This is a genomic window from Hafnia alvei (assembly GCF_900095695.1).
In the GTDB taxonomy this organism is placed as follows: domain Bacteria; phylum Pseudomonadota; class Gammaproteobacteria; order Enterobacterales; family Enterobacteriaceae; genus Hafnia; species Hafnia alvei_B.
This window is the reverse complement of sequence record NZ_FMIQ01000028.1, coordinates 1-57,671: the sequence shown is the minus strand read 5'-3', so window position 1 is coordinate 57,671 and position 57,671 is coordinate 1. Positions and strand designations below refer to the sequence as shown.

The 57,671-nt window shown below is 49.3% G+C and carries 51 protein-coding genes and 3 pseudogenes; 37 read left to right on the top strand and 17 right to left on the bottom strand.

Annotated elements, in window-relative coordinates; genetic code table 11:
- The first annotated feature begins 130 nt into the window (after positions 1 to 130).
- Positions 131 to 2,008 carry a bifunctional glutathionylspermidine amidase/synthase gene (gene gss, locus BN1044_RS08285; protein WP_072308284.1) on the top strand — a complete coding sequence of 626 codons (1,878 nt, stop codon included), beginning with the start codon at positions 131 to 133 and terminating at the stop codon, positions 2,006 to 2,008.
- Between the two features lie 209 nt (positions 2,009 to 2,217).
- Entirely contained in the window at positions 2,218 to 3,342 is a 1,125-nt protein-coding gene (locus tag BN1044_RS08280) for a ribosomal protein uL16 3-hydroxylase (protein ID WP_072308283.1), read from the top strand.
- A gap of 139 nt (positions 3,343 to 3,481) precedes the next feature.
- On the opposite strand, the gene BN1044_RS08275 is transcribed toward BN1044_RS08280, so the two are convergent.
- Positions 3,482 to 3,805 carry a hypothetical protein gene (locus BN1044_RS08275; RefSeq protein WP_072308282.1) on the bottom strand — a complete coding sequence of 108 codons (324 nt, stop codon included), beginning with the start codon at positions 3,803 to 3,805 and terminating at the stop codon, positions 3,482 to 3,484.
- A gap of 489 nt (positions 3,806 to 4,294) precedes the next feature.
- Here BN1044_RS08275 and BN1044_RS08270 point away from each other — a divergent pair, with 489 nt between their 5' ends.
- From BN1044_RS08270 to BN1044_RS08260, 3 genes are all read left to right on the top strand, one after another.
- A complete protein-coding gene (locus BN1044_RS08270; RefSeq protein WP_072308281.1) occupies positions 4,295 to 4,618 on the top strand; it encodes a type II toxin-antitoxin system RelE/ParE family toxin in 324 nt (107 codons plus the stop codon).
- A 44-nt stretch (positions 4,619 to 4,662) separates the two neighbouring features.
- Positions 4,663 to 4,959 (top strand): NadS family protein, encoded by a 297-nt coding sequence (gene nadS / locus BN1044_RS08265; RefSeq protein WP_072308280.1) that lies wholly within the window; start codon positions 4,663 to 4,665, stop codon positions 4,957 to 4,959.
- A 283-nt stretch (positions 4,960 to 5,242) separates the two neighbouring features.
- Positions 5,243 to 6,160: an alpha/beta hydrolase gene (locus BN1044_RS08260; protein ID WP_072308279.1), complete on the top strand. Its 918-nt coding sequence runs from the start codon at positions 5,243 to 5,245 to the stop codon at positions 6,158 to 6,160.
- Between the two features lie 93 nt (positions 6,161 to 6,253).
- Here the strand turns inward: BN1044_RS08260 and caiF are convergent, their stop codons facing one another.
- On the bottom strand, positions 6,254 to 6,658 hold the full coding sequence (gene caiF / locus BN1044_RS08255; RefSeq protein WP_072308278.1) for a carnitine metabolism transcriptional regulator CaiF: 405 nt from the start codon (positions 6,656 to 6,658) through the stop codon (positions 6,254 to 6,256).
- Positions 6,659 to 7,171: 513 nt separating this feature from the next.
- Here caiF and aes point away from each other — a divergent pair.
- Positions 7,172 to 8,101: an acetyl esterase gene (gene aes / locus BN1044_RS08250; RefSeq protein ID WP_247650277.1), complete on the top strand. Its 930-nt coding sequence runs from the start codon at positions 7,172 to 7,174 to the stop codon at positions 8,099 to 8,101.
- Between the two features lie 44 nt (positions 8,102 to 8,145).
- On the opposite strand, the gene BN1044_RS08245 is transcribed toward aes, so the two are convergent.
- The 3 genes from BN1044_RS08245 to fixC form a co-directional block, all read right to left on the bottom strand.
- Positions 8,146 to 9,462, bottom strand: a complete 1,317-nt coding sequence (locus BN1044_RS08245) for an MFS transporter (protein WP_072308277.1) — start codon at positions 9,460 to 9,462, stop codon at positions 8,146 to 8,148.
- A 113-nt stretch (positions 9,463 to 9,575) separates the two neighbouring features.
- The gene (locus BN1044_RS08240) at positions 9,576 to 9,896 is read right to left on the bottom strand and encodes a ferredoxin family protein (protein ID WP_072308276.1); all 321 of its coding nucleotides are present in this window, start codon (positions 9,894 to 9,896) and stop codon (positions 9,576 to 9,578) included.
- Positions 9,893 to 11,158 (bottom strand): FAD-dependent oxidoreductase FixC, encoded by a 1,266-nt coding sequence (gene fixC, locus BN1044_RS08235; protein ID WP_367300348.1) that lies wholly within the window; start codon positions 11,156 to 11,158, stop codon positions 9,893 to 9,895. Before fixC ends, BN1044_RS08240 begins: the two co-directional genes overlap by 4 nt.
- Here fixC and BN1044_RS24195 point away from each other — a divergent pair.
- On the top strand, positions 11,069 to 11,257 hold the full coding sequence (locus BN1044_RS24195) for a hypothetical protein (RefSeq protein ID WP_368072896.1): 189 nt from the start codon (positions 11,069 to 11,071) through the stop codon (positions 11,255 to 11,257). The two genes, fixC and BN1044_RS24195, sit on opposite strands and share 90 nt — an antisense overlap.
- Here the strand turns inward: BN1044_RS24195 and BN1044_RS08230 are convergent.
- Complete coding sequence (locus BN1044_RS08230) at positions 11,246 to 12,193, bottom strand: FAD-binding protein (RefSeq protein WP_072308274.1); 948 nt, start codon at positions 12,191 to 12,193, stop codon at positions 11,246 to 11,248. The two genes, BN1044_RS24195 and BN1044_RS08230, sit on opposite strands and share 12 nt — an antisense overlap.
- Before the next feature lie 11 nt (positions 12,194 to 12,204).
- The gene (locus BN1044_RS08225; RefSeq protein WP_072308273.1) at positions 12,205 to 12,978 is read right to left on the bottom strand and encodes an electron transfer flavoprotein; all 774 of its coding nucleotides are present in this window, start codon (positions 12,976 to 12,978) and stop codon (positions 12,205 to 12,207) included.
- A 767-nt stretch (positions 12,979 to 13,745) separates the two neighbouring features.
- Between BN1044_RS08225 and caiT the strand changes: the two genes are divergently transcribed.
- The 7 genes from caiT (at position 13,746) to BN1044_RS08185 (ending at position 22,665) form a co-directional block, all read left to right on the top strand.
- Positions 13,746 to 15,269, top strand: a complete 1,524-nt coding sequence (gene caiT, locus BN1044_RS08220) for an L-carnitine/gamma-butyrobetaine antiporter (protein ID WP_072308272.1) — start codon at positions 13,746 to 13,748, stop codon at positions 15,267 to 15,269.
- 53 nt (positions 15,270 to 15,322) lie between these two features.
- Positions 15,323 to 16,465, top strand: coding sequence for a crotonobetainyl-CoA dehydrogenase (gene caiA / locus BN1044_RS08215; protein ID WP_040046094.1), 1,143 nt, complete (start codon positions 15,323 to 15,325; stop codon positions 16,463 to 16,465).
- Positions 16,466 to 16,654: 189 nt separating this feature from the next.
- Entirely contained in the window at positions 16,655 to 17,860 is a 1,206-nt protein-coding gene (gene caiB / locus BN1044_RS08210) for an L-carnitine CoA-transferase (RefSeq protein ID WP_072308271.1), read from the top strand.
- 27 nt (positions 17,861 to 17,887) lie between these two features.
- The gene (gene caiC, locus BN1044_RS08205) at positions 17,888 to 19,459 is read left to right on the top strand and encodes a crotonobetaine/carnitine-CoA ligase (protein WP_072308270.1); all 1,572 of its coding nucleotides are present in this window, start codon (positions 17,888 to 17,890) and stop codon (positions 19,457 to 19,459) included.
- Between the two features lie 14 nt (positions 19,460 to 19,473).
- A complete protein-coding gene (gene caiD / locus BN1044_RS08200) occupies positions 19,474 to 20,256 on the top strand; it encodes a crotonobetainyl-CoA hydratase (protein ID WP_072308269.1) in 783 nt (260 codons plus the stop codon).
- Between the two features lie 698 nt (positions 20,257 to 20,954).
- Positions 20,955 to 21,989, top strand: coding sequence for a plasmid segregation protein ParM domain-containing protein (gene parM, locus BN1044_RS08190; protein ID WP_139130917.1), 1,035 nt, complete (start codon positions 20,955 to 20,957; stop codon positions 21,987 to 21,989).
- Positions 21,982 to 22,665 (top strand): hypothetical protein, encoded by a 684-nt coding sequence (locus BN1044_RS08185; protein WP_072308266.1) that lies wholly within the window; start codon positions 21,982 to 21,984, stop codon positions 22,663 to 22,665. Before parM ends, BN1044_RS08185 begins: the two co-directional genes overlap by 8 nt.
- 86 nt (positions 22,666 to 22,751) lie before the next feature.
- On the opposite strand, the gene BN1044_RS08180 is transcribed toward BN1044_RS08185, so the two are convergent.
- Positions 22,752 to 23,171, bottom strand: a complete 420-nt coding sequence (locus tag BN1044_RS08180; protein WP_072308265.1) for a helix-turn-helix domain-containing protein — start codon at positions 23,169 to 23,171, stop codon at positions 22,752 to 22,754.
- Positions 23,168 to 23,479: pseudogene (locus BN1044_RS08175) on the bottom strand (type II toxin-antitoxin system HigB family toxin). Before BN1044_RS08175 ends, BN1044_RS08180 begins: the two are co-directional and overlap by 4 nt.
- Before the next feature lie 974 nt (positions 23,480 to 24,453).
- Here BN1044_RS08175 and BN1044_RS24190 point away from each other — a divergent pair.
- The 9 genes and pseudogenes from BN1044_RS24190 to tynA all read left to right on the top strand — a co-directional run.
- Positions 24,454 to 24,525: pseudogene (locus BN1044_RS24190) on the top strand (hypothetical protein); the annotation flags it as partial.
- Positions 24,522 to 24,866: a hypothetical protein gene (locus tag BN1044_RS08165; protein WP_072308263.1), complete on the top strand. Its 345-nt coding sequence runs from the start codon at positions 24,522 to 24,524 to the stop codon at positions 24,864 to 24,866. The pseudogene BN1044_RS24190 and the gene BN1044_RS08165, both read left to right, overlap by 4 nt.
- A 190-nt stretch (positions 24,867 to 25,056) precedes the next feature.
- On the top strand, positions 25,057 to 25,446 hold the full coding sequence (locus BN1044_RS08160; protein WP_072308262.1) for a lysozyme inhibitor LprI family protein: 390 nt from the start codon (positions 25,057 to 25,059) through the stop codon (positions 25,444 to 25,446).
- A 198-nt stretch (positions 25,447 to 25,644) separates the two neighbouring features.
- A pseudogene (locus BN1044_RS24185) lies at positions 25,645 to 25,932 on the top strand (glycoside hydrolase family 73 protein); the annotation flags it as partial.
- Positions 25,929 to 26,273: a hypothetical protein gene (locus BN1044_RS08150; RefSeq protein WP_072308260.1), complete on the top strand. Its 345-nt coding sequence runs from the start codon at positions 25,929 to 25,931 to the stop codon at positions 26,271 to 26,273. The pseudogene BN1044_RS24185 and the gene BN1044_RS08150, both read left to right, overlap by 4 nt.
- Positions 26,274 to 26,643: 370 nt before the next feature.
- Positions 26,644 to 27,078 carry a hypothetical protein gene (locus BN1044_RS08145; protein WP_072308259.1) on the top strand — a complete coding sequence of 145 codons (435 nt, stop codon included), beginning with the start codon at positions 26,644 to 26,646 and terminating at the stop codon, positions 27,076 to 27,078.
- Positions 27,079 to 27,293: 215 nt separating this feature from the next.
- The gene (locus BN1044_RS08140; RefSeq protein ID WP_072308258.1) at positions 27,294 to 28,394 is read left to right on the top strand and encodes a DUF1615 domain-containing protein; all 1,101 of its coding nucleotides are present in this window, start codon (positions 27,294 to 27,296) and stop codon (positions 28,392 to 28,394) included.
- Between the two features lie 135 nt (positions 28,395 to 28,529).
- The gene (feaR, locus tag BN1044_RS08135) at positions 28,530 to 29,441 is read left to right on the top strand and encodes a transcriptional regulator FeaR (protein ID WP_072308257.1); all 912 of its coding nucleotides are present in this window, start codon (positions 28,530 to 28,532) and stop codon (positions 29,439 to 29,441) included.
- A gap of 355 nt (positions 29,442 to 29,796) precedes the next feature.
- The gene (tynA, locus tag BN1044_RS08130; RefSeq protein ID WP_432612981.1) at positions 29,797 to 32,067 is read left to right on the top strand and encodes a primary-amine oxidase; all 2,271 of its coding nucleotides are present in this window, start codon (positions 29,797 to 29,799) and stop codon (positions 32,065 to 32,067) included.
- A 160-nt stretch (positions 32,068 to 32,227) separates the two neighbouring features.
- Here tynA and BN1044_RS08125 read toward each other — a convergent pair whose 3' ends face one another.
- On the bottom strand, positions 32,228 to 33,727 hold the full coding sequence (locus BN1044_RS08125; protein ID WP_072308256.1) for an aldehyde dehydrogenase family protein: 1,500 nt from the start codon (positions 33,725 to 33,727) through the stop codon (positions 32,228 to 32,230).
- A gap of 483 nt (positions 33,728 to 34,210) precedes the next feature.
- On the opposite strand from BN1044_RS08125, the gene BN1044_RS08115 reads away from it, so the two are divergent.
- The 3 genes from BN1044_RS08115 to BN1044_RS08105 are packed head-to-tail and all read left to right on the top strand — an operon-like array spanning position 34,211 to position 39,164.
- Positions 34,211 to 35,284 carry an HlyD family secretion protein gene (locus BN1044_RS08115; RefSeq protein ID WP_072308254.1) on the top strand — a complete coding sequence of 358 codons (1,074 nt, stop codon included), beginning with the start codon at positions 34,211 to 34,213 and terminating at the stop codon, positions 35,282 to 35,284.
- Entirely contained in the window at positions 35,281 to 38,040 is a 2,760-nt protein-coding gene (gene rbbA, locus BN1044_RS08110) for a ribosome-associated ATPase/putative transporter RbbA (protein ID WP_072308253.1), read from the top strand. The genes BN1044_RS08115 and rbbA overlap by 4 nt, the downstream gene beginning before the upstream one ends.
- A complete protein-coding gene (locus BN1044_RS08105) occupies positions 38,040 to 39,164 on the top strand; it encodes an ABC transporter permease (protein ID WP_040046084.1) in 1,125 nt (374 codons plus the stop codon). The genes rbbA and BN1044_RS08105 overlap by 1 nt, the downstream gene beginning before the upstream one ends.
- Before the next feature lie 81 nt (positions 39,165 to 39,245).
- Here the strand turns inward: BN1044_RS08105 and BN1044_RS08100 are convergent, their stop codons facing one another.
- The 5 genes from BN1044_RS08100 to BN1044_RS08080 form a co-directional block, all read right to left on the bottom strand.
- Entirely contained in the window at positions 39,246 to 40,133 is an 888-nt protein-coding gene (locus BN1044_RS08100) for a pirin family protein (RefSeq protein WP_072308252.1), read from the bottom strand.
- A gap of 95 nt (positions 40,134 to 40,228) precedes the next feature.
- Positions 40,229 to 41,023, bottom strand: a complete 795-nt coding sequence (locus tag BN1044_RS08095; protein ID WP_247650279.1) for an MgtC/SapB family protein — start codon at positions 41,021 to 41,023, stop codon at positions 40,229 to 40,231.
- A gap of 548 nt (positions 41,024 to 41,571) precedes the next feature.
- The gene (dcuC, locus tag BN1044_RS08090; protein WP_040046081.1) at positions 41,572 to 42,828 is read right to left on the bottom strand and encodes a C4-dicarboxylate transporter DcuC; all 1,257 of its coding nucleotides are present in this window, start codon (positions 42,826 to 42,828) and stop codon (positions 41,572 to 41,574) included.
- A gap of 13 nt (positions 42,829 to 42,841) precedes the next feature.
- Positions 42,842 to 43,960, bottom strand: coding sequence for an adenosine deaminase family protein (locus BN1044_RS08085; RefSeq protein WP_175421595.1), 1,119 nt, complete (start codon positions 43,958 to 43,960; stop codon positions 42,842 to 42,844).
- A gap of 129 nt (positions 43,961 to 44,089) precedes the next feature.
- Positions 44,090 to 45,001 carry a LysR family transcriptional regulator gene (locus BN1044_RS08080; RefSeq protein ID WP_072308251.1) on the bottom strand — a complete coding sequence of 304 codons (912 nt, stop codon included), beginning with the start codon at positions 44,999 to 45,001 and terminating at the stop codon, positions 44,090 to 44,092.
- 481 nt (positions 45,002 to 45,482) lie between these two features.
- On the opposite strand from BN1044_RS08080, the gene BN1044_RS08075 reads away from it, so the two are divergent.
- Positions 45,483 to 46,100 carry a DUF3156 family protein gene (locus BN1044_RS08075; protein ID WP_072308250.1) on the top strand — a complete coding sequence of 206 codons (618 nt, stop codon included), beginning with the start codon at positions 45,483 to 45,485 and terminating at the stop codon, positions 46,098 to 46,100.
- 88 nt (positions 46,101 to 46,188) lie between these two features.
- Here the strand turns inward: BN1044_RS08075 and BN1044_RS08070 are convergent, their stop codons facing one another.
- Positions 46,189 to 46,479 (bottom strand): hypothetical protein, encoded by a 291-nt coding sequence (locus BN1044_RS08070; RefSeq protein WP_072308249.1) that lies wholly within the window; start codon positions 46,477 to 46,479, stop codon positions 46,189 to 46,191.
- Between the two features lie 312 nt (positions 46,480 to 46,791).
- Here BN1044_RS08070 and BN1044_RS08065 point away from each other — a divergent pair, with 312 nt between their 5' ends.
- Both BN1044_RS08065 and BN1044_RS08060 read left to right on the top strand, forming a co-directional pair.
- Positions 46,792 to 47,748 carry an HNH endonuclease gene (locus BN1044_RS08065; RefSeq protein WP_072308248.1) on the top strand — a complete coding sequence of 319 codons (957 nt, stop codon included), beginning with the start codon at positions 46,792 to 46,794 and terminating at the stop codon, positions 47,746 to 47,748.
- A gap of 229 nt (positions 47,749 to 47,977) precedes the next feature.
- Positions 47,978 to 48,598, top strand: coding sequence for a DUF3156 family protein (locus tag BN1044_RS08060; protein WP_254663923.1), 621 nt, complete (start codon positions 47,978 to 47,980; stop codon positions 48,596 to 48,598).
- A 26-nt stretch (positions 48,599 to 48,624) separates the two neighbouring features.
- Here BN1044_RS08060 and BN1044_RS08055 read toward each other — a convergent pair whose 3' ends face one another.
- Positions 48,625 to 49,446: an IclR family transcriptional regulator gene (locus tag BN1044_RS08055; RefSeq protein WP_072308247.1), complete on the bottom strand. Its 822-nt coding sequence runs from the start codon at positions 49,444 to 49,446 to the stop codon at positions 48,625 to 48,627.
- Between the two features lie 298 nt (positions 49,447 to 49,744).
- Between BN1044_RS08055 and yiaK the strand changes: the two genes are divergently transcribed.
- The 8 genes from yiaK to araD all read left to right on the top strand — a co-directional run bounded on the left by yiaK (position 49,745) and on the right by araD (position 57,595).
- Positions 49,745 to 50,743: a 3-dehydro-L-gulonate 2-dehydrogenase gene (gene yiaK, locus BN1044_RS08050; RefSeq protein WP_040046074.1), complete on the top strand. Its 999-nt coding sequence runs from the start codon at positions 49,745 to 49,747 to the stop codon at positions 50,741 to 50,743.
- Between the two features lie 12 nt (positions 50,744 to 50,755).
- Positions 50,756 to 51,223, top strand: coding sequence for a NanQ anomerase/TabA/YiaL family protein (locus BN1044_RS08045; RefSeq protein ID WP_072308246.1), 468 nt, complete (start codon positions 50,756 to 50,758; stop codon positions 51,221 to 51,223).
- Between the two features lie 37 nt (positions 51,224 to 51,260).
- Positions 51,261 to 52,220: a DUF4862 family protein gene (locus BN1044_RS08040; RefSeq protein WP_072308245.1), complete on the top strand. Its 960-nt coding sequence runs from the start codon at positions 51,261 to 51,263 to the stop codon at positions 52,218 to 52,220.
- Positions 52,221 to 52,346: 126 nt separating this feature from the next.
- Complete coding sequence (locus tag BN1044_RS08035) at positions 52,347 to 53,684, top strand: MFS transporter (RefSeq protein WP_072308244.1); 1,338 nt, start codon at positions 52,347 to 52,349, stop codon at positions 53,682 to 53,684.
- 144 nt (positions 53,685 to 53,828) lie between these two features.
- Positions 53,829 to 55,355, top strand: a complete 1,527-nt coding sequence (locus BN1044_RS08030) for an FGGY-family carbohydrate kinase (RefSeq protein WP_072308243.1) — start codon at positions 53,829 to 53,831, stop codon at positions 55,353 to 55,355.
- Between the two features lie 13 nt (positions 55,356 to 55,368).
- Entirely contained in the window at positions 55,369 to 56,028 is a 660-nt protein-coding gene (gene ulaD / locus BN1044_RS08025; protein ID WP_072308242.1) for a 3-keto-L-gulonate-6-phosphate decarboxylase UlaD, read from the top strand.
- The gene (locus BN1044_RS08020) at positions 56,025 to 56,897 is read left to right on the top strand and encodes an L-ribulose-5-phosphate 3-epimerase (RefSeq protein ID WP_072308241.1); all 873 of its coding nucleotides are present in this window, start codon (positions 56,025 to 56,027) and stop codon (positions 56,895 to 56,897) included. Before ulaD ends, BN1044_RS08020 begins: the two co-directional genes overlap by 4 nt.
- Positions 56,891 to 57,595 carry an L-ribulose-5-phosphate 4-epimerase gene (gene araD, locus BN1044_RS08015; protein ID WP_072308240.1) on the top strand — a complete coding sequence of 235 codons (705 nt, stop codon included), beginning with the start codon at positions 56,891 to 56,893 and terminating at the stop codon, positions 57,593 to 57,595. The genes BN1044_RS08020 and araD overlap by 7 nt, the downstream gene beginning before the upstream one ends.
- Positions 57,596 to 57,671 lie beyond the last annotated feature (76 nt).

Here is a 57,671-nt window from a genome sequence, read left to right as displayed (position 1 = left end):
TGATACTTTCGCGCCAAGAGGGCTGAAACATTTAACCCACGGAGAAGTGTGATCCGCATTAGAAAAAGTTTTAAGATAGATCTTTCTCCAACTGTTATTGCAACAGTGATATTCGCGTAAGGCTCTCGCTATGTGTGTGAACACGCTCGAAAAACATGCCCCTTTCGGTACGTTGTTAGGTTATGCCCCCGGTGGCGTAGCGATTTACTCCTCGAATTATGACTCCCTTGAAAACCTTGATCAGATGGATGATGCCGCATTCCGCCACTATCTGGACAAAGAGTACATGGGGTACAAGTGGCAGTGCGTCGAGTTTGCCCGCCGCTTCCTTTATCTCAACTACGGCACCGTGTTTACCGACGTGCGCATGGCCTACGATATTTTTTCGCTGCGTTATCTGCGTCAGGTGGTGAACGATAATATTCTGCCGTTGCAGGCGTTTGCCAACGGCTGCGAGCGTTTGCCGGTGGCGGGTTCTTTGCTGATTTGGCAGCAGGGCGGTGAGTTTGAGCATACGGGGCATGTGGCGATAATCACTCAGGTGTTGGCAGACCGCATCCGCGTGGCGGAGCAGAACGTGATCCATCATCCGTTGCCCGCAGGGCAGCAGTGGACGCGCGAGTTACCGCTGCTTTGCCAAGACGGCAAATATGTTATTCAGGACACGTTCGACGACACCGAAATATTGGGTTGGATGATCCCAACCGCTGACGATAGTTTTAGCCTGCCGCAGCCGCAGATCCCTGCGCCGTATTTGGCTATCCACAGCGAGCGCGTAGAAAATCGCGGCCAGTTTAGCGGCGCGTGGTTGAACGAACAGGATCCGTTGCAGCATACCTACGTGCAGGCCAACGGTGGCCATACGCTGAACGCCGATCCTTACCGCTATTTCACAATCTCACGCAGTGCGGAACAAGAGCTTATTCGTGCCACCAATGAGCTACACCTGATGTATCTGCATGCCACGGATAAAGTGCTGAAAGATGACAATCTGCTGGCGCTGTTTGATATCCCTGAAGCGCTGTGGCCGCGCTTGCGCCTGTCGTGGCAGCGCCGTCGTCATCATATGATCACCGGTCGCCTCGATTTCTGTATGGATGAACGCGGGCTTAAAGTTTATGAATACAACGCAGATTCCGCGTCGTGCCACGCTGAAACCGGGCTGATTTTAGGCCGATGGGCGGAGCAGGCCGGAGACGTTCTCGGCGGCGATCCGGGTGAGCATTTGCTGGATGCGTTGGCGAATACTTGGAAGCACAGCGATGCCAGCCCGTTTGTTCATATCCTGCAAGATCATGATGCCGAAGAGAGCTATCACGCGCAGTTTATGCAGCGCGCATTAACTAAAGCTGGGTTTGAAAGCAAAATTCTGCACGGTTTAGACGAGCTGCATTGGGATGCGTCTGGTCAGCTGGTGGATGGCGAGCATCGTCCAGTGAACTGTGTGTGGAAAACGTGGGCATGGGAAACCGCGCTCGATCAGCTGCGTGAAGAGAGCGAAGCGGAGCACTCGGCGCTGCCCATTCGTACCGGACATCCGGAAAACAGCGTTCGCCTGATCGACGTGTTACTTCGTCCTGAAGTGATGGTCTTTGAGCCGCTGTGGACGGTGATCCCAAGTAATAAAGCCATTTTGCCGGTGCTATGGTCGCTGTTCCCGCATCATCGTTATCTGTTGGACGCCGACTTTGAGCTAAACGCAGAGCTGGAGCAGAGCGGCTATGCGGTGAAACCGATTGCCGGACGCTGCGGCAACAACATCGGATTGATCAGCCATGAAGATCAGGTGTTGGATGAAACTTCTGGTAAGTTCTCCGAGCAGAAAAATATCTATCAGCAGCTGTGGTGTTTGCCTGAAGTGGCGGGGCGTTATATTCAGCTGTGCGCGTTCACCGTTGGCGGCCATTACGGTGGTGTATGCGTGCGTTCAGAGACGGGCTTAGTGATTAAAAAAGAGAGCGATATCGATCCACTGCGGGTGATTGATGATAAAGATTTTATCCGCTAATCGACGCTAAAAACTGACGTTATCGGCGTGTTACACCCGCGTGTGGCGCGCCGTTTTTTATTAAGCCGTTTGTTAGGCCGTTTGTTAAATAACGCTTATCTGATTTCCCCTCTCGACTTATTCAACATTATCCTTGACCAATGACAAGGCAGCCCCACGCTTAGCTTCTTTATAATCGAGCCCGTTTTTCTTCTCACTGGTGTGAAAGCATGGCTTATCAACTCAATCTTAACTGGCCCGAATTCCTTGAAAAATACTGGCAAAAACAGCCAGTTGTATTAAAAAATGCCTTCCCAAACTTTGTTGATCCTATCACGCCGGATGAGCTGGCGGGTTTGGCGATGGAGCCGGAAGTCGATAGCCGTTTGGTTAGCCATAAAAACGGTGAGTGGCAGGCCAGCAATGGGCCTTTCGAAGATTTTGATGGCTTGGGCGAAACCGGCTGGTCGTTACTGGCTCAGGCCGTTAACCACTGGCATGCGCCATCTGCCGAGCTGGTACGTCCGTTCCGTGTGTTGCCGGACTGGCGTTTAGACGATCTGATGATCTCCTTCTCCGTGCCGGGCGGCGGCGTTGGGCCACATATCGATCAGTACGATGTCTTTATCATTCAAGGTATGGGCAGCCGTCGTTGGCGCGTGGGCGATAAATTGCCGATGCGCCAGTTCTGCCCGCATCCAGCGCTGCTGCACGTGGATCCATTCGAGCCAATCATCGATGAAGATCTCGAACCGGGCGATATTCTGTATATTCCGCCGGGCTTCCCGCACGATGGTTTCACCCATGAAACTGCAATGAACTACTCTGTTGGCTTCCGAGGGCCAAACGGCAGAGATTTAATCAGCAGCTTTGCTGACTATGCGCTGGAAAACGATCTGGGTGGCGAGCACTACAGCGATCCTGATTTGACCTGTCGCGATCACGTTGGCCGCATTGAAGATTATGAAGTTGATCGCCTGCGCGGGATGATGATTGAGATGCTGAACCAGCCGGAAGATTTCAAACAGTGGCTGGGCCGTTTTGCGACTACGCCACGCCATGAGCTGGATATCGCACCTGCGGAACCGGCTTATGAGCCTGATGAAATTCTTGATGCGCTGCTGGGCGATGAAGTTTTAACCCGCCTGAGCGGTCTACGCGTGCTTAACATTGGCGATAGCTTCTTTGTTAACAGCGAACCAATGCAGGCCGCTGAGCCTAAAGCCGCTGACGCGCTGTGCCGTTACACCACCGTAGGCAAAAAAGAGCTGGGTGACGCGCTGAACAATCCAGCCTTTGTGGCCGAGCTCACTGATTTAGTGAATCAGGGCTATTGGTATTTTGATGAGTATTAATCGGCTCTTTAAAGACGATAAAACAGTCGTCTTTTGAACCGAGATACTCGGGCATAGCGCACCGCGGGGCGCTCTCCCTAATATCTGACTATGTTTGTTTTCTGAAGGGATAGCGATGGCTATCCCTTTTTTCTATCTGCTATTCAGCACCGTCCGCATTGTGCATTTGAAATAAGCGGTTATTGGCTTGTTCATACAGTTCGAACATTGCTGGGATCACGTGTGCAGAGGCTTTCAGCCATGCGCCAATCTGGCCAAGACTTTCTGGCGGGATTTGATTTCCACTCTCTAGCGATTCACTCAAATGCAATAATCCATGGCACAACCCTTCGGCGGATTCTGCGGCAATTCCGCTGATATCGTACAGCTGCGTGTCGCTGAACTGCTCGAATGATAAATCAGAAATCAGGGAACGGAAGATGGTGATGGAGTTGTCGCTTGGCGTTTGGTTTATTAAGTTCATGACGATGTTTCCTACTAGAGTTTATTTATCGCCATTACCAAAGGTTCCAAAGTTTGGTGATGGTACAGACAGGTTTGGAACCCCGGCCTCTAGCACCCGGTTAACCTTGCGGTTTCCCCGCCTGCGCCACCAAATGAAGTGTGCACGTCGGTGCCGAAAAAGTACAAGCTTTTTCAGGGCTAAAAGTTTTTAGGGTTCCAATCCCAACTACGGATTTTGCCGCAGCCAGATGACTATATGCCTGAGTTTTAGCCAATGAAATAGGCTGGATAGAATTACAGCAATTTGTATTTAAATATGGAATCAACCTCTCAGGAATTGGGGCGAGTAGCCCAAGGAAAGTAGTTCAGAATATGTGCCTAGATAACGTAGAGGTGGATGCATCTACTGATGTGATGCCTCACGGCCTAGGCAGAGTATGCAGCATATATTTATGTTGTGTTACGTACTCAGTACGCATATTATTTGTTCATACATGGATCGGTATAGATGGATTATTTAGAGTTTGTCGAAACTCCCACTTTCAGTAGGATGCGAAGAGAACTAATGCAGGACGATGAGTTTCTGGCACTTCAACTCTACCTACTAGAGCACCATGAAGAGGGTGACACGATTAGCCATACTGGCGGATGTAAAAAGCTCCGTTGGTGCCGCTACGGGATGGGAAAGCGCGGTGGTATAAGGATTATCTACTACGTAAGAACCTTGAGTGGGAGGCTGTATTTATTACTGGCCTATCCGAAAAATGCGAAAAATGACATTTCTCTGGAACAAAAATCTGCACTGAAAAATGCGATCCAAAATATGAAATAGCCGCTGCTATTGGTTGGTAACCTCTTCATAAAAAAGGCAAGTTTATGGAAAAAAAATTGTTTAATGATTTGCTTAGCAGCATTAATGAAATGGTTGCTATCGAAAATGGTGAGATGACAGTAAATCCAGAAAATGTACACCGCCACGCGATCCCTGATGTGAAATCAATTCGCAAAAGTATCGGTATGAATCAGGCTGAGTTTGCAAAAATGATTGGTGCTAGCTCAGCAACGATACAAAGCTGGGAGCTAAATCGCCGAGTGCCGAGTGGTATCGCGCTAAGAATGCTATGTCTAATAGAAAGAAATCCGAAAGTAGTTGAAACATTGAGATCTATTTAGATCTCACTCAAGCCTTCGAACGCCAAATGGATAATTAATCCTCCCTTCTGAACGTTATGTGCTGACCGAGCGACGAAAGCAACCACCGCTGTCACAGGCTATAACACCTGCGCAGTTTTGCGATTTACAGCATGTTATCGTGTCGCCCAGCGGCGGTGGCTTTTGTGGCACGAGCGATCTCATCGCGATCCTGCTCATTGCTGGCTGCGAGATTTTATCGTCGAACAAGTACAGAATGCCGCGCACCTCACGGCTCAGAATTAAAAATATCAAGGATATAGATATGCCTTTAGAACCTGCCATTGCTGAACTGGTAAACGATTTTATTGCGGCAGGCAGACCATCGTCTCGTCGCCAAACCGTGGCTGAACGGCGAGCGGGCTATGTTGCCAGCACGATATTGGCGGGTGAAAAAGAAACGCGTGTGGATGTGCGTGACGTAAGCCTGGAAGGTATGACGTTGCGCGTGATTTCTCCGCTGGGAGCTCATGGAAATATGCCAACGGTGATTTATTACCACGGCGGCTGTTTTATCAGCGGTGGCTTTGCCACCCACGAAAAGCAGCTGCGCCAGTTGGCCTATCACAGCGGGTGCCGAGTGATTGCCACGCAATATCGACTGGCACCAGAGCACGTCTATCCTGCGGCGCACGATGACGCGCATCATGCTGCAACGCTTGTCTGGCAGCATGCAGATTTTTTAGGCGTAGATCGCGAACAAATCACGTTAGCGGGCGATAGCGCGGGCGGGCATATTGCCCTAATCACGGCGCTGCGTCTGCGCGATGAGAAACGTTGGTTGCCGCATAAGCTATTGCTGATTTACCCGATGCTGGATGCCATGGCGTCTTTTGATAGCTACCAGCGTAACGGCGACGACTATATTATTACCCGCGAAACCCTGCTCAGCGGCTATGAGGCGTATTTTCCAGACATCGATCTTAAGCATCCTGAAGTCAGCCCGCTGTGGCGCAATGATTTCTACGGCTTACCGCCAACGCACATTATCACTGCGGAATACGATCCGTTATGCGATGAGGGTGAGGCGCTGTTCGCACGCCTCACCGAGCAGGGCGTATGCTGTTGCGCGCAGCGCTATCTGGGCGTGATCCACGGATTTTTCCAGCTCGGAGGTGTAAGCCAAACGGCGCGCAATGTGATGAGTGATATCGCTGTGGGTCTGTTATTTGAGCGTTCGTAAGCATGATTAAGCGCGCTAAACCTAGGAGCAACGAACCCTGTGTTTAGCGCGGCAAAAATACTGGCAACTGGAAATACGGCGGTTATATCGGTTTTATTTCCTTTGTGATTTAGACAGCATCCATTTCCACTTTTGCTCCTGATTCAGCTCTGAAGGGGGAACAGGGATCAGCATTCTGGGCATTGATTCTGAGTCATTTTCTTCGCCATCAACGTTAACCGCGTTTTTAATCCGCTCAGCAATATTATCGTCGATATGATCCACTTGGATCATGCGCTGACACTGACAACCTCGGCCTTCTAGCTGATTCGGAACGGTTTTGGTTTGGCAGTCAATCTCATCAACGGCAGAAAGAATATAAGAGACAAGATTTATGGCTTTGCACGGAGTGAGATCAAACTGATCGGCTATCTCTCGTGAGCTTATCCAACGTTGTTGTTGCATTGCCCAACGCGCCACGGACAAATACAAAGGCTCTGGTACGTATTCTCTACACATAAACTCACCTTTTAATTAAAGCAATTTTTATCAGATTAGCATTTGTTTACCATATAAATGGATAAGCTTAAATATATGCGATCATATTCACATTTATAATCATGGTTTGATCTGAATATACCTGTCTAATTACACCTTCGCTATGTATTTTATTTCATTTGTTGCGAAGGATTGTAACCGCGTTTATTGTTGTTTTATTGTAGTGATAATGTTTTGCTGCTGTATGGTATTACTTTGTTTTTGTGATTGAGAATATGTTTATAAAGACGTATTTATTGATTTCAAATAATAAAAAACATAATTAATTTAATATCACATAGATGCGTGAGAAACCGTGCGCATTGGCGTGCTTTTTGCTTGCTGTTAGCGGCATAGCTATCTGGTTTGTCATGCTTTTTGTTTCTTAATGCCATGCGGCGCTAACTCTGTTTTTGTCATGAATGAAATAGCTAATGAGGCAGTGTAATGAATCCAATAAATAAAATTAATGTCCCTTAAATAATATCGCATGAGATGCGCGATGTATTACGTGTTCAGTATGAAAATGCAAAACCAATCGCAGCGGATGCTGATAATTCAACGATTAGACAAGCTTATATTGAGGAGCGAAAATATTGGAATGAGGAAGGGCCTAAAATGTTTAAGGCCCTGCATGAAAAGATAGCCACTTCTTACGGAGAAATCGGTGTAAGAATATATTATCCACAGCATGAAACAGCGGCAACGATCTTTTATTTACACGGCGGCGGGTTTATTGTCGGTAATCTTGATACCCACGACCGTATTATGCGTTTATTAGCCGATTACACGGGATGCGCCGTGATTGGCGTTGACTATACGCTTTCACCTGAAGCGCATTTTCCACAGGCGATTGAAGAAACGGTTGCGGTATGTCGCCATTTTTCTCAGCGTGCTGCGGATTATCAACTCAATATGCAGTCAATTGGCTTTGCCGGAGATTCTGCCGGTGCGATGTTGGCGCTAGCCACGGCGTTATGGCTGCGCGATCGCGAAATCGACTGTGGTCATATCAAAGGCGTTCTACTTTATTACGGACTTTATGGATTACAGGATTCTGCCAGCCGTCGATTATATGGCGGAGTCTGGGACGGTTTAACCGGGCCCGATCTTGAACTGTATCAACACGCTTATCTGGCGAATGAACACGATAAAGAGTCACCTTATTACTGCCTGTTTAATAACGATCTTAGCCGTAATATGCCTGCCTGTTTTATTGCCACCGCAGAATTTGATCCGCTGATTGACGACAGTATTGCGCTGCACCGCACGCTTTCTGAACACCAACAATCTTGCCGCTATAAAATGTATCCCGGTACGTTGCATGCGTTTTTGCATTATTCGCGCATGATGGAAAGTGCCGATCGGGCGTTGCGCGACGGTGCCCGCTATTTTTGCGAGCAGCTTGAAGCAGGACAAAAATAGGCAAGTAAAAGGCGGGCAGTCGGTTAGATTGCCCGCCAGTATTTTTAATACAGATCCATTTGGCTGGTTTTATCCAGCGATAAATCGCGTGTTTCGGGCGCTAAAAATACGGATACGACCATGCCAAAAAGCGAGATCCCCGCACCGGCTAACATCGTCATCGCGATCCCGTGCTGTTGCATAAACAGCGGCAGTGCATACGTTGACACCACGGTGCCGATTCGGCTGAGTGACATTGCAGCGCCCACCGCAGAAGCGCGAATGTGAGTGGGGAAAAGTTCGTTCGGATAGAGCCATTGCAAAATGCCGGGGCCGCCTGAGAAAAACGCATAAAGCGCAAAGGCTGAGACAATCAGCGTGATGCTAGGGTCTGGAATAATTCCTAGTACCGCGAGCGCGAGCGTCATAATGGCAAAGCTACCAATCAACAACGGACGGCGTCCGATGCTGTTGAGCCAATACATCGCTGGCAAGCAGCCAATCAGAAAGAACAGGCTAATCACCACGTTGCCGAGCACGGCCTCTTTGCCTTCGTTGAGCCCCAGCAGGCTGATAATTTGTGGGCCGAAGGTGTAGATACCAAACATCGGTATCACCTGACAGGTCCAAATAATGGCGACGAACAAAATCGATGTTAGGTGCCTGCGGGTGAAAATCTGGCTATAACGCGTCTCCTGCGGGGCTTCGTCATCGAATACCACATGTTCGCCAAACAGCTTAAACATCAGCGCACGGCACTCTTCAATACGCCCTTTGCGAATTAGCCAGCGTGGAGATTCGGGCAGTTCAAAACGTCCTAACAAAATGATAATGCACGGAATAACCGCGCTGCCCAACATCCAGCGCCAGCCGTTTTCAACGTCATATAACAGATAACCCACAACGTCGGCGGCGGTTGCGCCGATGTACCACATCGCGGCGATAAACCCCATGGTGAAGGCGCGCTGGCGCGTGGTGGAGAATTCGGCAATCATCGAGGTAGCGATGGGGTAATCTGCGCCGATCACAATACCAATCAGAAAACGTAGGATCACCAGCTCCAGCGGCGATGTAACAAACATGGTCGCGGCAGAGATAACGCCGATGGCAATAATATCAATCAGAAACATCAATCGACGGCCAAGCATATCGGCAATGTAGCCAAACAATGATGTGCCGATAAACAGCCCAACCAGCGTTGCGATCCCAACTAATCCCACCCAGCGAGCGTCAAGCTGTAACACGGGAGTCAGTTGTTCAAGTGCAATACCGATGATGACCAGCACGTAGCCATCGAGAAAAGGGCCACCGCTTCCCCACAGCATGATTTTGCGGTGGATCGGGGTAAAACTGATGTCATCAAACCTTTTGGATTTTTCCATAATGATGGTTTTAATCAGCCTGATAGCTGCTTAGCTCTGACATGTATCGCAGAGCTAAGTGGCTATAGTGGGTAAATAAAGGGACAGAAACGGGCAGGCCAGAATATCGATTTTTAGCCGTAGCGATATTCAACGCCAAAGGTGCCACGCGGGTAGTTCCACTCATCTAAAACGGAATCACGGCACAGGATCCGGCAGGTGCCGCATTCGAGGCAGCCCGCGTAATCAAAGCGGATCGTTCCATCAGGCTGGAGCTTGTACAGCCCCGCCGGACAGGCCCGCGTGAGGGTGTGAAACGCCGCCATATCAGGGTGTTCGCGAATGATGATATGCGGATGTCCTTCATCAACGTGAAACTTGTTAATGCCTAATTTCACATCAACGTTAACGGGAACATTGCCGGGGGAATTGGCGGATTTGACGGGGGCAGTCATAGCGCGGTCACTCCTTTAATGCCGTCTTTCAACAGGTTTAGATAGCCAATTTTTTTGCAATGACGCATCACCATTTTGCGTATCGGCTGTGGCGGTTGGCCGTTAACGGTGAACATATCCGCCATGATGTCGGCGACCATTTGCGGGTATTGGGTAAACATGCGCGGGTTTTCCAGCATGGCGGGGACTTTACGGTAGTGGCGTAAATCCTTCATGACCGGTAATTCCTCTAACAGCTTGAGATAAGCGTTTAATCCCTGCTCGCTAAAGTTATTGGCCTCTTTGGCTTGCAGTACGGCGCGTGCGGCCGCTTCACCAGAGGCAATGGCCATATCCATTCCACGGATGGTGAATCCCAGATTCATGCACATGCCCGCGGCGTCACCGGCGATAAGCACGCCGTTACCCACCAGTTTGGGCTGCATATTAATTCCGGCTTCAGGTACTACGTGGGCGGCGTATTCCACGGTTTTGCCGCCGGCAATTAATGGACGAACGGTGGGATGCTGTTTGAAATCTTCCAGCATCTGCGGCACCGATTTTCCCGCATCGGCAATATGGCTGAGGCCAACAACGATGCCTAAAGACAACGAATCACCGTTGGTATACAGAAAGCCGCCGCCCATCAGGCCGTTAGACGGCGTGCCGGCAAATAACCATGCGGCACCTTCGTTCTCGGTTAGGCTAAAGCGCGCTTCGAGCAGTTCACGCGGCAGTTCAATCAGCTCTTTCACTCCCACGGCCACATGCTTGGCAGAAACCTGCTTTTGCACCATGCCCAGTTGTTCGGCCAGCAGCGCGTTAACGCCTTCGGCAAGGATCACCACGTTGGCTTCTAAAATATCGCCATCGGCTTCAACGCCGATCACTTTGCCATCGCGCTGGATAAGTTTATCCACGCGGATCCCAGGTACGAATTGAGCACCGGCGGCTTCAGCCTGTTCCATCAACCATGGATCGAATTTACTACGCAAAACCGAGTAAGAGTCCTGCGCCGGTTCAGCCGCATTGGCATGGTGGTAATCCAACGTGACCGCGCTGTCGTCGGTAAGAAACGATATTTTTTCGCGGGTAATGCGGCGCTCAACGGGAGCATGGGCCGCAAAATCGGGAATGATGCGTTCTAAACTGTGCGCATACAGGCGACCACCGGTGACGTTTTTGGCTCCCGCATGATTACCGCGCTCGATAACCAATACGTTCGCGCCTTCCCGGGCCAGTACCAGCGCCGCAACGCAGCCAGACAGGCCAGCGCCAACAATAATGGCGTCAAAGACATCTTCAGACATAGGCTCTCCAAATTCGATGGAGCACGGAAGCCATACGCTAATCCGCGCTCCGTCGATATTTTATCGTTTTAGTTTTTCTGTCAGAGCAGGGACGATCTTCATCAGATCGCCGACGATCCCGTAATCGGCGTATTGGAAGATCGGCGCGTTTTTATCTTTGTTGATGGCCATCAGGATCTGCGCGCCGTTGGCGCCGACCATGTGCTGGATCTGACCAGAAATTCCCAGCGCCAGATAAAGTTCTGGCTTGATCATGATCCCAGAGATGCCAACGTAGCGTTCACGATCCATCCATTTTTCGTTTTCAGCGACCGGGCGCGAGCATCCCAGTTCTGCGCCAATGGCATTGCTTAACGCCGCCGCAATGGCGATGTTTTCCTGTGAACCAATGCCGCGTCCAACGCTCACCACCAAACGTGCTTTGCCCAGATCGACGCTTTCGCCTTGCTTGGCTCGGCGTGATACGCAGGAAATCGCGTGGGCGGGTGGGATAAACGCCAGCGTTTCAGCATTGCCCACCAAGGCGTTATCTTCTGATACGGCAGGGTATACGCCGCTGGCCAGCGTGATGACGGCGTAGTCGGTGGTGATTTTCTCTTTGCCGAAGGCTAAGCCGCCGTAAACCATATGCGTGGCTACCGGATATCCGTCTTCCAGACTCAGCTCAGCGGCATCGTTAACCACGCCAGCGTTTAGGCGAGCGCCTAAGCGCGCTGCTAAGGTTTTGCCGCGACGAGTTGCGGGCAGCAGCAATAAAGCACGTGAACTATGGCTATGCGCTTTGATCGCCTGAGCCAGAGTATCGGCATAATCTTCAATGATGCGGTCGGCGGGCTGTTCGCCAATATGGTAAACAGCGTTAGCGCCGAAACGGAAAGCCAAGGCTGATTGCTCAGCGCTGTGGCTGATGACGTGAATGATTTCACCCAGCTCGCGTGCACCGCCAATCAGCTCGGGTAGATGTGAGTGGGTGTCACTGAACACCCATACTGTTGCAAACTTGCTCATATTGCCCCCAATTAGCTGATGACTTTGCGCAGATGTTCTGCGAATTCTGAAATTTGATCGTCGCTATCGCCTTCGATAATGACCCGCCCGCGCGCTTTTTGCTGTGGAGCCTGTACGCTCAGCAATTCGGTGTATGGCGTGATCTCTGGCAGTTCTAAATCGGCAGGCTGCCACGCGGTTACCGGCTTTTTAGCCGCGCCGAGAATGGCTTTCATGGAGGGGATTTGAGGCGTATTGATATCAGTGGATACCGAAATCACCGCAGGCAGCGGAATGGTTAAGGTTTCAACTTGGTCTTCTAGCGTGCGTTCAACCTGAATGCTGTCGTCACTGAGGGCCACGATCCGGCTCACCCCATTGATAGACGCAACGCCCAGCGCCTCGCCGAGCAGCAAGCCAACCTGCTGTGCATACAGATCGGCTGAGCCGTCACCACAAAGAATTAAATCAAAACCGGTTTTCCGCGCAGCGGCCGCCAGCAGGGCAGACGTTTGGTGAGGAAGCATTTTCTCCAAACCTGCGCTGGAAACGACAACTAACTCATCGGGGCCGCGAGACAGCACGTCTTTGCGACCTTTGGCGTTGGACAGCGCTTCGCCACCCACGCTCATAGCCGTAATCTGGATGGTGTCATTGAGCGATTTCAAGCCGATAGCCGCTTCGATAGCGTTGAGATCGAATTGACTAATTTTGGCATCCGCTTTGCTGAGATTCAGAGAGCCATCACTATTAACGGTGATATCCTGCTCCTCGGGGATGAGTTTGTAACATGCAATAATTTTCATCACTTCTCCGATTTCGATAGGCAATACAATATCCGTAATACCCTACACATAAGACTACGCCCGTAACGTCACCTGCCAGGCATCATTATTCCTAGAGCGAGAAACGTCAGGCAAAGATAAATAAAAATAACGAAAATAGTGTTCGCTATATATATAAATGTGTGCACGCCATAGCCGATTTAAACGCTATTAGTAGTGTGATTAAACTTACTGTAATAAAGAAAGGAGTAAATTAATTAATATCTAATAAAGGTATCCCTGTAAGTTGTTATTCGTGCCTTGTTATCACGCTAATAGAAATACCATGATTCACCAGACCAAAATAATACCTAGATCACCAATATTGAACGACTTAAAGGCAAAAAGCCTTCGCTAATAATGTTTTAATTTTGTTATTTTGATGATTTTAAAGGATTTAATTAGTGTCGCTAGATCGGGGCTCTAAGACGCTCATTGGGTGTCAGAAAATAGTTTGATTAAGATCACGGATTATTGAACAGTCAAATCTCATTATATCTCGGCGTTAAGCGGTAAAGGCGACACACACGCAATGAGATACCTTTAACTATTATTAACAGACGTTTTAACAGATATTTTTGGCAAGCTAAATAACTCGTAATAACTAGATTCACCATTAATTGAAAATTTACCTGCAAAATTAGTGTTGGTGTTCTGTCTTTTCATGGCAGAAATTCTGACGTTTATTCTGAATATTGCATCTCAAGTTGTTATGGCAAGGAACTCCTTTCCATGAGGGAAATGTGTAAATGAAGACAGAAACGAGCAAACGGAAAATAGGGATAGAACCGAAGGTTTTTTTCCCATCATTGATAATTGTCGCACTACTTTGTTATTTAACTATCCGCGATCTGAACGCCTCTAATATCGTCATTAATTCGGTATTCAACTACATCACAACGCAGTGGGGATGGGCGTTTGAGTGGTACATGGTCGTGATGTTTGTCGGTTGGTTCTGGCTGATCTTTGGCCCTTTTGCCCAGCGACGTCTCGGCGAAGAAGCCCCGGAGTTCAGCACCGTCAGCTGGATCTTCATGATGTTCGCCTCCTGTACTTCAGCCGCCGTGCTGTTTTGGGGATCGATTGAGATCTACTACTACGTTTCTTCTCCGCCGTTTGGTTTAACACCATTTTCAAACCCAGCTAAAGATCTTGGTTTAGCCTACAGCCTGTTTCACTGGGGGCCTTTGCCGTGGGCGACCTACAGCTTCCTCGCCGTGGCGTTCGGCTACTTCCTGTATGTGAAGAAAATCGACGTGGTGCGCCCAAGCGGAACGCTGGTGCCACTTTTTGGTGAAAAACGCTGTAACGGAATTATTGGCACCATCATCGACAATCTGTATCTGGTGGCGCTGATTTTGGCGATGGGAACCAGCCTTGGGCTAGCAACGCCGCTGGTGACCGAATGTATTCAGTATCTGTTTGGCGTGCCTCACACGTTAGAGCTGGATGCGCTGATCATCTCTTGCTGGGTGGTGTTTAACGCCGTGTGCGTTGCGTTTGGCTTGCAGCGCGGGGTTAAGGTGGCTAGCGACGTTCGAAACTATCTCAGCCTGATCCTGCTGGCGTGGGTATTCATCATCGGCGCGAGCAGCTTCACCATCAACTATTTCACTGATTCTGTTGGCATTCTGCTCTCTAACTTTACTCGTATGCTGTTCTACACCGATGCCGTCGGCAAGAGTGGATTCCCGCAGGCGTGGACGGTGTTCTATTGGGCATGGTGGATCGTTTACGGCATCCAGATGTGCATCTTCTTAGCGCGCATTTCTAAAGGTCGCACCGTGCGCCAGCTCTGCTTGGGGATGGTCGGTGGATTAACCGCTTCAACGTGGTTGCTGTGGACCATCTTGGGCAGCAATACGCTCTCGCTGATCAACAACGGCAAAATCAACATCCCGCAGATCATTGAACAACACGGGGTGGCGCGCGCCATCATTGAAACCTGGGCCACGTTGCCGCTCAGCACCCTCACGATGTGGGCGTTCTTTATTCTGTGCTTCCTCGCCACCGTAACGCTCATTAACGCCTGTTCGTACACGCTGGCCATGTCGACCTGTAAAGGCGCAAACGGCTATGACGAACCGCCGATTTGGGTTCGCGTTGGCTGGTCTGTGTTGGTGGGGGTTATCGGCATCATTCTACTAGCGCTCGGCGGGTTGAAGCCGATTCAAACCGCGATCATTGCCGGTGGGTGTCCGCTTTTCTTCGTCAACATACTGATAACCATATCTTTCTTAAAAGATGCCAAGGCTACGCACTGGAAATACTAAGCGTTTTACCCTGTTTGAATTCGAACGATATAAACCACCAAGAGGCCTGATTTATGAATTTTGCACTGTCTGACGAACAAGAGTTATTTGTTTCCGGTATCCGCGACCTGATGGCGCAAGAAAACTGGGAAGCGTACTTCGCGGAATGCGATCGTAATAGCGAATATCCAGAGCGGTTCGTCAAAGAACTGGCCGACATGGGCATTGATAGCCTGCTGTTGCCGGAAGAGCACGGCGGTTTGGATGCGGGCTTTGTCACCTTAGCCGCCGTGTGGGCCGAGCTTGGACGCCTTGGTGCGCCAACCTATGTGCTGTATCAGCTGCCGGGTGGATTTAACACGGTGCTGCGTGAAGGAACGGCGGAGCAAATCGATAAGATCATGGCTTTCCGTGGCACCGGCAAGCAGATGTGGAACTCGGCAATTACCGAACCTGGCGCGGGCTCTGACGTGGGCAGCATGCAAACGTCGTATACCCGTAAAAACGGCAAAGTGTACCTCAACGGTAGCAAATGCTTCATCACCAGCAGCGCGCATACGCCTTACATCGTAGTGATGGCGCGTGATGCGGCTTCACCAGATAAAGCGATTTTCTCTGAATGGTTTGTGGATATGAGCAAACCGGGGGTGAAGGTCAATAAGCTGGAAAAACTGGGCCTGCGCATGGATAGCTGCTGCGAGATCCTGTTCGACAACGTTGAGCTCGAAGAAAAAGACATGTTCGGACGTGAAGGCAACGGCTTCAACCGCGTGAAAGAAGAGTTCGATCACGAACGTTTCATCGTCGCACTCACCAACTACGGCACCGCATTCTGTGCCTTTGAAGACGCCGCGCGTTATGCCAACCAGCGCGTTCAGTTTGGCGAAGCCATCGGGCGCTTCCAGCTGATCCAAGAAAAATTTGCGCATATGGCTATCAAACTGAATTCGATGAAAAACATGCTGTTTGAAGCAGCATGGAAAAGCGATAACGGTTTGATGACCTCCGGCGATGCCGCGATGTGCAAATACTTCTGCGCTAACGCCGCTTTTGAAGTGGTGGATTCGGCGATGCAGGTGCTCGGCGGCGTGGGGATCGCAGGCGATCATCGTATTACCCGCTTCTGGCGCGATCTGCGCGTGGATCGCGTTTCCGGTGGTTCGGATGAAATGCAGATCCTAACGCTGGGTCGTGCGGTGCTGAAACAGTATCGGTAAGCCATTTATTAAAAATAATTTATTGAAAATAAAGGGCTAACGGCAAGTTGCGTTTTAACCGAGATACACGGGCATAGCGTACCGCGGGGCGATTATGGAACACATCCATGTGTTCCTCCCTAATATCGGGCCTAAGTTATCGCTTGGTGAGTCGGTTACACGTTAGCCCTAATTTTGAGGAAACAGCTTATGTCTATGCCAACATTTGGCCCGCTGGCGGGTTTACGCGTGGTCTTTTCAGGAATTGAAATCGCAGGCCCTTTTGCAGGGCAAATGTTTGCCGAGTGGGGCGCTGAAGTTATCTGGATCGAAAATGTCTCCTACGGCGATACGATCCGCATTCAGCCAAATTATCCGCAGCTTTCACGCCGCAATTTACATGCGCTGTCGCTGAATATCTTTAAAGACGAAGGGCGTGAAGCTTTCTTAAAGCTGATGGAAACCACCGATATATTTATTGAAGCCAGTAAAGGCCCTGCCTTTGCGCGCCGTGGTATTAGCGATGAAGTGCTTTGGGAAATAAATCCCAAGCTGATTATTGTGCATCTTTCAGGTTTTGGTCAGTACGGCACGCCGGAATACACCAATTTGGCGGCTTACAACACCATTGCGCAGGCATTCAGCGGTTATCTGATCCAAAATGGCGACAAAGATCAGCCGATGCCTGCATTCCCATATACCGCCGATTATTTCTCAGGTCTAACCGCAACCACCTCGGCGCTGGCGGCGCTGTATAAAATGCAGCAAACGGGCGTGGGCGAAAGTATTGATGTGGCGATGTATGAAGTGATGCTGCGCATGGGGCAATACTTCATGATGGACTACTTCAACGGCGGCGAAGTGTGCCCACGTATGACCAAAGGCAAAGATCCGTACTACGCGGGCTGTGGTCTGTACAAATGCCAAGATGGTTACATTGTGATGGAACTGGTTGGCGTGAACCAAATGCAGGGAATGTTTGAGGATATGGGCATTGCGCACCTGCTGGGCACGCCAGAAATCCCTGTTGGCACACAGCTTATCCATCGCGTTGAATGCCCGTTTGGTGAGCTGGTTGAAGCCAAATTGGATGAATATTTGGCGACGAAGCCGTATGAAGAGGCACTGGTGCGCTTTGCTGAACTCAATATTGCCTCGGCAAAAGTCCTGACTATTCCTGAGTTAGAAAGCAATCCACAGTATATCGCCCGTGAATCTCTCACAACGTGGAACACCATCGATGGCCGCACCTACAAAGGGCCAAATGTCATGCCGAAATTTAAGAATAACCCAGGGCAGATTTGGCGAGGAATGCCAACACTCGGCATGGATACCGCCGCCATTCTTGCCAGCATTGGTTATTCTGATGCCGACATTGAAACGCTGGTGGCTAAAGGTTTAGCCAAGGCTGATTAGGCACTGAAATTATTTGGGTAGATAGATATGGATATGATAGGCAAACGAAGCTTGCGTCAGGCTTGGGATGATTTAGCGGATATGCACGGCGATAAAACGGCGCTGGTCTTCGAAGATCAGGCAAGGCAAGTTTCTCAATACAGTTATATTGAGTTAAATAAAGAAATTAATCGTACGGCTAACCTATTTCATTCCTTGGGTGTGAATAAAGGCGATAAAGTTGCGTTGCATCTTAATAACTGTGCTGAATTTATATTTTGCTGGTTCGGCTTAGCGAAAATCGGTGCAATCGTTGTGCCTATCAATGCCAATCTATTGCGTGAGGAAAGCGCTTATATCATTAATCAGTGTGAGGCCAAAATGGTGGTGACCTCTACGGATTTCTATTCTATTTACGCCGACCTCACGTCACCGAATTCGCCTTCTTTGTATCCCATTATATTAATTGATGGTGACGCAGAACCTCAGCGTTCCCGCGACGTTATTTATTTTCATCCATTGCAAAAGTCCCAGCCCGATATGCTGATTTATTCGGTTGAGCTTAACAGCGATGATGTGGCGGAAATTCTTTTTACCTCAGGCACCACCTCTAGCCCGAAAGGGGCGGTGATAACCCACCACAATTTGTTATTTGCGGGCTACTACACGGCTTGGCAATGCGCATTACGGGCAGATGACGTTTATTTAACGCCGATGCCGGCCTTTCATATTGACTGTCAGTGCACCGCCGCGATGCCAACATTTACGGCGGGAGCCACTTTTGTTCTGCTAGAAAAATACAGTGCGCGGGCGTTTTGGGGGCAGGTATGCCAATACCGCGCCACCGTGACGGAATGCATTCCTCTGATGATGAAAACGCTGATGATGCAGCCGCCTATGCCGTGGGAAAAGCAGCATAACCTGCGCGAGGTGCTGTTTTATCTTAATTTGTCTGAGCACGAAAAAGATGAATTTATTCAGCGTTTTGGTGTGCGGTTACTGACATCGTATGGCATGACCGAAACCATCGTGGGCGCCATTGGTGACAGGCCCGGTGATAAGCGTCGCTGGCCGTCGATAGGGCGGGTTGGCATGGGCTATGAAGCACAAATCAGCGATGCACAAGGCAATGAAATACCGGTGGGCCAAACGGGTGAAATTTGGATCAAAGGCATTCCGGGAAAAACGCTGTTCAAAGAGTATTACAAACTGCCTCAGGAAAGTGCGCGAACCCTGAACGCCGACGGATGGCTGCGTACCGGTGATTACGGTTATAGGGATGATGACGGATATTTTTATTTTGTTGAGCGCAGCTGCAACATGATTAAGCGCAGCGGGGAAAATATCTCCTGCGTTGAAATAGAAAATATTATCTCTACGCATCCAAAAATTATGGACGTGGCAGTGATTGGTTTAAAAGACTCAATCCGAGATGAAGCGATAAAAGCCGTCGTGGTGTTAAATGACGGTGAATTTATGACGGAGAAAGAGTTCTTCATATTCTGTGAAAATAACATGGCAAAATTCAAGGTTCCCTCTTTCTTTGAAATAAGAACGAGTCTACCTAGAAGCTGCTCGGGAAAAGTGATTAAAAAAAGCCTGGTTGAAGTTTCTTATTAAGATGAGGTCTTAGCATGAGTGAATTACATATTAAGCGTAATGGCTACATTCTAGAAATTACGTTAGACAGACCGAAAGCCAATGCGATTGATGCCAAAACAAGTTTTGCGATGGGCGAAGCTTTTATCGCTTTTCGTGACGATCCTGAGCTACGTGTCGCCATTATTACCGGCGCGGGTGAGCGTTTCTTCTCTGCGGGGTGGGATTTAAAAGCCGCCGCCGAAGGTGAAGCGCCTGATGCTGATTTCGGCCCCGGCGGTTTTGCGGGCCTCACCGAGCTGTTTAATTTGGATAAGCCGGTGATCGCAGCGGTCAATGGTTATGCCTTCGGCGGTGGATTTGAGCTGGCGCTGGCTGCCGATATGATTATCTGCTCGCGAAATGCCATTTTCTCGGTGCCTGAAGCGAAGTTAGGGATTGTGCCAGACAGCGGCGGAATGCTGCGTTTGCCGAAGATTTTGCCTCCGGCGATTGCGATGGAAATGATGATGACGGGCCGCAGCATGGACGCGGAGGAAGCGCTGCGCTGGGGCGTGGTGAATGCGGTAGTGGACAGCGAACAGCTCATGCCACATGCCCGTGAGTTGGCAGCACAAATTGCGGCTAACGCCCCGCTTGCCGTAGCGGCGATTAAAGAAATTTATCGTGAAACCAGCGAGCTGGCGGTTGAAGAAGGGTATCGTCATGCGCGCAGCGGCAAGCTAAAACACTACCCGTCAGTATTGCACTCCGAAGATGCGCTGGAAGGGCCTACCGCTTTTGCAGAAAAACGTGAACCGGTCTGGAAAGGGCGCTAGTTTCATGGCATGTAAGCCGGCGAAACCGCAGCAGAACGCCGGTACAGCAAATAATTCAGCAAACAAATCAGCGAGCAAATCAGCAAATAATGCGGGCATGCAAAGTTTGCTGGGGTCACGTTATGTGATGTGCCCGAGCTGTAGTCTGCGAATTAGAGGCCAGCTTTATAGCATGCTGAATCAGTGCCAAACGTGGTGCCCAAGGTGCAAGAAAAATGTCTCTTCATGCGTGGGATAACAGCGCGATAGGATTATCACAGCGGTCAGAAATAGGGCCGCTGCTTTAATTTTGAACGCTATATAAAACATGCTGCTGAAGCAATAGAAGATCGATAGCGACACACCAAATACAGAACTTAAATATTATTTTTTAAAGATCTCACCTTTCTGACATGCATCATAATGCGGTTAGCATTTCCTCAACACGTCGCTGGCATAAGATACAATTCGCTTAACCTTCTAAGGATATCTCTGCTGATGGCGGGGAGATGAAGCAATATTCTGCAATTGATTTATTCACATTGATTCATTCGCATTGATGTATTCGCTTAGATATCGCTGTCGATATCCCCTCTCCGAATATCCTGTTTATTGGTTTTAAAAATTTTAGACAAAGCCCCATCAAAGCGCTCTGCTATGGCTGGCTTTGCCCACACAATATGCTCATTGAGACAAACGCTATGACCACCCAAGCCCGCATGAAATTTGCCATCGATGATGGCTCTACCAACGTCAAAATTAGTTGGATTGAGAACGGCACGCTAAAAACCGTTGTTTCCCCTAACTCATTCCGCAAAGACTGGAAAAGTGCGGCCCTGCTGCGCGGGCAAAAGGTATTCAACTACACCATTGGCACCACCAAATACACCTACGATGCGACCTCCGATAAAGCATTATCGACCACGCATATTGAATATCAGTATGACGATTTAAACCTGCTGGCGGTGCACCATGCCCTGCTGCAAAGCGGTCTTGAGCCGTGTGAAGTTGATGTAGTGGTGACGCTGCCGATTACTCAGTTTTATAACCCCGATGACTGCCAGCGCAACGAAGATAAAATTGAAGCCAAACGTCGCAATTTGATGCGCGAAATCTCCCTGAACAAAGGCGAGCTGTTCAAAATCGTTGGCGTTGAAGTGATGCCTGAAAGTTTGCCGGCGGCGCTTTCGCATTTATTGAATTCTGAAACCAGCGAATTCACTCGCTCCTTAGTGGTCGACTGCGGCGGTACCACGTTGGATATGGGCGTGATCGTCGGTGAATTTGACGATGTGTCTGCGATTTACGGCAACAACGAAATCGGTGTGGCGATGGTGACGGATGCGATTCGTAAAGCGCTGGCTTCTGCCGACAGCGATTCAAGCTATTTGGTCGCGAATGAGCTGATTAAACGTCGTCACGATATGGCTTTCGTGCGCAGCGTGGTGAATGACGAAACACGTATTCCAGACATCTTGCAGCGCATTGAAACCAAAATTCGTGAGTTAGGCGATCAGGTGGCCTATGAAGCGAAGAAGTTTGCCAAAAACCCCAACCGCGTTTATCTGGTGGGCGGTGGAGCAACGCTGATTGAAGAAGCGATCCGCGAAGCCTATTCCACGCTGGGCGATCGAATTGTCACCATTGATAATCCACAGAGCGCGCTGTCGCGTGAAATTTGCCTGTATCACTCAGAGGCTGGGGCCGATGCGTTGGCAGAGCCTTTGATGCTTGAGGTAGAGGAAAATGAGTAAAGGGCAGACGAGCCGAGTTAACTTCTCGCTTTATCTCAGCCCCGCTCAGTCACAGGCCGATTTACGTACCATGACGGTGTTGCAACAGCTGCACCGTCAGCTAAAACAGAGCGGTAGCGATCGCAACGATGTGAATATGGAAACTCGTACTTTTCATCGTAATGTGTACCTGGCGGGTTTACAGCTGCATCAGCTCAACCCGCAGCTCTGTCATCATGTGGCAGAATCGATAGGGCGCGAACACTTAACGCTGCCTGAATTAGCCGAAGAACTGGTGCGCTGCGAGCTTTTACCGATAGAAACTCCGGCGGCGTCTTCAGCGCAAAGCACCGATTTCTCGGCACAGCAGCTAGAGCAACTGCGTCAGGTGTTTGAACAGTCGATCCCTGAAGTAAAAACCGCTGAGCCAACGCCTGCTGCGTTGAGTGAAACGGTTCAAGCCGGAGGGATTAGCGCCGAGCAACAGGCTGAGTTTACGCATCTGCGCAGCGAGCTTGCGCGGATGAGCAAACTGCTGGAACAGCAAAATTTACAGCTCCAGCAGCTGCGCCTTAGCCAGCGAGCGCCAGCATCCGTAGAGCCAACCCGTAACGGCAACGCGGAAGAAGTCGATCTGGCTGACATCGCACCACCGACCGAAAAAATGAAAAAAATCCGTCAGAAAGGGATTTTCTAGGTTGGGGAACCAGCCTGACTTTCATGAATAAAAAGCCACGTTTAACGTGGCTTTTTATTACGAATATTGATACCGACCGAATCGCATTAGAAAAACAGGTCTGGCCTAACGTTAAAGCGCTTTGAGAGTGCTTTGATATGCTCAATGGTTAATGAGCGCTTGCCGGATAAAATCATGCTGATAAGACTTTTTGAACCGATTTCCGAGGCTAAATCTGAGTAGGAAAGCTGATGTTGTTCGATGAGAACCCGTAGCGCAGCCACGCCGGTTGGCATATCAGTCACGGCCTGATTGAAGGCTTTAAATCGCTCATTGTTATTTTCATATTCAGCAATTTTTAACGCGAGAAAATCGATTAGCGGGCTTTCGTCATCGTGCTCAATAAGATAATCAACCATAGCGAGCGCATCGCGATAGGCCTCCTCAGACGTATTTCCGCCTAAAAAAGGAACGGCATCTACCAATACTTTTGCGGCCTCTAGTGCTTTGGTCGGTTCTACAATCATTCTTTTATCTCCCGGTACTGCCTCGTTAGTTTGTCATACTCTGCGTGGGTGACGATGTGCTTGACGTAAAGGCGTTAGTTTACAAAGTTGATGTAGGAAATCATCCGCAGATTGTTTCCGCAAACGTTGATTACCCACCACTTGTTCCTATATTTGAAATTATCAAGTTTAGGGAATAGCTTGCGTAATTCCGCAGGACTTTCAAATTCATTCTCTTTAAGCAATCGGTATGCTGCTATGAGAGATGCGGCATCGTTTGGATATTTTCGCGCGGCATCTTCAAACGGATCCCGAGATATGATGTGCATGTCCGGCTCTCTGTTTACATCATGTGAACATAATAGGCGCGCAATGTTTGGTTTACAATATGTGAACTAAACATTTTTACCCAATCCTTGGTCGCTGATGAGATCACCACTCAACGAAGATGACGTCTTATTTCTTGTTCAGAAGAGAATGGTTTGTCTCTCAGCGCAAAAACTATATTCCGACTGTTATTAAGATGAAATGGACCGTAGAGGTTGTTCATAGTTAGTTTTTTTATCTGGAATCCCCCTCGCGAAAACGGCTGATATAAACCACACGCCGTTGCAAACTCTAGACCCGTCTTACTATCTGCGTTACCGTTCCTTATCTCCTGCCTCTATGATAATTCGAGAAAAATGCCAAATTTTCATGCTTTAGTGTGATGTTGTCTTATGAATTCTAAAGGCGAATAGTGCAAGCGTTCTGAGATGTAGTAGGAGGGAGGGCTAGAAACTTGTGGGTAATGTCTTAAAAATCTCAACTATGGAGTGTTTCCCGTATTTTTTGGAATGGCACGGAGTAATATTATGATTTTGTGAGCGATGGATAGCTTTATGAAAGTGATATTACCTGTAATGACTGCATCTGGAAAATCCTATGCCTCAACAGAGGATTTTTTGGCAAAGGTACATGGTGAGACTTCTGGAAACTGGTTATTGAATGTTAGCGCCCATTGGCACGGTGGTATTCATCTAACTGACGCAAATTGTGCTCCGAATGCCAAGCTGACTGATGATCTCGTCGACGCGAATAAGGTGACGGGATTACAAAGTATGACCGATGGGCATATCGTAGCCTATCGCCTTAATGACACTTACTGTACAGCCCCTTATTCAGGTTCGAGAGGAACGAAAAACCTCCGTTTTTCCAGCTCGTTTATTCTTATCAAATCAACCTGCCAACCTGATGTAGCTCAACCGAATGCTTTCTCTTTGATTACACGAACCCTCGAGACTGGGCCCAAGGACTACAGAGAGCTGGATATGCTACTGATCCAAATTATGCAAATAAGTTGATTAGCATTATGAATAAAGAGGGGTTGTTATGAGATTAATATTATTCTTATCTTTTCTCGTATCTTCATTTTTATCGTGGGGGGAATGCAGTGATATAAATATATCAGCTGAACAAAAACAATCATTAAATTCAACGGCAGAGTCAAACTATATAGTTAAGTATAAATCGAGAGTATATTTTTATAGTGCTCCTGATGAAATGTGTCGAATTAAAAATATTTTTATCATTAAGAATGATGTGGTTAGTATTTATGCTGAATATAAGGGTTTTTCTTCGGTTATGTTTTTCAGGAAAAATGGTGATCCTGTAAGTGGGTGGATTCATTCAGACTCTATAGAACCTATAGGAACAGGGGTTGGTCCGAAAGAGTAATGGAACCGGATCCTTAAGAAAATCTTGATATCCTCTTTTCGGTTTATCAAGGGTTTACTAAAGGGCCTAAGCCAATGCTTGCAGGTTCAAATAATAATAAACAAGAATTGATTGGCTATATAAGAAGTACCCCTTCAATTTCTCAGTATGAACCTGGAAGGCAGAGAGCTAATTATTTGGAGAGTAGTGAATGAAACGTGTTTTAGCTATTGTTTTGTTTTATTCGGCATTCTCACATGCCGCGGATGTTTGTAGTGATATACAAAACTCTGGTCAGGTGTATTTATGTTCTGAAAATAAAAAGAACGAAGCAGATAAATATTTAAATGAAAAATACTCAGAACTGTTGTCTAAAATAAATTCTGAGTATATGAATGATGATGTGTTGAAAAGAGAGTTAGTAGCCAACGTTAAGACCTCTCAGCGCGATTGGATTAAATTCAGAGACTCTAACTGCAAATTATATGCTTTCCAAATTGATAGTAATAGTTCAGCATATCAAACAACTATTAACAATTGTGTTACGAGAATGTCAGAGAGCAGAGGAAAGGAGTTAGCTGAATTTTCTAATGACATGTAGTGAAATTTTGGCTGTTTTGAAAGGATCTCCTTGAGATCCTTTTTGTCTGTGCATAATCTCTTACTCTGCAAATGAAGGAATCACCTAGGGAAGTTCGATTGGGGATTGGCAGAATACACGAATGTGTTTATCGAGCAAAATATATAGGTTAAAGACGTTCCTGTTGATATTTACAGTGGTGAGTAGAGTAATAATTTATTTGGTATTAAAGCACATAGAGATCCTAATTTCATTTTTGTTAATACTCATGAATATCTCAACGGAGAGAGGAAAGCTATCGTAGATAAGTTTATGAAATATGATTCTTATGAAGACAGCATTTCAGGTCGTTCGGATTTCTTTGTGAAAAATAGACGCTATCACTTTCTCTTTGGTTACACGGACCCTCGAGACTGGGCTCAAGGACTACAGAGAGCTGGATATGCCACTGATCCAAATTATGCAAATAAGTTGATTAGCATTATGAATAAAGAGGGGGTATTATGAGATTAATATTATTTTTATCTTTTCTCGTATCTTCATTTTTATCGTGGGGAGAGTGCAGTGATATAAATATATCAGCTGAACAAAAACAATCATTAAATTCAACGGCAGAGTCAAACTATATAGTTAAGTATAAATCGAGAGTATATTTTTATAGTGCTCCTGATGAAATGTGTCGAATTAAAAATATTTTTATCATTAAGAATGATGTGGTTAGTGTTTATGCTGAATATAAGGGTTTTTCTTCGGTTATGTTTTTCAGGAAAAATGGTGATCCTGCAAGTGGGTGGATTCATTCAGATTCTATAGAACCTATAGGAACAGGGGTTGGTCCGAAAGAGTAATGGAACCGGAACCTTAAGAAAATCTTGGTATCTTCCTTTTGGTTTATCAAGGCATTACTAAAGGATCTAAACTTATGTTTGCAGGTTAAAATAATAATATATAGATATTATTAGCTATGTAAGAAGTAGCCCTTCGATTTCTCAGAATGAACCTGAAAGGCAGAGAGCTAATTATTTGGAGATTACGGTGCGAGGTTTCTGCTATGGAAATATTATTCAAAACAGCAGGTTATGGAAGTGGATCTAATTATTAAGCATTTTTGTGCAACATTGATTCGGGCTATCCGATCTAAATATTGGCTATCTTTTCCACGGCGGTACAATAGTTCAAACCAACATGGTTATGACTTAAAAATTGAGAGGAATTATAATGAGTCATTATAAATATATTGTTTTTACGTTGTTTTGTGTGTGCTTTCAAGCACTAGCTGACGTAACTTATTTTTCATGTAAAACAGATAGAGGTGATATAATACTAAAAGAAAAAAATAAAAAATTCGAATATAATTTCCTTAACCGAAATAATGATGTGTTTAGATTCAATGCTCCCCCTGTAAAGTTTACTTATAGTCATTATTATAGATTTCAAACTGACTACTTTGATGTTTCATTTTTTAATGGAAAGTATAAATACTCTATTTTTAGTAATTTTGAAGATGGAAACTACAGTAAAGGAGTTAATGTAAAAAATATTGATAGCAAAAAAGAGTATTCTTTTGCATGTAACGTAACTGAGGTAGATCGCCTTAGAGATTTATCAGAAAAACTCAAATGTGATACAAACTCTGCTCTAGGATGTGGTTGAGTTATAAATCATATAAAAAGAGCGTCACCTCTGTCGAAAACGCCTATTCGTGCGTGTAGATTTATATTTTATAAACGAAATAAGCTGGTTCATCTGAGAACTTATGCTGAGTGTTAAGTGAAATGGACAAGAGCTAAGACGTTGCAAACTCTAGACCCGTCTTGCTATCTGCGTTACCGTTCCTTATCTCCTGCCTCTATGATAATTCGAGAAAAATGCCAAATTTTCACGCTGTAGCGTTACGCCCCGTTTGTTTATTGGCCCTATTGGTATTGGCTGGTTGCTCAACCCAAACCAGTCAAGCGCCTGCGCCACGACCGGCCGATGTGAAATCACAGTTGGTTAGGCTGATGCCAAGCAACGTGCGCGATCGTCAGGGCTGGGCGACGGATATCGCTGCCGCATTTACCGCACAGGATATTGCACCAACCGCAGAAAATTTGTGTTCGGTGTTAGCCGTGACCGAGCAGGAGTCGACCTTTCAAGCCGATCCACAGGTGCCGGGACTGGGGAAAATTGCATGGAAAGAGATCGATCGCCGTGCCGATCAGATGCATATTCCCAACTTTCTGGTGCATACCGCGCTGTTGATCAAATCCCCCAACGGGAAAAGCTATAGCGAACGCTTAGATAAGGTGCGCAGCGAGAAAGAGCTCAGCGCGATTTTTGATGACTTTATCGATATGGTTCCAATGGGGCAAAAACTGTTTGGCAGTTTGAATCCGGTACGCACCGGTGGGCCGATGCAGGTCAGCATTGCGTTTGCCGAAGCGCACGCTAAAGGCTATCCGTATAAAATCGACGGGACGATTCGTCGTGAAGTCTTCAGCCGGCGCGGCGGTGTCTATTTCGGCACCCTGCATTTGCTTGGCTATCCGGCTAATTACCCACAGCCTATCTATCGTTTTGCTGATTTCAATGCCGGATGGTACGCCAGCCGGAATGCGGCGTTTCAAAGCGCGGTCAGCCGCGTTAGCGGAATTAAACTGGCGCTGGATGGCGATTTGATTAACTACGGCACTGATAAACCCGGCTCCACGGAGCTGGCCGTGCGTTCGCTGGGCAAGCGTTTGGATATGAGCGATTCCAGCATCCGCCGAGCGTTAGAGAAAGGCGATAGCATCGATTTCGAGAAAACGTCGCTCTACAAACAGGTATATGCGCTGGCCGAGAAATCGAGTGGTAAAAAGCTGCCGCGTGAGATCCTGCCGGGGATCACGTTGGAAAGCCCTAAGATTACCCGCCAACTGACCACCGCATGGTTTGCCAAACGCGTGGATGGGCGCTGGCAGAAGTGCATGGCCAAGGCGCGTTGATAATTGCGCGGTGCTTCGCATCTTACATTTATCCTTGTTGCTCAACTGTTAATCAGTTGTTATCGTAAAAGGCGTCTGCTATTGGACGCTTTTACCACCGTTGAGTTGCAACAAGATATCCGTGTGAGGTAGAGCATGACGACATCCAACCCGCTAAAAGACGCCGATTTTGAAGGCTGGCTGGCCAGCATTAATCAGGCCTGTGGGCGTTTTGCCGCCAAAACGCTGGGGGAAGGATTTAGTGGTTCGGTGCAGGAGTTTCGCGCAGGTGCTCTGCGTTTGAGCATGGTTGATATTGCGCAAACCAAACTTTACCGAACGCCAAAGGAAATTGCCCAGAGCGACGGTTCATATTTTTACACCGTATTTCAGCTCAGCGGCCATTCTGAAATGGAGCAAGAGGGGCAACGAGCGCTGCTTTCGGCGGGGGATATCACCCTGATTGATGCCGCCAAACCGAGCACTTTTACCTTCAGCGACACCTCTAGCCAAATCTCATTGCTGCTGCCGCGCGGCTATCTTGAACGTAATTTGCAGTTTGCCGATTTGCGCTGTGCGCAACGATTGGCCGCGGGCGCACCGATGGTGCGGCTTAGCCAACAGCTGGTGCAAGAAAGTATGCGTAATAGCGTGTTAGATCAGCAGGAAAGCGAAGCGGTTTTAGATGCGGTGGCTACCTTGCTGCGTCCGGCGCTGATTGCGCGTGATGATGACGCGCCACAGGATAAAGTATTTAGCCGCACGCTGACTTTTATCGATAAACATATTCAGTCGGAATCGCTGCGGCCAGAGTGGATTGCCAGCGAAGTCGGCGTTTCGGTGCGTAGCCTGTATCGCATGTTTGCGCGCAAAGGGTTGGTGGTGGCGCAATACATCAAAAACCGCCGCCTTGATCTCTGCGCTAACGCTTTGCGCAGTGCGCCAGTGCGGCAAAAATTGTCAGATATTGGCTACTCATGGGGCTTTGCCGATCACAGCCATTTCTCTACCGCGTTCAAAACCCGTTTTGGCATTACGCCGGGCGAATACCGCAAACAGTATCGCTAGTCTCATCTTCGTGAGTTTGTCACCAGCGACAAAGCTGATGGCATACACAACAAATTAATCCCCACAACGAATTGCTATGTTTGAGTTAGGTCAGTTGATGCTGGCCCTGTTTAACCGTAGCAGCGCGTGGCGGCAGACCCAAAATAAGACACAAAAAAGTCTCTAAAAGATCTCTTGAGGAACCGATTTTCAACAGCATGCTCGTATACCAGGTCGAGATTATCCCGCGCACTGATTCACTGACATGAATGCCAACTTTTAGCGGTGAGGTAATAAAGCTATGCTTCATAACACCATGTTTTATAAAACCCAGTCCTATAAAACCCAGTCCTATAAAAAACTGACTCGCAAAACAATGATGAAAAAACGCCTGCCGGTTGCGATTGCGCTGGCGCTTGGGCTGTTGACGTCTGCGGGTTGGCAAAACAGCGCTCAGGCACATGGTGCGGCGGCGCATATGGTGCCGATGGAGAAAACGCTGGCTGAATTTGGGGCGGATGTGCAGTGGGATGATTATGCCCGCATGTTTACCATTGCCAAAGACGGCGCTTATATCAAGGTTAAACCTGATACCAACGAAGCCATCGTCAACGGTAAACCGTTGAAACTGGCGGTGCCGGTGGTGTTTCGCGACAAAGTTGCCTATATGTCGGAAGACTTTATCAATGAAGTTTTTCAATCGGGCTTAGATCAGACTTTCGCCGTTGAAAAACGCGCGCATCCGCTTAATCCGCTGAGTGCTGATGAAATCAAAACGGCGGTAGAGGCGATCAAAGCGTCAGATAACTACCGCGATAATTTCCGCTTTACGGAAATCTCTCTGCGCGAGCCGCCAAAAGATGAGGTTTGGCAGTTTGTGTTGAGCGGAAAAACCGTTGAGCAGCCGCGTCAGGCGAATGTCACCGTGCTGGATGGTAAGCACGTTGTGGAAAGCGTGGTGGATTTAACCGATAAAAAAGTGGTGTCGTGGACGCCAATCAAAGATGCGCAGGGCATGGTGCTATTGGATGATTTCGCCACCGTTCAGTCGGTGATCGGCGCCAGCGCTGATTTTTCCGCCGTGCTGAAAAAACGTGGCATTGCCGATCCAAGCAAGGTGATCACCACGCCGCTGACCGTTGGCTATTTTGATGGCAAGGATGGGCTAACGCAGGATCAGCGCTTGCTCAAAGTGATCAGCTATCTGGACGTGGGTGACGGCAACTACTGGGCGCATCCGATCGAAAACCTTGTAGCGGTGGTCGATCTTGAACAGAAAAAAATCATCAAAATAGAAGAGGGGCCAGTGATCCCGGTGCCGATGGCACCGCGCCCGTATGATGGCCGCGATCGTAAAGCGCCAGACATTAAACCGCTGGAAATCGTTGAGCCGGAAGGCAAAAACTACACCATTACCGGCAATACGATCCACTGGCAGAACTGGGATTTTCACGTGGGGTTGAACTCTCGCGTTGGCCCGATCGTTTCCACGGTGACCTACAACGATCAGGGCAAAAAGCGCAAGATCATGTATGAAGGATCGCTGGGCGGCATGATCGTGCCTTATGGCGATCCGGATATTGGCTGGTACTTCAAAGCCTATCTTGATTCAGGCGATTACGGCATGGGCACCTTAACCTCGCCGATTGCACGTGGCAAAGACGCGCCGTCGAATGCGGTGCTGATCGACCAAACGATTGCAGATTACACCGGCAAGCCGATGACTATTCCGCGTGCGATTGCCGTCTTTGAACGCTACGCAGGGCCAGAATATAAGCATCAGGAAATGGGACAGCCCAACGTGAGCGCCGAGCGCCGTGAGCTGGTGGTGCGCTGGATCAGCACCGTGGGCAACTACGACTATATTTTTGACTGGGTATTCCATCAAAACGGCACCATTGGCATCGACGCGGGCGCAACGGGAATTGAAGCGGTGAAAGGCGTGAAAGCGCGCACTATGCAGGATCCAACCGCCAAAGAAGATACTAAATATGGCACCCTTATCGATCACAACATCGTGGGAACCACGCATCAACATATCTACAATTTCCGTTTGGATATGGACATCGACGGCGAGAACAATAGCTTGGTTGAGCTGAATCCTGACGTGAAGCCAAACGATCGTGGCGGCCCGCGCACCAGTACTATGCAGGTGGATCAGGTTGATGTGAAAACCGAAAAAGAGGCGGCGCAGAAGTTTGATCCTTCCACTATTCGCTTGCTGAGCAACGCTAACATTACCAACAAAATGGGCAATCCGGTCTCTTATCAGCTGATCCCTTACGCGGGCGGAACTCATCCCATTGCCAAAGGGGCGAACTTTGGTAAAGACGAGTGGATTTATCACCGCCTGAGCTTTATGGATAAACAGCTGTGGGTGACGCGCTATAGCCCAGACGAGCGCTATCCTGAGGGGAAATATCCAAACCGTTCTATTCATGATACCGGTCTGGGACAGTATTCGTCAGACAACCAGTCGATTGAAAACACGGATAACGTGGTATGGCTGACCACCGGCACCACGCACGTGGCGCGCGCGGAAGAGTGGCCAATTATGCCAACGGAATGGGTGCATGCATTGCTGAAACCGTGGAACTTCTTCAGTGAAACGCCAACGTTGGATTTGAATGGGAAGAAAGGGGAGTAGTTTATTTCGGCTGTGACCCCCTCACCTTTTTTGCCCCACCCAAGCCCTCCCCCCTCGCAGGGGAGGGAGCCGAATGTGCCTCGATGTTGACTAAGCGCTCGATCTGCTCCTCCCCCTGCGAAGGGGGAGGTTGGGAAGGGGTTGCTGAGGAACTCCGTTCTTAATACCGCACGCACACCGTTTTGGTTTCGGTATAGGCATCCAGCCAATCAGTGCCAAAATCACGTCCGGTTCCTGACTGTTTCACCCCGCCAAACGGCATATTCGCATCAATAAGCGTATGACTATTCACCCACACGGTGCCTGCTTGAATGCGCGGAGTATAGGCCATCGCGGTTTGCAGGCTGGTGGTCCAAAGGCTGGCGGTGAGGCCAAAATCGGTATCGTTGGCCTGATACAGCGCATCTTCAGCGTCTTTGACCCGGATGAGGTTAACGACGGGGCCGAAAACTTCTTCTCGCGATAGATTCAGCGCGGCATCTGGGTTAATCACCAGCGTTGGTGGAATATAAAAGCCCTGCGCATCGGGTCCTGCGGATCCACTGATCAGTTCCGCATTTTTGGCTTTAGCATCTTGCAGATAAGACGCCACTTTGTCGCGATGCTGGCGCGAAACTAATGGATTAATGTGTGTTGTGGTATCCATACCAGGGCCGACGGAAAGTGATTTTACCGCTTGTTCAAAACCGGCAACCAGATTGTCGAAAATCGGTGCTTCGATATAGATACGTGAGCTGGCGGCGCAGACCTGCCCTTGGTTGAGAAAACTTCCTGCCATCAGGCCTTTAATCACCTGCTGCTGATCGGCATCTTTCAGCACGATGGCCGGATTTTTACCGCCTAGCTCTAAAGTGACTCGGGTTAAGCGTTCGGCGGCAGCGCGAGCAATGCCTTTGCCGACCGGCGTTGAGCCGGTAAAGCTGACCTTCGCCACCAACGGATGCTCGGTTAATGCTTTGCCGCACACTGCTCCTTTACCGGTGACAATATTAAATACGCCATCGGGAATACCCGCTTCGCTGGCAAGTTCCGCCATGCGTAGCAGCGTTAACGGCGTAGTTTCAGACGGTTTGATGACGATAGAGCACCCCGCCGCCAGCGCTGGCATGACCTTCCAAATCCCAATCATCAGCGGGAAGTTCCACGGCACGATACCGGCTACCACGCCGATGGGTTCTTTGCGGGTGTAAGCCATATATTTCGCACCGGCGGGCATCGGTATCGACACATCCATCGTTTGCCCGGTGATTTTGGTGGTGAGCCCAGCGGTATAGCGCATCCAGTTCAGCGTACAGCCCACTTCGAAGGCGCGGGAAATATTAATCGATTTTCCCTGTTCCAAGGTTTCTAGCTGCGCCAGCTCTTCTGCGTGTTGTTCTACGAGGTCAGCGTAGCGCAGCAAAATGCGCTCGCGTTCGGCGGGTAAGCGCTGTGACCACACACCGCCACAAAAGGCTTGATGGGCAGACGTGACCGCGCGCGAAACATCTTCGGGGTTTGCGTCAGCAGAAGAGGCAATCTGTTTGCCGGTCGCTGGGTTATAAATCGCTAAGCGCGCATCTGACGTGGAGTTACACCATTTCCCATCAATATAAAGTCCGTGCTGACGGTCAAGAAAACGCGTAACGCTGTCGAGTATTGCTACTGTGTTGTCGGGCATAAGCCCTCCCGTCGGTCGAAAAATGGATTAGTAGAGTGGGATTGCCGTGGAGCGACAAAACCAGTCATCACCTCATGAGTCTATAACAAGGATAGTTTTATCTATTTGCTGTGCCTGACATTCGATTGGTGGGATATGACAGAGGTGATAAAAGCACCTAAACAGCACCTTAACGACGGGGGGATAGTCACGTAGACAATAGGGTTCCTCATGTTAGTATGTATAAGTAATAGCTATTAATGTGTTTGTTTCATTCATACAAAGATAGGACGTCTTGTTATGAAAACATCCATTGTTGGCGTCACCCCAATCAGCATTGATGTCTGCCATTTTGATCGGCAGTTGCCCATTTTCACGCATTTTTTCCTCAGTTTTAACTTTGTTCGATTGACCAAAACTCTTCCTCACAGAGCGGATTTGCTGCGTCTGTAGCCCAGTGCCGCGCTTTTTTGTTTTTACTAGCATGGAACACAGCGAGTATTTATGGATATCAAAAATAGAAAACGTCTCACTTTTTACTCAATTATTCTTATCGCTATCGTGGTGGCCTTTGCCGCGTGGTGGAGCCTGCGCGCGCCCGGTTTGCCTGACGGATTCGCTAGCAGTAATGGGCGTATTGAAGCAACAGAAATTGATATTTCGACCAAGGTGGCGGGTCGTATCGACAAAATCGTGGTGCGCGAAGGCGACTTTGTGAAGCAAGGGGATGTGTTGGCACACATGGATACGCGCGTTTTGAATGAGCAGCGTATCGAAGCCGAAGCACAGATCCGTGAAACGCAAAGCGCAGTCGCCACGGCGAAGTCATTACTGGCACAGCGTCAAAGTGAAAAACTGGCGGCACAGGCGGTGGTGAAGCAGCGTGAAGCTGAACTGAACTCGGCGAATAAACGCTATGCCCGTTCACAGGCGCTTTCTAAGCGTGGTGCAGTGTCGGCTCAGCAGCTTGATGACGACATGGCGGCGGCGCAAAGCGCTCGAGCTGCGTTGGAATCCGCTAAGGCTCAGGTGTCAGCCGCGCAGGCCGCGATTGAATCTGCCCAGGCGGGCATCATTCAGGCCAATACGCGTGTGGAAGCTGCCAAGGCCACCGAGCGTCGTATCACGGCTGACATTGAAGACAGCGCCTTGAAAGCACCGCGCGATGGGCGGATCCAGTACCGCGTGGCTGAGCCGGGAGAAGTTTTGGCCGCAGGTGGTCGCGTGCTGAATATGGTCGATCTCAGCGATGTATACATGACGTTTTTCCTGCCAACCGAGCAGGCGGGTAGGGTCGCCATTGGTAGCGATGTGCACGTTGTCCTTGATGCCGCGCCAACGCTGCGTCTTCCGGCGAAAGCTACCTTTGTGGCCAGCGTGGCACAGTTCACACCGAAAACGGTCGAGACCGATAATGAGCGTCTTAAGCTGATGTTTCGGGTAAAAGCGCGCATCTCCCCTGAACTGCTGGAAAAATACCTCGAATATGTGAAAACGGGTCTGCCGGGCATGGCCTATGTGCGTTTGGATAACAGTAAAAGCTGGCCAGAGGATCTGGATGTGAGGTTGCCGCAATGAGGCCATTAGGTGCTAATCAAGACCCGCTGGCGGCGCCCATCGTTCGGCTTGAGCAGGTTAGCCAGCATTATGGTAATACTCAGGCATTACAGCAGATAACGCTGGATATTCCAGCGCGAAAAATGGTGGGGTTGATTGGGCCTGACGGCGTAGGAAAATCCAGTCTGCTATCGTTGATCGCGGGTGCGCGCGTTATTCAGTCGGGGAGCGTGAACGTTCTTGATGGTGATATGGCGGATGCCGATCATCGACGCAGGGTCTGCCCGAAGGTGGCTTATATGCCGCAGGGTTTGGGGAAAAACCTCTATCACACGCTGTCGGTATACGAAAACGTCGATTTCTTTGGTCGACTGTTTGGGCAAGGTACTCAAGAGCGGGAGCAGCGCATCAATGATTTACTGCAAAGCACCGGACTGTCGCCGTTTCGCGATCGTCCGGCGGGTAAACTGTCTGGCGGAATGAAACAGAAGCTGGGTCTGTGTTGCGCGCTGATCCACGATCCTGAGCTGCTGATCCTTGATGAGCCGACGACCGGCGTCGATCCGCTGTCTCGCGCCCAATTTTGGGAGCTGATCGATCGTATTCGTGAGCGACAAACCAACATGAGCGTGTTGGTCGCCACCGCCTATATGGAAGAAGCCGAGCGCTTTGATTGGCTGGTTGCGATGGATGCGGGGCGGGTTCTCGCCACCGGCAGCGGGCAGGAGCTGCGCGAAAGCAGCGGCAGCGCGACGCTGGAAGAGGCGTTTATTGCTCTGTTGCCAGAAGAAAAACGCAATGCGCATCAGAAGGTGGTTATTCCACCGCGCGATACCTCGCAGGATGACGTAGTGGCCATTGAGGCGCAGGGACTGACTATGCGCTTTGGCGATTTTGTTGCCGTTAGCGATGTCAATTTACGCATACCGCGTGGCGAAATTTTTGGTTTCCTCGGTTCTAACGGCTGCGGTAAATCGACCACCATGAAGATGTTGACCGGATTACTGCCTGCCAGCGAAGGAAAGGCGTGGTTATTTGGGCAGGAGGTCGATCCTAAAGATATCGAAACTCGCCGCCGTGTGGGCTATATGTCGCAGGCTTTTTCGTTGTATAGCGAGCTTACGGTGCGGCAAAACCTTGAACTGCACGCGCGTCTTTTTCATCTTCCTGAGGAGGATATTCCTGCACGCGTTGAGGAGATGAATCAGCGATTCATGCTGAGCGAGGTAGAGGATATGCTGCCAGAGGCGCTGCCGCTAGGCATTCGTCAGCGCTTATCTCTCGCCGTTGCGGTGATCCATAAACCTGAAATGCTCATCTTGGATGAGCCAACGTCGGGAGTCGATCCGGTAGCGCGAGATATGTTTTGGAATTTGATGGTCGATTTGTCACGGCGCGATGGCGTGACCATCTTTATCTCAACGCACTTTATGAATGAAGCCGAGCGCTGTGACCGTATGTCACTGATGCACGCGGGAAAAATACTGGCGAGTGATACGCCAGAGGCATTGGTGAAACAGCGTGGTTTAGGCACACTTGAGGCCACGTTTATCGACTACCTGCGCGAAGCCTCTGGTGATAGCGGTGCGCCCCCCGAGCAGATGCCCGACACGCCTCAGGTTGAAACTGCAACGCCTGCCATCAGCCATCACTTTAGCTTCACGCGGATGTTCAGCTATAGCCGTCGAGAAGCGTTGGAACTGCGACGCGACCCGATTCGCTCGACTTTAGCTTTGCTCGGGACGGTGATCCTGATGTTCATCATGGGCTACGGCATCAGCATGGATGTGGAAAATCTGCGCTTTGCGGTGATAGACCGCGATCAAACCGGCACTAGCCAAGCCTATACGCTCAACCTATCTGGCTCGCGTTATTTTATCGAGCAGCCGCCGATTACCGATTATCAGCAGTTGGAGCGCCGAATGCGCGACGGTGAACTCGCCGTTGCGATAGAAATACCGCCTAATTTTGGCCGTGATATTGCGCGTGGACATACGGCGAAAATTGGCGTTTGGGTCGATGGGGCGATGCCGAATCGAGCTGAAACCGTGCGTGGCTATGTGCAGGCGATGCACTTGGCGTGGCTAAGTGATATGGCTTCGCGCCAGCCAACGGCCAATATGGGGAATATCCTGATGGATATTGAAACCCGCTATCGCTACAACCCAGATGTAAAAAGCTTGCCTGCCATTGTACCTGCGGTGATCCCGCTGTTGTTGATGATGATCCCCGCGATGCTCAGCGCGTTGAGCGTGGTACGTGAAAAAGAGCTGGGCTCGATCATCAATCTGTATGTGACGCCGGTGACCAAAGCCGAATTTCTGATCGGCAAGCAGTTGCCTTATATCGCACTGGGCATGTTTAACTTTTTGCTACTGTGCGCGTTATCGGTCTTTCTGTTTGGCGTTGAGCATAAGGGCAGTTTCCTCACGCTGACGCTGGCGGCGCTGTTGTACATTATTATCGCCACCGGCATGGGACTGCTCATTTCGACCTTTATGAAAAGTCAGATCGCCGCGATCTTCGGCACCGCGATCATCACATTAATTCCCGCTACGCAGTTCTCCGGCATGATCGATCCGGTTTCGTCGCTAGAAGGGATTGGGCGGTGGATTGGTAATATTTATCCAACCTCTCACTTTTTAACTATCACTCGCGGCACCTTCTCTAAGGCGCTCAATCTGTTTGATCTTCAGGCATCGTTTATCCCGCTGCTGATTGCCGTTCCGGTGGTTATTGGACTCAGCGTTCTTCTATTGAAAAAGCAGGAGGGCTAATGCGCAGCTTACGCAATATCTTTAATCTGGGGATCAAAGAGCTACGCACCTTACTGGGTGATAAAGCCATGTTGGCGCTGATCGTGTTTTCGTTCACGCTATCGATCTACTCCTCGGCAACCGTGACGCCAGGCTCGTTGCATATGGCACCCATTGCGATTGCCGATCAGGATCAATCCCAGCTTTCCACCCGTATCGTGAATAGCTTTTACGCGCCCTATTTTATGCCTCCGGCGATGATCGACTCGAATCAAATCGATCCGCTGCTGGATGCCGGAACCTACACCTTCGCTCTGGATATTCCGCCGAATTTTCAGCGCGATGTATTGGCTGGACGTCAGCCAGCGATTCAGCTCAACGTTGACGCCACGCGCATGAGTCAGGCATTTCTGGGCAACAGCTATATTCAGAACATTGTGAATGACGAAGTGAGTGAATTTATGGCGCGCTATCGGGCGGGGAGTGCATTACCCGTCGATTTAGAAGTGAGGGCGCGCTTTAACCCGAATCTCGATCAGTCGTGGTTTGGCGCGGTGATGGCGATTATCAACAATATCACCATGCTGGCGATCATTCTGACTGGCTCGGCGCTGATCCGCGAACGCGAGCACGGCACCATTGAGCATCTGTTGGTGATGCCAATTACGCCGTTTGAAATCATGCTAGCGAAGGTATGGTCGATGGGGCTGGTGGTGCTGGTCGCCTCGGGGCTATCGCTGATCTTTATGGTGCAGGGCGTGCTGCATGTGCCGATTGAAGGCTCGATTCCGCTGTTTATGCTGGGCGTGGCGCTTAGTTTGTTTGCCACGACCTCCATCGGGATTTTTATGGGCACTATTGCGCGTTCAATGCCGCAGCTTGGTTTGCTGATGATACTGGTGTTGATCCCGCTGCAGATGCTTTCGGGTGGCTCAACCCCGCGAGAAAGCATGCCGCAGCTGGTGCAGGATATTATGCAAACCATGCCGACCACGCACTTTGTCAGCCTTGCGCAGGCGATACTGTATCGCGGCGCTGATTTCAGCATCGTATGGCCGCAGTTTGCTACGTTGCTAGTGATTGGTATGGCGTTCTTTGGTTTTGCCCTGAGCCGGTTCCGTAAAACCATTAGCTCGATGGCTTAGGTTAGGGTTTGTTATTCCGTGGCAGTTTTCATTCGAGTTTATTGATGGATATCTGCCACGGGAAAGCGAAGCCATACACGCTTATGGCATTTCTGGCGACGGTGTGCGTTCGCCGTTAAAGCCGTGTACGGTGCCAAAACGGCCCGTGTCTTGGTTCCAGTCGGCAATGGATTGGCGCAATTCTTCTTTGCTGCGGCCCACGAAATTCCACCACATCAGCACCTGCTCACCTAAAGGCTCACCGCCGAGGAATAACACCCGTGTTTTTGGTGCCAGCGTGACGTTGAGCTGCGTATTTTGCGTGCCAATATAGGCCAGCTCATTTTCAGCAAAGCGTTCGCCTTCAATATTAATCTCACCTTCCAACACAAACAGACCATATTCAAAATCTGGCTGCAGCGTTAACTGGGTATTTGAGCCATCGGGCGTATAGAGATCGACACCGAGTAAATCGGAGAAACACAGGGTTGGCGCATGGTAGCTGGCGTAATCTCCGGCCAGAAGCGTGTGGCGGATGCCATCAGCATCCCAAACGGGCAGCGTTGGATAGTGATCAAAACGCGGCGGCATATCTTTAACGGCTTCGGGTAAGGCTATCCATAATTGGGCCGCGTGGAGGCGTGGGAAGCCCGGCACTGACTCCTCGGTATGGGCAATGCCGTGTCCGGCCGTCATTAAATTCACCTGACCAGGACGGATGATTTGCTCGTAGCCAAGGCTGTCGCGATGTAAAACCTCGCCCTCTAGCATCCATGTGAACGTCTGCAAACAGGTATGCGGGTGAGGAGCCACACGGAATCCACCGCTGTCGTGTTTAAGCACCGATGGACCCGCATGATCGAGAAAGCACCATGCGCCAATCAAACGACGTTCTTTAACCGGAATGGCGCGCGAAACGGGGATCCCGCCAACGTCTTTAATACGGGACGTGATGCGCTGTAGTGGGATAGAGCTGTGATTGTTATTCATAGTCGCTCGCTCGTTATTGGGTATAGGATAAGCACCGATATTTCATCCTATACCACTTAGCGTCGAGTTGCAGTGATGCCCTCATCATTCCCACTCTAGCTCGAGCTACCACCGATTCGGCTGTAGTAGGCCTGTTTGACGAGGCTTTCATCGAGCAGCACATTGACCAGATTATCCAAATCGTCGGCGGAAACCGATGCTGGGATCAGCGATACGGTAATCTCCACGTCATCGTCACCGAAAGGCTCAACGTCGAGGTGTGACATAAAGCAGTTTTCCGCTTTCAACGTTTGTTTCACCAGCGTCAGCGCCTCGCGCTGATCGTTTTCTAACGTGATGACGCAAATCTCGTAAGTGGCATCACCACGTTCGTCGATAAGCGGTTGGCGGTTGATAATGTTGACCATTGGACGCAGTAAGGTATTGGAGGCAACGACAAAAAACGTCGCCATACAGGCATCGGCAATCATTCCCGCACCCGCGCAGGCACCTACGGCGGCGGAGCCCCACAGCGTTGCCGCGGTATTAAGCCCGCGGATGTTTAATCCTTCCTTCATGATGGTTCCCGCGCCGAGAAAGCCGACGCCGGAAACGACATAAGAGATCACCCGTACAGCACCGCTAGGCGTATCGATACTCATCGCCAAATGAACAAAAATAGCGGCGCTGGTGGCAACCAGCGTGTTGGTGCGCAATCCAGCCGTACGCTGGCGATATTGACGCTCGTAGCCAATGATGGCGCCGAGTAAAAATGCGACCAGTAAAATAGAAAATGTTTCGTAATGCAGAGTGAAGTTCATGTAATAAGCCTCAGGAATTGGGCTCTGCTTTTTAGTAACGAAAATAGGCATATTTTGCCCGTGGCTATACCACGGAACTTTCGTCATCATTAATTTTGTCGCAATATCTGGCGCAATAAATGATGAAGGACGTTATTTCCGTTGCGAATAAGCAGAAAAATAAATAGCAGCCATTCATCAGAATTAAATCTGATTAATAACTACGTGATTTTGAGATGAGGCGTGTTAATTCAGTGAGGCTGTTTACGCAAAATGGCGTAAGCCTTAACAATGAAACTGCGGTGGCGTTCTATACCCCTGTATCTTGAAGGCCGAAGGGTATAACGGAGAATAGCACCACATCCTTTGTCTATGCAGGATGTGAAGGGGGGACATTATCACATCATGCGATCAGCTGAGAAAAACACGCGATCTCGGTCTGTCGTTGTCCATGCTATTTCCTTAGGTTGGTGTAGATAACGTAGATATTCAATTTATAACGCCGATTATTATAGCGGAGTGAGTTTGAACGTTATCTAAACGACCCGTGTAAATAACGAATAAAAACAGCTAATAGAATAAAGAGTAAAAGAGTCCGATATTTATCGGACTCTTTTATAAATCAAAATATATTTTCTGTCGGGGTATTTCTACGCCTGTTAAATAAGCACAATCAGCAGAATTAAACCAATCAGCATAACGGGAGCGGTACGCTTAATCAGGTCGATAGGAGAAACACCGGCCATACCCGCAACCACAATGGCCGCAGCCGAAAGCGGGGAGGCCGTACGACCTAAGTAACTGGCAAATGCGGCAGCAGTTCCAAGATTCGTGGGGTTCATACCAAATTCAGCGGCATGCGGCGTGATGGCTTCATTGAACGCATAGGCGGTTGCGTCGCCAGAACCAATCACGATGGCCATCAAGAATGGTCCCACGGTACCGCCAAAGCGGGCGGCTTCAGGAAAATCAATCAGCGCGCTTTTCGCCGCATCGATAAGTCCGACCGAAGTTAACCCCGCCACAAACACACCGGCGCAGATGATAATGCCGAATACGTCGCTGTAGGCTTTGCCCATTCCGTCAAAGAAGGCGGGAACCACCTTGCCAGGATGGGTGCGGGTAACGGCGAGAGTGGCAAGAACGCCCCACATAACGGCTTGAGGAACGCCCATTTTTAACCAGCTTACGCCGCCAAATGCACCCAGCATCAGCAGCGCAATAGGCACCAGCGGCATCAGCGCGGCCAAAATATTGATCGGACCTTCTTGTGGATCTTCAGCGTCAAGGCGTGAATGATAGCCTTTGTGTTCTTTGCGCAGCACGGCGGTTATTGTCATGCCAATCATGATGATAAGACCTAGCCACACGACGGTCATCACGCGGTCGCCGATGATCGTCATAACGTCGCCCCCCACGATTTTTGCCACCAGCGCCATGTGTGGGCTACCTGGATTGAGCAAACTGGCACCGAAGGTTCCGGCTAATACCGATGCCGCCGCCATGACCGGATGGATCCCCGCAGCTAGCTGTAAAGGGATCATGGTTATCCCCGCGGCTGCCGCAGCACCTGCCGCGCTTGGCAGAGCTAACTGCACGAAGGTGGTGAGCAAAATAGTGCCAGGAATGAGAAACAGCCCAACGTGTTTAAGCGGGGCGCTTAATAGGCGGACTAAATGGCGATCGCAGCCGGTAAATTTCATCACGGTCGCAAATCCAATGGCTGACAGAATGGCTTGGATCAGCCCTTCAGACACCATCTTTTCCGCAAAGCTGTTCATCGCGGCCATCGGCTCTAATGAGATCAGGCACATCAACATGCCGGAAAACAGCAGAACGGTGCGGGTGTCCTGCTTTTTGATTAGCAGGATGATGGTTAACAGCAGAATTATTACGCCAAGAGTTAAGGTCAACATGGGGTTCTCGATGCTATGCCGTTGGGGAACGATGATAGGAAATATGCTGAGCCGGCTCGATCTGCGGTTCGTGCGCCAGTTTGCTGCGTAGACGGTCAAACTCAGCGACCCACGCCTGTCGCCATTGTCGTTTGATTTCCTCTGGCTGCCAGCAGGCATTGATACCGTTGAGCATCAGTTGGCGTACGCCATCAAGATCGAAGCCGAATTCTTCCACCATAACGCGATAGCATTCGGCGCCGTTGGTGTTGTGCATGTGCCAGTCGTCGGTGGCTGGGATGATATTCATGCCCGCTTGCGCCATTTGGCGGATGGGATGGTGTTTACGCCACTGGTCTGCATCCGGCCATTTTTTGAGATAGTAGGTATTGCTGGGCACCACGGTAAAAGGAGTGCCTTCGCGGGCGCAGCGTGCGGTAAGCTCAAGGTTATCCAATACGGTATAGCCGTGATCGATGCGCTCTAGGTGAATCAAATCTAAGCCCGTCTCTACGTTACGCCAATGCAAACCAAACTCTGAACAGTGCCCTGTGAGGCGTAATCCACCGAGTTTTGCTTTGCGATAGGCTTTCCAAAAATGCTCGATAGGGGCGTCATTCTCTTTGTAGTCAATGCCAATCCCGGGCACTAAAGGGTGCGGATAATTCAGCACGGCATCCACCATCGCCACGGCTTCTTCGGGGGATTTTTCGCGGTTGATCGAGGGAATAAAGAGCGCACGAATATCCCATTCTTCAGCCGCTTTCGCCATTGCGCTGCTCATGGCCTCTGTGACTTCGGCATAGGTGAGTTCGGTGTCAGAGGGATTCCAAAACAGCTCCAGATGACGAATACCGGTTGCTGCGGCGTCTTGCGCCACTTCATAGGTCACGCGGTAGTAATCTTCGGCGCTGCGCATCAGCGGATACAAAAAGTTAAGCGCCGCAATCCCGCCTTTCACCACGCTGGTCTCATGTTGATAACGGCGATAGTAGCTTTTGGCTTCGGATTCGGTGAGGGGCACTTCGTATTTCTGCGCCAGTGCTAGCATGGTGGTGAGACGAACTCCGCCAAGCAGATGGTAATGGAGATCCGCTTTAGGGAATGTGGCGAAAAACTCTGGCAACGTAATCGTTTGCGTATCCTGCATCATTAACGGCGCTCATTGATAACAAAGAAAACGCCATCATAAATAAAGCGGCCTGAGGGGTGAAATGCTATTCCGGCATTGGCGGGTACGTTTAGGCACTATGTGAGTGGTGAGTGATTTCGTGTGAGACGTCTAGTTTTGCGCCGGTGGCCAATAAGAGACGCCCTGCGCTATCTGCTGAGATAGGCAATGCCAGAATGTTTCCGCGCGCTGGTGAAGCTGCGCTTGGTTGCGATACAGGCGAATTTGATAGGGAATGTGCCAGCGGCTGCGGTTGACGGCAACCAGCTTCCCCTCTGCCAGTTCGTTTTCAATCTGACAATCCGGTAACCAAGCCAATCCCTTAGCGCGTAAGGCCATTTGCCGATGCAAATCACACAGCGAAGATTCAAACACCGGCTGACAGGCAAAAGGCTGCTGCGGCATGAGCCGCTCCACCATTCTCGCGCTGTAAGAGTCTGGCGAATAACGTAAATAGGGCACCGGCTGCTGGTGGTTTTCGTCGGGGGTAAATAATGGCTGGCCTTGCTTATCGGCTGCGCTGACCAGCAGAAGATTACCTTTCCCCAAGAGTAAATTGGTGAAAGGGGGCTGAAGTAAAGCGTGGGTATCAAAGGCTAAAAGAAAATCGCTGGCGCCTTCAATTAACGATTCAACGGCAAAATCTACACGCAGGATATCAACGGAAAATGGCGTTGCGGGGTCGATGCGGTCAATTAAATCGAGCAAAAAAGGAGATGAAAGAGAATGCGGGGCGCTAAAACGAACGGGATTAATCATCTCGGACGGTAAGCCATTTATCTTCTGAATACCTTCTTTAAGCTGATTCACCATGCTGTGAGCAATTAAACGAAACTGATATCCGGCAGGCGTGAGCGTTACCGGTGATGAACTTCTGTCGACTAATTTCTGACCGATACTTTCTTCCAATGCGCGTATATGGCGACCAAAAGCGGGCTGAGTGATGTTGCGTAACTGAGCTGCTCGCGAAAAATTACGCAATTCAGCCAATGCTAAAAAGTCTTCTAACCAGCCGGTATCCATGGGTAAGTATCCTATTGTTCGCGTAGCGATTTATTTCGTTTTAGCCGTGTACCGATAGCGTGATTTTATCAGCAAAAATAGCCGATATAAAAATGAATAAAATAGCTTTATTTCTGCCTAACTATATTAGTCACTGAAATTATTACTATTACTTCTGACAATAACCTCACTATTAAAGATGATTATCTCTGTTGTATTTGTCGCGGCAAGCTGGCATTTATGAATAACAGGGTCGTAATTACTCACTCAGTTATTCACTCAAACATAAATCAATTGCATTTATATGCGAAATTTATGTGGGCTCACTCACTCTAAAATCAGAGTAAAGAAGAGAGAAGTTCGAGAGAGGTAGAGTACGCCAATGACGATTTATCCAAACTTAATAGCGCTGTAGCGAATGGCCTAACAGCAGGATAAAAACGTAACAACAGCAGCCAAAGTTTGGTTTTGATTCATTTTTGTGAGCACGGGAGATAATGATATGAACAGTGAAGTTCAAGTCGTGAATAATTTATGGCGTTGGTTGAGCGGCCAGCGTGAACCTATCGGTTATCAGCCAGGGAGAGTGTTGCATCTGGTTGAAAAAAACCTACAGCCATTTGAATGCAAACGTCTGTCCGATCGCGTGCTCCACGTTGTGTGTCCGCAAGGGTTGGAAGTGGAAGTGGAAGAACGTGTTGTGACCAGCTTCAGAAGCTATAGCGTGACCTGTCATTTCCATCTGCGCGGTGAGACGGGCTTGCAGCAACCGATCCACATTCATGGCAAAAATACCGATATTCTTGGCCGTGGGGATACCCGCTTTAGTGCCAAAACCAGCAATGACGATAGCCGCCGTTTGATGGCCGTGCTGGACTGCTATCCTGAGATTACCGATGCGTTGGATTGCCTTAATTTCCGCCGCTTGAATCTGCGTTCTGAAGCAGGGCAGTGGCAGCTTGAAATTGAGCTGTTTGCCGCAACCGAATTGGTGGGCCCGCGTCCGATATGCAGCGGCTATCAACGTTTACCTTACGCGCAGCGTCATCTGATGTTGGACGTGATGCAGATGTTCCAAAAAATGATGGATCGCGTGACGGTGCAAGGTGTGGCGGCTTAACTCCCCTTTATCTAAATCTAAGTCTTATCTACGACCCCAACATTGAATGAGTTTGATGTTGGGGTTGTTGTTTATAGCGACTCAGGACTCAGTACGCGCTTGGTGGATATTCACCAAGCACGGTCAATGCAGGGATCAGATGCGCTGCGGCGCTAAGAAATGCACCGACCTGCTTAAGGCTTTCATTTGGAAATGTGTTATCGCTGGCAAAAGCCTCGCTGATAAACATCAACCCGTGACATAACCCTTCGATGGTTTCCTCTGCGACTGCGGATAAATCAATGTGTTGAATATCACTTAACTGCTGGCTATCAAGTTCGGAGACAAGTTCACGGAAGATGGTGATAGAGCTGGCTGGGGTGGAGGTGTAGTTGGTCATCGTGTTTTCTCATGATTAAAATGGGTAATCCAGCGGTTTTAAGCCTCTGGTTGTTATCATGATATTTTCGGAACGCCAATTCCGGTTGCAATTTTCGTCTGTAAAATTGCAGCGATGAGGACTATATCGTTGAGTTTGACGGGAGAAAAGCGGCCAAGCACATTTACATCTAAGTTGTAGCGGGTATTGGAATCGTCCTCGCAAAAATTTAGCTATTAGTGAGTTATCTAATATCATTGTTAGCCATTAACTTATTCTTTAGATTGTTTTAATTGATAGATAAAAAATCATTAAGACATCTTTGAGGCTGCGATGAGATATTGGTGGGTTAACCATAAGCAAACAGTTAAGCATGAGGTCAATGGCGGTTTTCTGTGGTCTCCGAAGACCAAAAAGGGGAATATTAAAAATCGCTATTACGACAATCTCTGTATTGCGGCACCGGGCGATAAGGTGCTTTCTTATGCGAATAAAAAAGTTGCCTATGTTGGCGTAGTGACTGATTTTGCCATTAGTGCGTCAAAGCCAGAATTCGGGGCTGCGGGTAAACTTTGGGGTAATGATGGCTGGTTACTCCCTGTCGATTGGCAGAAATTCTCCAACCCTGTAAGTCCATTCGATATTCTTGATGACCTTCGTCCGCATTTATCAAAAGCAAATATCTATTCCCCCATACGGCTCGATAATGCTCATGGATATCAGCATATTTATCTAACGGAAGTCGGTGAGGATGTTTTTAATATTGTTGTGAACGCAGGCCAAACCATAGAGCATTTGGTGGTTAAAGATATCGATGCTGAGCCGACGGATCTGAGAAAAAAACTCGATGATGAAGTTGAAAAACAAGTTATTGCTGATGTTGATCTAAACGACACCATTAAAGAGCAACTGATCAAAGCCAGACGAGGCCAAGGCGATTTTCGACGTAATCTACAGGAAGTTGAGCCATCGTGCCGTATCACTCAAATTGATACCCCTAGCCTCCTGATTGCAAGTCATATAAAACCGTGGCGCTGCTGTGAAAGTGGCAATGAAAGACTCGATGGAAATAATGGTTTATTGCTTGCCCCCCATATTGATTGGTTATTTGATAAAGGTCTTATCAGCTTTGCGGACTCTGGCGAGGTCTTAGTATCACCAAATCTGTCTGAGGATGAGCTTAACAAGCTAGGATTGAAAAATATCAGCGAACAAAATGTTGGCTCCTTCAATCATAAGCAAAGTATTTATCTTGAGTTTCATAGAGATAATATTTTCCTGAACAAGTGACATAACCATGCATACGCGGCCTTATCGGTAGCGTGTGCATGATTTGAATTATGATTAAGTTGCAAATATGTAAATAAATAGTAATCTCACCTCACAATACCTCTCCCCCAACTCTCTAAACCTCATCCCTATGAGTGCTTTTGCATCAGTCTGCGGATTGTGTATATTACGCCGCCTGTTGGCCGCGCTTGGCTAACGCAACAATATGAATCTTGTCGATGGAGAGTGAGTGGTGAACAGCGCAGTTCCTTTACTAAGTCGGGCGTGGCATTGGTTGATGACGTCGCGTGAACCTGTGGGGTATCGACCTGGGCAGATGTTAAATCTGGTGGCGCGTGATTTTCGTCCTTATGCCTGCGAGCGCACATCGCCGTGTAGTTTAACGGTCACTTTGCCACAGGGATTAACGATCGAAGTGCGTGAAAAGGCGACGGCGTTATTTCGCTCATTTGTGGTGTGTAGCCATTTCCATCTTCAGGGAACGACCGGATTGCAGCAGCCCGTCAGGTTAAGGGCGCGTAATGGCAATATTTTAGGGCGCGGCGGCGTGCGGTTCCGCTGCAAAGATAAAAACGACGATAGCCAACGTTTGTTAGCGGTGTTGAATTGCTATCCGCATATTTTTGCTGCTCTGGATGATTTGCATTTTCGCCATCTTAATCTGCGTGTGGAACAAGGCCAGTGGTGGCTCGAAATTGAGCACTACGCGGCGTCAGAGGTAATCAGTCAGGTGCCGGTAGAGCGCCGTTATCAAAAGCTGCATCACGATCAGCGCCAGCAGTTATTGAACGTTATGCAGATGTTTGATGAATTAATGACGCGGGTGGCCAGTGAAGGCGTTACCGCCTAGGCGGCAACGGTAGGCAAAATAGCGGTTTATTCGTAGGTATTGAGACCCAGCTCGCGCGATATCGCCGCTGCGGTCTCTTTGAGTGGTTTTAACAGATTCTGCTCACCAATCATGCCCAGTTTGGCGGTTGAAAGGGAGATGGAGACCGAATAACTCACGCGGTGATGAATATCAAAGACCGGCACCGCAATACAGGATACGCCCAGCTCATTTTCCTCTCGGTCCATCGCCATTCCCTGCTGGCGGATCTGCTCTAACTCTTGGTACATCTGATCTAGCTGAATGATGGTATTGCGCGTAAGCGGCTGGATCTCATCTTGGTGGTTCTTCCAATAAGGCTCTACATAGTCGTGATGACCATAGGCCATGTAGATTTTCCCCATCGCCGAACAGTACAGAGGCATGTGCTGGCCGATGTAGGCTCGCGTTCGCAGCATGCCGGTCGTTGGTTCTAATTTATAAATCAAGATGGCGTGATCGTCTTCGCGGCTGGAGAAGTTAATGGTTTCTCCGGTGGCAATATTCAGCGCTTCTAAGTGAGGGGCTGCCACATGGATGATGTTCAACGAAGATAATGCTTTTTGCCCAACGGCAATAAACTTAGTGGTTAAACGATAGCTGCCTGCCGCCGGTGCCGGAGTGACATAGCCGCAGGATTGCAAACCCTGTAATAGGCGGTGCACGGTGCTTTTATTTAATTGCGCTAGCTCAGAAAGGTGCGCCAACGGACATCCGTTGGGATAGTTGCTCAGGATCTCTATCAGCTGTAGCCCGCGAAAAAGGCTTTGGCTTCCAGCCGGTTTTTCTTTGCTTGGCTCGATCTCGGTTGCTTTCTCTTTTGTTTTCATTCGCCTTTAATCTTTCCAGTCAAATCACACTGCAGTGATGTTAACTCAATTTATCGCCATTTTTTGTTATTCCTTTGCATTATTTCCCTTCCAATTTTCCCCCTACCCGAAGTGTGTTTTACGTCACGTTCTTGAATGATAAAAAACAACTAATTGATTTATATGGTTTTTAAAAAACGGCAGTGCTTTGACTTGTTAAAATTTGAGCGGTATTATTTTTTGGAATCTGATTTCACATAGTGAAATTTAAAGATTTAAAAACCAACAAATAGATTGTTTGAATCACGAGGAGAGCGCTATGCGAGTGAGTTTTGACCAGTTAAAACAGGAGTTTGAACGGGTGCTATTGGCGCGTGGCGTTCAGGCTGAAACCGCCAGCGAGTGCGCAACGATGTTTGCCCAAACCACGGAATCTGGCGTCTATTCTCACGGGGTGAACCGTTTTCCTCGCTTTATTCAACAGCTTGAGGCGGGGGATATCATCCCTGACGCGCAGGCAAAGCGTGTTCTGGCATTGGGGGCGATTGAGCAATGGGATGCACAGCGTTCTATCGGCAATCTCACCGCGAAAAAAATGATGGATCGTGCGATGTCTTTGGCCTCAGACCACGGCATTGGCTTAATTGCGGTGCGCAATGCCAACCACTGGATGCGCGGCGGAAGCTACGGATGGCAGGCCGCTGAGAAAGGTTATATTGGCATTTGCTGGACGAATTCGATTGCCGTTATGCCGCCGTGGGGAGCGAAAGAATGTCGTATTGGCACGAATCCGTTGATCGTGGCGATCCCGGGAAATCCGATCACCATGGTGGATATGTCAATGTCGATGTTCTCTTACGGCATGTTGGAAGTGAACCGTTTAGCAGGGCGCGAACTGCCCGTTGACGGTGGCTTCGATGACGAGGGCAATCTCACCCGTGAGCCGGGCGTGATAGAGAAAAATCGCCGCATTTTACCGATGGGATACTGGAAGGGATCTGGGTTATCTATCGTGTTGGATATGATTGCGACGCTGTTGTCTGATGGTGCATCGGTGGCTGAAGTTACAGAGGACAACTCTGACGAATATGGCATTTCACAAATTTTTATCGCCATTGAGGTCGATCGTTTAATTGAAGGTGCGACTCGCGATGCCAAGCTACAGCGCATTATGGATTACGTGAAAGGGGCGGAGCGCGCTAATCCTGAGGTGGCGATCCGCTTGCCGGGCCATGAGTTTACCCAGCTACTGGCCGAAAACCGCCGCAATGGCATCACCATTGATGACAGCGTATGGGCAAAAATTCAGGCACTCTAAGGACGCAATATCATGATATTCGGCCATATTAGCAATGAAAATCCCTGTGAGTTGCCAACGGCAATCCAAAGAGCACTCAACTTTTTACGTACCACGGACTTCAGCCAGCAAAAGGTTGGAGAAGTCGAAATTGATGGGCGTAATATTTATGCGCAGATTATTGATATGACAACGCGGCCTAAAAAAGATAATCGCCCAGAAGTTCATCGTCGCTATATTGATATTCAATTTTTAGCCAAGGGTGAAGAGATTATCTGTGTCGCAGCGGATCGCGGAAATAATAAAATCTCTGAATCATTATTAGCTGAGCGAGATATTATTTTTTATCACGACGTAAATGATGAATCAGAATTAACGATGACCGAGGGAAGCTATGCCATTTTCTTCCCACAAGACGTTCATCGTCCCGGATGTATAAAAAATAAAGCGACGCCAATTCGTAAAGTTGTCGTAAAAGTCGCGCTGAGCGAGCTTATTTAAAGCATTAATTATTTCCACCACCAAGGGATAATTTTCAATGAATTATAATCACGGCTTTATTGTCGGAGCGTACCCCTGCGCACCTTCATTTCATCAACGCGATCGCGATCAAGAGACGGCGTTCTGGCGTGGCCTTGCGGACGTTGAAGGAATACGCGGGATTGAACAGCCTTGTCTGGAAAATCTTCATCCTTACGGCTGTGACTATTTATTTCAACAGATCCCTGCGGACTGGCAGATTGTAGTCACCGCCGTTATGGAAACGATGCGCCGTCGTGCAGGGCACGGAGGCTTTGGCTTGGCTTCGGCAGACAAAGCGCAGCGCTTGGCCTGCGTTGAATACTATCGCCATATTTTGAATAAAATTAACCGTGCCAACGATCGCTTTGGTATGAAGAAAATCCTCGCCTTGGAGATTCAATCTGCGCCATTGGCTGGTTCTGATGATGTTGCGCTGGCGGCAGAATGTTTTGCTGAGTCAATGCAGCAGATTGCGCGCTGGGACTGGCCGTGCGAGCTGGTGATTGAACACTGCGACGCAATGAATAAACCTGATTCACGCAAAGGCTTTTTGCCTTTAGAGCAGGAAATTGCGGCGATACAAGCGCTGGAACAAGACGTTGGAATAGCCATTAACTGGGCTCGTTCAGCGATTGAAGGACGCAACACGACATTGCCCTTACAGCATCTGCAACAAAGCCAGCAGGCCGGAGTGCTTAAGGCATTGATGTTTTCTGGTACATCGACGGGTGGCGCGTACGGTGATTGGCAAGATTTACACGCGCCTTTTGCACCGTTCGCAAGCGCTCGGGTTAACTGTGCTGAAAGTTTAATGACCGTAGAGCTGGCGTCCGAAATGTTTAAGCTAGCGCCTTTGGAATCATTAAGTTTTGCTGGAATTAAATTATTAGAAATTGATCCTAAAGCTAGCGTTGCACATCGTATTGATATATTGCGCGATGGAATTAATGCTTTAAATATCGCGACACGAAATTAGCAGTAATACTTTAAATTATTTAATGGATTAAATGCATTAAGTCTTCACCAAATAAACCCATATCAATGGGGAAATCTGTGCATCCTAATGTACGGGCCGTATCAATAATGATTAAGGCGTGAAGTTATGAACTCTAACTCTGATACTCTACATAAAAATAATATACCGAATGATATTCCACGCCAGCGATGGCTAAGAATAATTCCTCCGATCTTAATTGCCTGCATTATTTCTTATATGGATAGGGTGAATATCGCTTTCGCGATGCCTGGAGGCATGGATGCGGATCTCGGTATTACGGCATCTATGGCAGGATTAGCTGGTGGCATTTTCTTTATTGGTTATTTATTCCTGCAAGTTCCCGGTGGAAAAATTGCCGTGCACGGCAGCGGGAAAAAATTCATTGGCTGGTCACTGGTCGCGTGGGTGGTTATTTCTATTTTAACCGGCTTAGTGACGAATCATTACCAACTCCTGTTTCTGCGCTTTGCTCTCGGCGTGGCGGAAGGGGGAATGCTGCCCGTTGTGCTCACGATGATCAGCAACTGGTTTCCCGACGCTGAACGCGGGCGCGCTAATGCGATTGTGATTATGTTTGTGCCGATTGCCGGCATTATCACGGCACCGCTTTCGGGCTGGATTATCACCGCGCTTGACTGGCGCTGGCTATTTATCATTGAAGGTTTGATGTCGGTAGCGGTGCTGGTTCTGTGGGTTATGGCGGTGTGTGACCGACCACAAGAGGCGCGCTGGATTTCGGAAAAAGAGAAAAGCTGGCTGATCGCCACCTTAGTCGAAGAGCAGCGCGCGATTGCTGGAAAAGAGGTGAAAAACGCCTCTCTGAGCGCGGTGCTGTCCGATAAAACCATGTGGCAGCTGATCGCGCTGAACTTCTTTTATCAAACCGGTATTTACGGCTACACCCTGTGGCTGCCGACCATCCTCAAAGAGCTGACCCATACCTCGATGGGGCAGGTGGGCATGTTGGCCATTCTCCCTTATGTCGGTGCGATGGCAGGCATGTTCCTCTTCTCTTCACTCTCTGACCGCACCGGTAAACGCAAGCTGTTCGTGTTCTTACCGCTGCTGGGTTTCGCCGCGTGCATGTTCCTGTCTGTGACGTTGAAAAACCATGTGTGGTGGTCGTACGCGATGCTGGTGGGCTGCGGCGTATTTCTGCAGTCGGCTGCGGGCGTATTTTGGACCATTCCAGCCAAGTTATTTAGCGCAGAAATGGCGGGAGGGGCGCGTGGGGTGATTAACGCGCTCGGTAACCTTGGCGGATTTTGCGGGCCGTATGCGGTTGGGTTGCTGATTACTTATTACAACAAAGATGCCGGTGTTTATTGCCTTGCCCTGTCGCTGGCGATAGCTGCGCTGCTGGCGCTGTTGCTGCCTGCGAAATGTGATGTACCAACGCAGTCTGGTGCGCAATTGCCAGAAGGCAAATGCACGGCGGCGTAAATAGACCCCACCCTAACCCTCCCCTTCGCAGGGGAGGGAGCCGTTCAGGGGAGTTTGTGAAGATCTCGATCGGCTCCTCCCACTGACAAGGGGAGGTTGGGAGGGGGACTGGTGGGGCAATCAATGCAAATAACAGGAATGACTATGAGTGCGACATCCACGGAATATTGGCTGGGTATCGACTGTGGCGGTACCTATCTCAAGGCCGGTCTATACGATAGGCAGGGCGCGGAATTATGCATTAGCCGCCAAGCACTGCCGGTGATAAGTGAGCATCCGGGCTGGGCCGAACGTGATATGTCTCTGCTATGGAAAGCCTGCATAGAAACTATCGCCATGCTGCTGCGCCAAAGCGGTGTAAATGGTCAGCAGGTGCAGGCTATCGGAATATCGGCTCAAGGCAAGGGACTGTTTCTCTTAGATAAAGAAAACAGGCCGCTGGGCAATACCATGCTGTCATCGGATCGGCGAGCCACTGACGTGGTGTCGCAGTGGCAGCGCGATGGGCTGCCTGAAATGCTCTATCCGCTTACACGGCAAACCCTGTGGACCGGCCATCCTGTTTCTTTACTGCGCTGGGTTAAACAGCATCAGCCAGAACGTTATCAGAAAATTGGCTCAGTGATGATGGCGCATGACTATCTGCGTTTCTGCCTGACGGGAGAACGCGGTTGCGAAGAGACGAATATTTCTGAATCCAATCTCTACAACATGATGCAGGGCGAATATGACCCCCAGTTAACGCAGTGGCTTGGAATACCTGAGGTTTCTTCTGCTCTGCCACCGATTGTGGGCTCTACTGAAATATGCGGAAAAGTAACACGCGAGGTGGCTGAGGCCACGGGGCTGCGCGCTGGCACGCCCGTGGTGGGAGGGCTGTTTGATGTGGTGTCCACCGCGATCTGCGCGGGCCTTCAGGATGAATTCACGCTGAATGCGGTGATGGGAACTTGGGCGGTGACCAGCGGCGTTGCCAAGAGCATCTCTTCGAACGAATCCTACCCCTACGTCTATGGGCGTTATGCCAATACGCCGGGTGACGATGAGAATAATTATATCGTGCATGAAGCCAGCCCGACCTCTTCCGCCAATTTGGAATGGCTGACCCAACAGTGCGGCGGTATCAGTTTTGATGAAATTAACCAGTCGGTAGGTGCCTTACCGAAGGCCGGCAGCGACGTGATGTTTTTGCCGTTTTTGTATGGCAGCAATGCCGGTTTGGATATGACCGCCGGTTTTTATGGTCTGCAATCGCTACATCGGCGCGAGCATCTTTTACAGGCGGTTTACGAAGGCGTGGTGTTTAGCCACATGACCCATCTCAATCGCATGCGTGAACGTTTTACTCAGGTACGCAATCTGCGCGTTACCGGCGGGCCGGCGCGCTCGAAAGTCTGGATGCAAATGCTGGCTGATGTCAGCGGCTTGCCCGTTGAATTACCACAGGTTGAAGAAACGGGCTGTTTGGGCGCGGCCTTGGTGGCGCTGGTGGGCAGCGGTGTGTACTCCAACGTGAAACAGGCGCAAAGCCAGCTTAGCCATGCGATTCAACGCATTGAACCCGATAGCGCGGTGTGGTGCGCCTATCAGCATAAATTTACCCGTTACCAATATTTGATTGAAGCATTGCATGGCTATCACGTGCGCTGCTCATCGTTAGCCAAGTCTTGAGGAGCTATCCATTATGAACCGACCTTTGCTTCAGCTCGCGCTGGATCACACGAGCCTGAATCAGGCTTTGCAAAGCGTGAGTGCGCTAAGAAACCACGTGGATATTATCGAAGCCGGTACGATCCTATGTATCAGTGAAGGATTGCAGGCCGTGCGGGCAGTGCGTCAGATGTGTCCTGATAGCATTATTGTCGCCGATCTCAAGGTTGCCGATGCTGGAGAAACCTTGGCAACCGAGGCCTTCGACGCCGGAGCAAACTGGATGACGGTGATTTGTGCGGCGCCGTTGGCGACGGTGATAAAAGCGCATCAGGTGGCTCAGTCTCGCGGCGGTGAAATTCAAATTGAGCTATTTGGCAATTGGACGCTCGACGATGCGAAAGCCTGGCGAGCCGCCGGAGTGCGTCAGGCGATTTATCATCGTGGGCGCGATGCTCAGGCTAGCGGGCAATCTTGGAGCCAGCAGGATCTTGATCGTATGAAACAGCTTTCCGATCTGGGGTTGGAGCTGTCGATCACTGGTGGGATCACGCCACAGGATCTCGCGCTGTTTAAAGATATCTCCGTCAGAGCGTTTATTGCCGGCCGTGCATTGTCGGAAGCTGAACATCCGCAAGAGGTTGCACAGGCGTTTCATCAGCAGATCGATGAAATTTGGGGGGCGTCACGATGAACATCATCAAACGACGTCATCCACTTGGCATTTATGAAAAAGCCCTGCCAAAAACCTTAAGCTGGCCAGAGCGCTTAGCGCTGGCGAAAAGCTGTGGGTTCGACTTCGTTGAAATGTCGGTGGATGAAACGGACGAAAGAATTAGCCGTTTAGACTGGAGCGTTGCTCAGCGGACCTCGCTGGTGGGGGCGATGCTGGAAAGTGGGATCTCTATTCCTTCTATGTGCCTATCGGCGCATCGGCGTTTTCCATTTGGCAGCCATGACGAAAATGTGCGCCAGCAGGCGCGCAGCATTATGACGAAAGCGATTCATCTGGCGCGCGACATAGGCATCAGAACGATTCAGCTTGCGGGCTACGACGTGTATTACGAAGAGCAAGATGAGGGCACTCAGCGGCGTTTTACCGAGGGTCTGGCGTGGGCGGTGGAGCAGGCCGCAGGTGCGCAGGTGATGCTGGCCGTTGAGATTATGGATACCGAATTCATGAACTCCATTACCAAGTGGAAAAAGTGGGATCGGCTGCTTTCGTCGCCGTGGTTTAGCGTTTATCCCGACGTGGGAAATCTGAGCGCGTGGGGCAATGATGTGTCTGCCGAGCTGGAACTGGGTATCGATAGCATTGCGGCGATTCATTTGAAAGACACCTATCCGGTAACGGCAACCAGCCAAGGGCAGTTTCGCGATGTGCCATTCGGCGATGGCTGCGTCGATTTCGTCGGCGTGTTCCAAACGCTGAAACGGCTGAACTATCGCGGCTCATTCTTGATTGAAATGTGGACGGAAAAATCACCGGAACCCGTGCTGGAAATCATTAAGGCGCGGCAGTGGATCGAGTCGAAGATGATGGAAGGAGGTTTGGTATGTTAGAGCAATTAAAACAGCAGGTCTTAGACGCCAATCTGGCTCTGCCCAAGCATCATTTAGTCACATTTACCTGGGGCAATGTGAGTGCGATCGATCGTGAATCTGGGCGAGTCGTGATTAAGCCTTCGGGCGTTGAATATGACGGAATGCAGGCGGCAGATATGGTGGTGGTGGATTTAGCCAGCGGCCATGTGGTGGAGGGAAATAAAAAACCGTCGTCGGATACCGCCACCCATTTGGCGCTGTATCGGGCTTTCCCGCACATTGGCGGCATCGTTCATACCCATTCGCGCCATGCCACCATTTGGTCACAGGCCGGTCTTGATCTACCCGCTTGGGGCACCACGCATGCAGACTACTTTTATGGCACCATTCCGTGCACGCGCCTAATGAATAAAGATGAAATTGAAGGCGACTATGAGCATCAAACCGGTGAAGTGATTATTGAAACCTTCGCCCAGCGCGATATTGACCCAATGCAGGTTCCCGCCGTATTAGTGCATTCACATGGTCCCTTTGCGTGGGGCCGCGACGCCGCAGATGCCGTGCATAATGCCGTGGTGCTGGAGGAGTGCGCTTACATGGGCATTTTCTCCCGCCAACTGATGCCTGAGATTGACGCTATGCAGCGCGCTTTGCTGGATAAACACTACCTGCGAAAGCACGGCGCAACGGCCTATTATGGGCAGGAAAATAGCTGATTTAGCCCCGTCATACTTTCAAATCACCTGAATTATTTTGGGCATAGACCGCCATGCGGTAACGCCGCTCATTTAA

What these genes read in the sequence shown, in the direction of transcription:
- caiB (WP_072308271.1), top strand. Translation starts at nt 16,655, where the DNA reads ATGTCTATGCCAACATTTGGCCCGCTGGCGGGTTTACGCGTGGTCTTT.
- BN1044_RS08260 (WP_072308279.1), top strand. Translation starts at nt 5,243, where the DNA reads ATGCCTTTAGAACCTGCCATTGCTGAACTGGTAAACGATTTTATTGCG.
- BN1044_RS08145 (WP_072308259.1), top strand. Translation starts at nt 26,644, where the DNA reads ATGAGTCATTATAAATATATTGTTTTTACGTTGTTTTGTGTGTGCTTT.
- BN1044_RS08070 (WP_072308249.1), bottom strand. Translation starts at nt 46,479, where the DNA reads ATGACCAACTACACCTCCACCCCAGCCAGCTCTATCACCATCTTCCGT.
- BN1044_RS08075 (WP_072308250.1), top strand. Translation starts at nt 45,483, where the DNA reads ATGAACAGTGAAGTTCAAGTCGTGAATAATTTATGGCGTTGGTTGAGC.
- BN1044_RS08230 (WP_072308274.1), bottom strand. Translation starts at nt 12,193, where the DNA reads ATGAGCAAGTTTGCAACAGTATGGGTGTTCAGTGACACCCACTCACAT.
- caiD (WP_072308269.1), top strand. Translation starts at nt 19,474, where the DNA reads ATGAGTGAATTACATATTAAGCGTAATGGCTACATTCTAGAAATTACG.
- BN1044_RS08095 (WP_247650279.1), bottom strand. Translation starts at nt 41,023, where the DNA reads ATGATGACGAAAGTTCCGTGGTATAGCCACGGGCAAAATATGCCTATT.
- dcuC (WP_040046081.1), bottom strand. Translation starts at nt 42,828, where the DNA reads ATGTTGACCTTAACTCTTGGCGTAATAATTCTGCTGTTAACCATCATC.
- feaR (WP_072308257.1), top strand. Translation starts at nt 28,530, where the DNA reads ATGACGACATCCAACCCGCTAAAAGACGCCGATTTTGAAGGCTGGCTG.
- caiT (WP_072308272.1), top strand. Translation starts at nt 13,746, where the DNA reads ATGAAGACAGAAACGAGCAAACGGAAAATAGGGATAGAACCGAAGGTT.
- tynA (WP_432612981.1), top strand. Translation starts at nt 29,797, where the DNA reads ATGATGAAAAAACGCCTGCCGGTTGCGATTGCGCTGGCGCTTGGGCTG.
- aes (WP_247650277.1), top strand. Translation starts at nt 7,172, where the DNA reads ATGCGCGATGTATTACGTGTTCAGTATGAAAATGCAAAACCAATCGCA.
- caiC (WP_072308270.1), top strand. Translation starts at nt 17,888, where the DNA reads ATGGATATGATAGGCAAACGAAGCTTGCGTCAGGCTTGGGATGATTTA.
- BN1044_RS24195 (WP_368072896.1), top strand. Translation starts at nt 11,069, where the DNA reads ATGATTACCGCGCTCGATAACCAATACGTTCGCGCCTTCCCGGGCCAG.
- BN1044_RS08165 (WP_072308263.1), top strand. Translation starts at nt 24,522, where the DNA reads ATGAGATTAATATTATTCTTATCTTTTCTCGTATCTTCATTTTTATCG.
- BN1044_RS08245 (WP_072308277.1), bottom strand. Translation starts at nt 9,462, where the DNA reads ATGGAAAAATCCAAAAGGTTTGATGACATCAGTTTTACCCCGATCCAC.
- BN1044_RS08045 (WP_072308246.1), top strand. Translation starts at nt 50,756, where the DNA reads ATGATATTCGGCCATATTAGCAATGAAAATCCCTGTGAGTTGCCAACG.
- BN1044_RS08280 (WP_072308283.1), top strand. Translation starts at nt 2,218, where the DNA reads ATGGCTTATCAACTCAATCTTAACTGGCCCGAATTCCTTGAAAAATAC.
- BN1044_RS08080 (WP_072308251.1), bottom strand. Translation starts at nt 45,001, where the DNA reads ATGGATACCGGCTGGTTAGAAGACTTTTTAGCATTGGCTGAATTGCGT.
- BN1044_RS08085 (WP_175421595.1), bottom strand. Translation starts at nt 43,960, where the DNA reads ATGATGCAGGATACGCAAACGATTACGTTGCCAGAGTTTTTCGCCACA.
- rbbA (WP_072308253.1), top strand. Translation starts at nt 35,281, where the DNA reads ATGAGGCCATTAGGTGCTAATCAAGACCCGCTGGCGGCGCCCATCGTT.
- gss (WP_072308284.1), top strand. Translation starts at nt 131, where the DNA reads ATGTGTGTGAACACGCTCGAAAAACATGCCCCTTTCGGTACGTTGTTA.
- caiA (WP_040046094.1), top strand. Translation starts at nt 15,323, where the DNA reads ATGAATTTTGCACTGTCTGACGAACAAGAGTTATTTGTTTCCGGTATC.
- BN1044_RS08270 (WP_072308281.1), top strand. Translation starts at nt 4,295, where the DNA reads ATGGATTATTTAGAGTTTGTCGAAACTCCCACTTTCAGTAGGATGCGA.
- BN1044_RS08240 (WP_072308276.1), bottom strand. Translation starts at nt 9,896, where the DNA reads ATGACTGCCCCCGTCAAATCCGCCAATTCCCCCGGCAATGTTCCCGTT.
- BN1044_RS08160 (WP_072308262.1), top strand. Translation starts at nt 25,057, where the DNA reads ATGAAACGTGTTTTAGCTATTGTTTTGTTTTATTCGGCATTCTCACAT.
- BN1044_RS08115 (WP_072308254.1), top strand. Translation starts at nt 34,211, where the DNA reads ATGGATATCAAAAATAGAAAACGTCTCACTTTTTACTCAATTATTCTT.
- BN1044_RS08125 (WP_072308256.1), bottom strand. Translation starts at nt 33,727, where the DNA reads ATGCCCGACAACACAGTAGCAATACTCGACAGCGTTACGCGTTTTCTT.
- BN1044_RS08030 (WP_072308243.1), top strand. Translation starts at nt 53,829, where the DNA reads ATGAGTGCGACATCCACGGAATATTGGCTGGGTATCGACTGTGGCGGT.
- BN1044_RS08065 (WP_072308248.1), top strand. Translation starts at nt 46,792, where the DNA reads ATGAGATATTGGTGGGTTAACCATAAGCAAACAGTTAAGCATGAGGTC.
- araD (WP_072308240.1), top strand. Translation starts at nt 56,891, where the DNA reads ATGTTAGAGCAATTAAAACAGCAGGTCTTAGACGCCAATCTGGCTCTG.
- BN1044_RS08225 (WP_072308273.1), bottom strand. Translation starts at nt 12,978, where the DNA reads ATGAAAATTATTGCATGTTACAAACTCATCCCCGAGGAGCAGGATATC.
- BN1044_RS08040 (WP_072308245.1), top strand. Translation starts at nt 51,261, where the DNA reads ATGAATTATAATCACGGCTTTATTGTCGGAGCGTACCCCTGCGCACCT.
- BN1044_RS08140 (WP_072308258.1), top strand. Translation starts at nt 27,294, where the DNA reads ATGCCAAATTTTCACGCTGTAGCGTTACGCCCCGTTTGTTTATTGGCC.
- nadS (WP_072308280.1), top strand. Translation starts at nt 4,663, where the DNA reads ATGGAAAAAAAATTGTTTAATGATTTGCTTAGCAGCATTAATGAAATG.
- BN1044_RS08100 (WP_072308252.1), bottom strand. Translation starts at nt 40,133, where the DNA reads ATGAATAACAATCACAGCTCTATCCCACTACAGCGCATCACGTCCCGT.
- BN1044_RS08105 (WP_040046084.1), top strand. Translation starts at nt 38,040, where the DNA reads ATGCGCAGCTTACGCAATATCTTTAATCTGGGGATCAAAGAGCTACGC.
- BN1044_RS08275 (WP_072308282.1), bottom strand. Translation starts at nt 3,805, where the DNA reads ATGAACTTAATAAACCAAACGCCAAGCGACAACTCCATCACCATCTTC.
- ulaD (WP_072308242.1), top strand. Translation starts at nt 55,369, where the DNA reads ATGAACCGACCTTTGCTTCAGCTCGCGCTGGATCACACGAGCCTGAAT.
- BN1044_RS08020 (WP_072308241.1), top strand. Translation starts at nt 56,025, where the DNA reads ATGAACATCATCAAACGACGTCATCCACTTGGCATTTATGAAAAAGCC.
- caiF (WP_072308278.1), bottom strand. Translation starts at nt 6,658, where the DNA reads ATGTGTAGAGAATACGTACCAGAGCCTTTGTATTTGTCCGTGGCGCGT.
- yiaK (WP_040046074.1), top strand. Translation starts at nt 49,745, where the DNA reads ATGCGAGTGAGTTTTGACCAGTTAAAACAGGAGTTTGAACGGGTGCTA.
- BN1044_RS08055 (WP_072308247.1), bottom strand. Translation starts at nt 49,446, where the DNA reads ATGAAAACAAAAGAGAAAGCAACCGAGATCGAGCCAAGCAAAGAAAAA.
- BN1044_RS08035 (WP_072308244.1), top strand. Translation starts at nt 52,347, where the DNA reads ATGAACTCTAACTCTGATACTCTACATAAAAATAATATACCGAATGAT.
- BN1044_RS08150 (WP_072308260.1), top strand. Translation starts at nt 25,929, where the DNA reads ATGAGATTAATATTATTTTTATCTTTTCTCGTATCTTCATTTTTATCG.
- BN1044_RS08185 (WP_072308266.1), top strand. Translation starts at nt 21,982, where the DNA reads ATGAGTAAAGGGCAGACGAGCCGAGTTAACTTCTCGCTTTATCTCAGC.
- parM (WP_139130917.1), top strand. Translation starts at nt 20,955, where the DNA reads ATGAAATTTGCCATCGATGATGGCTCTACCAACGTCAAAATTAGTTGG.
- BN1044_RS08180 (WP_072308265.1), bottom strand. Translation starts at nt 23,171, where the DNA reads ATGATTGTAGAACCGACCAAAGCACTAGAGGCCGCAAAAGTATTGGTA.